General features: G+C 30.3%; 59 protein-coding genes, 1 tRNA gene and 1 riboswitch (1 of these 61 running past the window's edge). Of the genes, 23 read left to right on the top strand and 37 right to left on the bottom strand.

The genetic code is table 11. The features are described from left to right. On the bottom strand, positions 1-1,749 hold the 5' portion of the coding sequence (rpsA, locus tag ACN0WB_RS10415; protein WP_417431494.1) for a 30S ribosomal protein S1. It extends 87 nt beyond the left edge of the window; 1,749 of the gene's 1,836 nt are visible here — the first part of the coding sequence; it begins with the start codon at positions 1,747-1,749; the stop codon falls past the left edge of the window. Positions 1,750-1,968: 219 nt separating this feature from the next. On the opposite strand from rpsA, the gene ACN0WB_RS10410 reads away from it, so the two are divergent. The 3 genes from ACN0WB_RS10410 (at position 1,969) to ACN0WB_RS10400 (ending at position 4,909) form a co-directional block, all read left to right on the top strand. Then, positions 1,969-3,276 carry a DEAD/DEAH box helicase gene (locus tag ACN0WB_RS10410; protein ID WP_417431492.1) on the top strand — a complete coding sequence of 436 codons (1,308 nt, stop codon included), beginning with the start codon at positions 1,969-1,971 and terminating at the stop codon, positions 3,274-3,276. A 66-nt stretch (positions 3,277-3,342) separates the two neighbouring features. Further along, positions 3,343-3,672, top strand: coding sequence for a MerR family transcriptional regulator (locus tag ACN0WB_RS10405; RefSeq protein ID WP_417431490.1), 330 nt, complete (start codon positions 3,343-3,345; stop codon positions 3,670-3,672). 70 nt (positions 3,673-3,742) lie between these two features. Beyond that, the gene (locus ACN0WB_RS10400; RefSeq protein ID WP_417431488.1) at positions 3,743-4,909 is read left to right on the top strand and encodes a helix-hairpin-helix domain-containing protein; all 1,167 of its coding nucleotides are present in this window, start codon (positions 3,743-3,745) and stop codon (positions 4,907-4,909) included. A 69-nt stretch (positions 4,910-4,978) separates the two neighbouring features. On the opposite strand, the gene ACN0WB_RS10395 is transcribed toward ACN0WB_RS10400, so the two are convergent. After that, a complete protein-coding gene (locus ACN0WB_RS10395; protein ID WP_417431486.1) occupies positions 4,979-6,835 on the bottom strand; it encodes an endonuclease in 1,857 nt (618 codons plus the stop codon). Between the two features lie 162 nt (positions 6,836-6,997). Between ACN0WB_RS10395 and secG the strand changes: the two genes are divergently transcribed. Beyond that, entirely contained in the window at positions 6,998-7,342 is a 345-nt protein-coding gene (gene secG / locus ACN0WB_RS10390) for a preprotein translocase subunit SecG (protein ID WP_417431484.1), read from the top strand. Between the two features lie 51 nt (positions 7,343-7,393). Here secG and ACN0WB_RS10385 read toward each other — a convergent pair whose 3' ends face one another. From ACN0WB_RS10385 to recR, 3 genes are read right to left on the bottom strand one after another with little or no spacing between them, the layout of a single operon-like run. Beyond that, positions 7,394-8,227 (bottom strand): glycosyltransferase family 2 protein, encoded by an 834-nt coding sequence (locus ACN0WB_RS10385; protein ID WP_417431482.1) that lies wholly within the window; start codon positions 8,225-8,227, stop codon positions 7,394-7,396. Between the two features lie 6 nt (positions 8,228-8,233). Next, positions 8,234-9,040: a glycosyltransferase family 2 protein gene (locus ACN0WB_RS10380; protein WP_417431480.1), complete on the bottom strand. Its 807-nt coding sequence runs from the start codon at positions 9,038-9,040 to the stop codon at positions 8,234-8,236. A gap of 19 nt (positions 9,041-9,059) precedes the next feature. Further along, positions 9,060-9,671 (bottom strand): recombination mediator RecR, encoded by a 612-nt coding sequence (recR, locus tag ACN0WB_RS10375; protein ID WP_417431520.1) that lies wholly within the window; start codon positions 9,669-9,671, stop codon positions 9,060-9,062. 161 nt (positions 9,672-9,832) lie between these two features. On the opposite strand from recR, the gene ACN0WB_RS10370 reads away from it, so the two are divergent. Together ACN0WB_RS10370 and ACN0WB_RS10365 are read left to right on the top strand one after the other, a co-directional pair. Further along, on the top strand, positions 9,833-11,113 hold the full coding sequence (locus ACN0WB_RS10370) for a DUF389 domain-containing protein (protein WP_417431479.1): 1,281 nt from the start codon (positions 9,833-9,835) through the stop codon (positions 11,111-11,113). A 326-nt stretch (positions 11,114-11,439) separates the two neighbouring features. After that, positions 11,440-13,125, top strand: a complete 1,686-nt coding sequence (locus tag ACN0WB_RS10365; RefSeq protein WP_417431477.1) for a chloride channel protein — start codon at positions 11,440-11,442, stop codon at positions 13,123-13,125. An 86-nt stretch (positions 13,126-13,211) separates the two neighbouring features. On the opposite strand, the gene ACN0WB_RS10360 is transcribed toward ACN0WB_RS10365, so the two are convergent. The 17 genes from ACN0WB_RS10360 to ACN0WB_RS10280 all read right to left on the bottom strand — a co-directional run bounded on the left by ACN0WB_RS10360 (position 13,212) and on the right by ACN0WB_RS10280 (position 28,457). Continuing rightward, positions 13,212-13,285 (bottom strand) — tRNA-Asp (locus ACN0WB_RS10360). A gap of 126 nt (positions 13,286-13,411) precedes the next feature. After that, the gene (trxA, locus tag ACN0WB_RS10355; RefSeq protein ID WP_417431475.1) at positions 13,412-13,729 is read right to left on the bottom strand and encodes a thioredoxin; all 318 of its coding nucleotides are present in this window, start codon (positions 13,727-13,729) and stop codon (positions 13,412-13,414) included. A gap of 71 nt (positions 13,730-13,800) precedes the next feature. After that, positions 13,801-14,967 carry a cysteine desulfurase family protein gene (locus ACN0WB_RS10350; RefSeq protein ID WP_417431473.1) on the bottom strand — a complete coding sequence of 389 codons (1,167 nt, stop codon included), beginning with the start codon at positions 14,965-14,967 and terminating at the stop codon, positions 13,801-13,803. Between the two features lie 104 nt (positions 14,968-15,071). Then, positions 15,072-15,659, bottom strand: a complete 588-nt coding sequence (locus ACN0WB_RS10345) for an HAD-IB family hydrolase (RefSeq protein ID WP_417431471.1) — start codon at positions 15,657-15,659, stop codon at positions 15,072-15,074. Continuing rightward, positions 15,659-16,384 (bottom strand): SDR family NAD(P)-dependent oxidoreductase, encoded by a 726-nt coding sequence (locus tag ACN0WB_RS10340; protein WP_417431469.1) that lies wholly within the window; start codon positions 16,382-16,384, stop codon positions 15,659-15,661. The genes ACN0WB_RS10345 and ACN0WB_RS10340 overlap by 1 nt, the downstream gene beginning before the upstream one ends. Before the next feature lie 9 nt (positions 16,385-16,393). Next, positions 16,394-17,707 carry an FAD-binding protein gene (locus tag ACN0WB_RS10335; RefSeq protein ID WP_417431467.1) on the bottom strand — a complete coding sequence of 438 codons (1,314 nt, stop codon included), beginning with the start codon at positions 17,705-17,707 and terminating at the stop codon, positions 16,394-16,396. Next, complete coding sequence (locus tag ACN0WB_RS10330) at positions 17,707-18,603, bottom strand: decaprenyl-phosphate phosphoribosyltransferase (RefSeq protein WP_417431518.1); 897 nt, start codon at positions 18,601-18,603, stop codon at positions 17,707-17,709. Before ACN0WB_RS10330 ends, ACN0WB_RS10335 begins: the two co-directional genes overlap by 1 nt. An 85-nt stretch (positions 18,604-18,688) precedes the next feature. Continuing rightward, complete coding sequence (locus ACN0WB_RS10325; RefSeq protein WP_417431465.1) at positions 18,689-19,381, bottom strand: OmpA family protein; 693 nt, start codon at positions 19,379-19,381, stop codon at positions 18,689-18,691. A 38-nt stretch (positions 19,382-19,419) separates the two neighbouring features. Continuing rightward, positions 19,420-19,908, bottom strand: a complete 489-nt coding sequence (locus tag ACN0WB_RS10320) for a hypothetical protein (RefSeq protein WP_417431463.1) — start codon at positions 19,906-19,908, stop codon at positions 19,420-19,422. Between the two features lie 91 nt (positions 19,909-19,999). After that, positions 20,000-21,715, bottom strand: a complete 1,716-nt coding sequence (locus tag ACN0WB_RS10315) for a S8 family serine peptidase (RefSeq protein WP_417431461.1) — start codon at positions 21,713-21,715, stop codon at positions 20,000-20,002. A 1-nt stretch (position 21,716) separates the two neighbouring features. After that, a complete protein-coding gene (locus ACN0WB_RS10310; RefSeq protein ID WP_417431459.1) occupies positions 21,717-22,334 on the bottom strand; it encodes a WbqC family protein in 618 nt (205 codons plus the stop codon). Between the two features lie 292 nt (positions 22,335-22,626). Beyond that, on the bottom strand, positions 22,627-24,303 hold the full coding sequence (lepB, locus tag ACN0WB_RS10305; RefSeq protein WP_417431458.1) for a signal peptidase I: 1,677 nt from the start codon (positions 24,301-24,303) through the stop codon (positions 22,627-22,629). Between the two features lie 73 nt (positions 24,304-24,376). After that, positions 24,377-25,078: a 4-hydroxy-tetrahydrodipicolinate reductase gene (gene dapB, locus ACN0WB_RS10300; protein ID WP_417431456.1), complete on the bottom strand. Its 702-nt coding sequence runs from the start codon at positions 25,076-25,078 to the stop codon at positions 24,377-24,379. 82 nt (positions 25,079-25,160) lie between these two features. After that, positions 25,161-25,796 carry a DUF5683 domain-containing protein gene (locus ACN0WB_RS10295; protein WP_417431454.1) on the bottom strand — a complete coding sequence of 212 codons (636 nt, stop codon included), beginning with the start codon at positions 25,794-25,796 and terminating at the stop codon, positions 25,161-25,163. Continuing rightward, positions 25,797-26,681, bottom strand: coding sequence for a ParB/RepB/Spo0J family partition protein (locus ACN0WB_RS10290; protein ID WP_417431452.1), 885 nt, complete (start codon positions 26,679-26,681; stop codon positions 25,797-25,799). Between the two features lie 39 nt (positions 26,682-26,720). After that, entirely contained in the window at positions 26,721-27,494 is a 774-nt protein-coding gene (locus ACN0WB_RS10285; RefSeq protein ID WP_417431450.1) for a ParA family protein, read from the bottom strand. Positions 27,495-27,653: 159 nt separating this feature from the next. After that, the gene (locus ACN0WB_RS10280; RefSeq protein WP_417431448.1) at positions 27,654-28,457 is read right to left on the bottom strand and encodes an energy transducer TonB; all 804 of its coding nucleotides are present in this window, start codon (positions 28,455-28,457) and stop codon (positions 27,654-27,656) included. Positions 28,458-28,702: 245 nt separating this feature from the next. On the opposite strand from ACN0WB_RS10280, the gene ACN0WB_RS10275 reads away from it, so the two are divergent. The 5 genes from ACN0WB_RS10275 (at position 28,703) to ACN0WB_RS10255 (ending at position 31,227) form a co-directional block, all read left to right on the top strand. Further along, positions 28,703-29,170: a hypothetical protein gene (locus tag ACN0WB_RS10275; RefSeq protein ID WP_417431446.1), complete on the top strand. Its 468-nt coding sequence runs from the start codon at positions 28,703-28,705 to the stop codon at positions 29,168-29,170. Position 29,171: 1 nt separating this feature from the next. Continuing rightward, positions 29,172-29,735: a TlpA family protein disulfide reductase gene (locus tag ACN0WB_RS10270; RefSeq protein WP_417431444.1), complete on the top strand. Its 564-nt coding sequence runs from the start codon at positions 29,172-29,174 to the stop codon at positions 29,733-29,735. Beyond that, on the top strand, positions 29,735-30,346 hold the full coding sequence (locus ACN0WB_RS10265; protein WP_417431516.1) for a DUF4230 domain-containing protein: 612 nt from the start codon (positions 29,735-29,737) through the stop codon (positions 30,344-30,346). Before ACN0WB_RS10270 ends, ACN0WB_RS10265 begins: the two co-directional genes overlap by 1 nt. Before the next feature lie 4 nt (positions 30,347-30,350). After that, positions 30,351-30,533, top strand: a complete 183-nt coding sequence (locus tag ACN0WB_RS10260; protein WP_417431442.1) for a hypothetical protein — start codon at positions 30,351-30,353, stop codon at positions 30,531-30,533. A 142-nt stretch (positions 30,534-30,675) separates the two neighbouring features. Further along, positions 30,676-31,227, top strand: coding sequence for a hypothetical protein (locus tag ACN0WB_RS10255; protein ID WP_417431440.1), 552 nt, complete (start codon positions 30,676-30,678; stop codon positions 31,225-31,227). A 59-nt stretch (positions 31,228-31,286) separates the two neighbouring features. Here the strand turns inward: ACN0WB_RS10255 and ACN0WB_RS10250 are convergent, their stop codons facing one another. From ACN0WB_RS10250 to nadE, 6 genes are all read right to left on the bottom strand, one after another. Next, positions 31,287-31,838, bottom strand: coding sequence for an IS1096 element passenger TnpR family protein (locus tag ACN0WB_RS10250; protein ID WP_417431438.1), 552 nt, complete (start codon positions 31,836-31,838; stop codon positions 31,287-31,289). Positions 31,839-31,954: 116 nt separating this feature from the next. Further along, on the bottom strand, positions 31,955-32,983 hold the full coding sequence (locus ACN0WB_RS10245; RefSeq protein WP_417431436.1) for a sensor histidine kinase: 1,029 nt from the start codon (positions 32,981-32,983) through the stop codon (positions 31,955-31,957). Between the two features lie 10 nt (positions 32,984-32,993). Continuing rightward, the gene (locus tag ACN0WB_RS10240) at positions 32,994-33,671 is read right to left on the bottom strand and encodes a response regulator transcription factor (RefSeq protein WP_417431434.1); all 678 of its coding nucleotides are present in this window, start codon (positions 33,669-33,671) and stop codon (positions 32,994-32,996) included. A gap of 171 nt (positions 33,672-33,842) precedes the next feature. Then, positions 33,843-34,130 (bottom strand): barstar family protein, encoded by a 288-nt coding sequence (locus ACN0WB_RS10235; RefSeq protein ID WP_417431514.1) that lies wholly within the window; start codon positions 34,128-34,130, stop codon positions 33,843-33,845. After that, positions 34,130-34,627: a ribonuclease domain-containing protein gene (locus tag ACN0WB_RS10230; RefSeq protein WP_417431432.1), complete on the bottom strand. Its 498-nt coding sequence runs from the start codon at positions 34,625-34,627 to the stop codon at positions 34,130-34,132. Before ACN0WB_RS10230 ends, ACN0WB_RS10235 begins: the two co-directional genes overlap by 1 nt. A gap of 10 nt (positions 34,628-34,637) precedes the next feature. Continuing rightward, positions 34,638-35,429 carry an NAD(+) synthase gene (nadE, locus tag ACN0WB_RS10225; RefSeq protein ID WP_417431430.1) on the bottom strand — a complete coding sequence of 264 codons (792 nt, stop codon included), beginning with the start codon at positions 35,427-35,429 and terminating at the stop codon, positions 34,638-34,640. A 103-nt stretch (positions 35,430-35,532) separates the two neighbouring features. Between nadE and ACN0WB_RS10220 the strand changes: the two genes are divergently transcribed. The 6 genes from ACN0WB_RS10220 to ACN0WB_RS10195 all read left to right on the top strand — a co-directional run bounded on the left by ACN0WB_RS10220 (position 35,533) and on the right by ACN0WB_RS10195 (position 41,134). Further along, positions 35,533-36,519, top strand: coding sequence for a gliding motility protein GldB (locus ACN0WB_RS10220; RefSeq protein WP_417431428.1), 987 nt, complete (start codon positions 35,533-35,535; stop codon positions 36,517-36,519). A 38-nt stretch (positions 36,520-36,557) separates the two neighbouring features. Further along, a complete protein-coding gene (gene gldC / locus ACN0WB_RS10215) occupies positions 36,558-36,884 on the top strand; it encodes a gliding motility protein GldC (RefSeq protein ID WP_417431426.1) in 327 nt (108 codons plus the stop codon). Between the two features lie 133 nt (positions 36,885-37,017). Beyond that, positions 37,018-38,175 carry a cystathionine gamma-synthase gene (locus ACN0WB_RS10210; RefSeq protein WP_417431424.1) on the top strand — a complete coding sequence of 386 codons (1,158 nt, stop codon included), beginning with the start codon at positions 37,018-37,020 and terminating at the stop codon, positions 38,173-38,175. Positions 38,176-38,246: 71 nt separating this feature from the next. Continuing rightward, entirely contained in the window at positions 38,247-38,750 is a 504-nt protein-coding gene (locus tag ACN0WB_RS10205; protein ID WP_417431422.1) for a DinB family protein, read from the top strand. Between the two features lie 63 nt (positions 38,751-38,813). After that, entirely contained in the window at positions 38,814-39,362 is a 549-nt protein-coding gene (locus ACN0WB_RS10200) for an L-threonylcarbamoyladenylate synthase (RefSeq protein ID WP_417431420.1), read from the top strand. 347 nt (positions 39,363-39,709) lie between these two features. Beyond that, entirely contained in the window at positions 39,710-41,134 is a 1,425-nt protein-coding gene (locus tag ACN0WB_RS10195; RefSeq protein WP_417431512.1) for a CCA tRNA nucleotidyltransferase, read from the top strand. A gap of 191 nt (positions 41,135-41,325) precedes the next feature. Here ACN0WB_RS10195 and ACN0WB_RS10190 read toward each other — a convergent pair whose 3' ends face one another. The 7 genes from ACN0WB_RS10190 to ACN0WB_RS10160 all read right to left on the bottom strand — a co-directional run bounded on the left by ACN0WB_RS10190 (position 41,326) and on the right by ACN0WB_RS10160 (position 50,057). Then, on the bottom strand, positions 41,326-43,230 hold the full coding sequence (locus tag ACN0WB_RS10190) for a TonB-dependent receptor plug domain-containing protein (RefSeq protein ID WP_417431418.1): 1,905 nt from the start codon (positions 43,228-43,230) through the stop codon (positions 41,326-41,328). 106 nt (positions 43,231-43,336) lie between these two features. Next, positions 43,337-43,520: riboswitch (cobalamin riboswitch) on the bottom strand. A gap of 172 nt (positions 43,521-43,692) precedes the next feature. Continuing rightward, positions 43,693-44,751, bottom strand: a complete 1,059-nt coding sequence (locus tag ACN0WB_RS10185; RefSeq protein ID WP_417431416.1) for an NAD(P)-dependent alcohol dehydrogenase — start codon at positions 44,749-44,751, stop codon at positions 43,693-43,695. A 356-nt stretch (positions 44,752-45,107) separates the two neighbouring features. Next, on the bottom strand, positions 45,108-46,580 hold the full coding sequence (gene amyA / locus ACN0WB_RS10180) for an alpha-amylase (RefSeq protein ID WP_417431414.1): 1,473 nt from the start codon (positions 46,578-46,580) through the stop codon (positions 45,108-45,110). 120 nt (positions 46,581-46,700) lie between these two features. Beyond that, positions 46,701-47,747: a DNA polymerase IV gene (gene dinB / locus ACN0WB_RS10175; protein ID WP_417431510.1), complete on the bottom strand. Its 1,047-nt coding sequence runs from the start codon at positions 47,745-47,747 to the stop codon at positions 46,701-46,703. A gap of 123 nt (positions 47,748-47,870) precedes the next feature. After that, positions 47,871-48,686, bottom strand: a complete 816-nt coding sequence (locus ACN0WB_RS10170; RefSeq protein ID WP_417431412.1) for a purine-nucleoside phosphorylase — start codon at positions 48,684-48,686, stop codon at positions 47,871-47,873. Then, positions 48,670-49,695 carry a tetraacyldisaccharide 4'-kinase gene (lpxK, locus tag ACN0WB_RS10165; protein ID WP_417431411.1) on the bottom strand — a complete coding sequence of 342 codons (1,026 nt, stop codon included), beginning with the start codon at positions 49,693-49,695 and terminating at the stop codon, positions 48,670-48,672. The genes ACN0WB_RS10170 and lpxK overlap by 17 nt, the downstream gene beginning before the upstream one ends. A gap of 125 nt (positions 49,696-49,820) precedes the next feature. Then, positions 49,821-50,057, bottom strand: coding sequence for a VF530 family DNA-binding protein (locus ACN0WB_RS10160; protein WP_417431508.1), 237 nt, complete (start codon positions 50,055-50,057; stop codon positions 49,821-49,823). Positions 50,058-50,151: 94 nt separating this feature from the next. On the opposite strand from ACN0WB_RS10160, the gene ACN0WB_RS10155 reads away from it, so the two are divergent. The 5 genes from ACN0WB_RS10155 to hemL all read left to right on the top strand — a co-directional run bounded on the left by ACN0WB_RS10155 (position 50,152) and on the right by hemL (position 54,072). Then, positions 50,152-50,376 carry a hypothetical protein gene (locus tag ACN0WB_RS10155; RefSeq protein ID WP_417431409.1) on the top strand — a complete coding sequence of 75 codons (225 nt, stop codon included), beginning with the start codon at positions 50,152-50,154 and terminating at the stop codon, positions 50,374-50,376. Positions 50,377-50,379: 3 nt separating this feature from the next. After that, complete coding sequence (locus ACN0WB_RS10150; protein ID WP_417431407.1) at positions 50,380-50,664, top strand: type II toxin-antitoxin system RelE/ParE family toxin; 285 nt, start codon at positions 50,380-50,382, stop codon at positions 50,662-50,664. Positions 50,665-50,673: 9 nt separating this feature from the next. Beyond that, positions 50,674-51,579, top strand: a complete 906-nt coding sequence (locus ACN0WB_RS10145; RefSeq protein ID WP_417431405.1) for a 1-aminocyclopropane-1-carboxylate deaminase/D-cysteine desulfhydrase — start codon at positions 50,674-50,676, stop codon at positions 51,577-51,579. Between the two features lie 157 nt (positions 51,580-51,736). After that, a complete protein-coding gene (locus ACN0WB_RS10140; RefSeq protein WP_417431403.1) occupies positions 51,737-52,786 on the top strand; it encodes a glucosaminidase domain-containing protein in 1,050 nt (349 codons plus the stop codon). Then, positions 52,786-54,072, top strand: a complete 1,287-nt coding sequence (gene hemL / locus ACN0WB_RS10135; RefSeq protein ID WP_417431401.1) for a glutamate-1-semialdehyde 2,1-aminomutase — start codon at positions 52,786-52,788, stop codon at positions 54,070-54,072. The genes ACN0WB_RS10140 and hemL overlap by 1 nt, the downstream gene beginning before the upstream one ends. A 106-nt stretch (positions 54,073-54,178) precedes the next feature. On the opposite strand, the gene namA is transcribed toward hemL, so the two are convergent. Next, entirely contained in the window at positions 54,179-55,228 is a 1,050-nt protein-coding gene (gene namA / locus ACN0WB_RS10130) for an NADPH dehydrogenase NamA (protein WP_417431399.1), read from the bottom strand. Positions 55,229-55,505: 277 nt separating this feature from the next. On the opposite strand from namA, the gene cdd reads away from it, so the two are divergent. Next, positions 55,506-55,985, top strand: coding sequence for a cytidine deaminase (gene cdd, locus ACN0WB_RS10125; protein ID WP_417431397.1), 480 nt, complete (start codon positions 55,506-55,508; stop codon positions 55,983-55,985). A gap of 123 nt (positions 55,986-56,108) precedes the next feature. Here the strand turns inward: cdd and ACN0WB_RS10120 are convergent, their stop codons facing one another. Beyond that, a complete protein-coding gene (locus ACN0WB_RS10120) occupies positions 56,109-57,551 on the bottom strand; it encodes a T9SS type A sorting domain-containing protein (RefSeq protein WP_417431395.1) in 1,443 nt (480 codons plus the stop codon). Between the last annotated feature and the right edge of the window lie 120 nt (positions 57,552-57,671).

Genomic DNA, 57,671 nt, shown 5'->3' with positions numbered 1-57,671 from the left:
TGAAGTAGATTTACTAGAAGATTCTTTTACATTTTTCTTCTCTTCATCTTTAAAGATTCCTGTGTGGGAAACCACTACTCTTTTGAATTCTTTGTTAAATTCAATTACTTTAAAGTCTGCATCTTCACCTTTTTTGATTTTAGAACCGTCTTCTTTTTCTAATAATCTAGCTGGACAAAATGCTTCAACTTCTGCATCTTCAAATTGTACTGAAGCACCTTTATCAAATACATCTGTTGCTTTTCCAGTGTGAACTGTTCCTTCTGCATATTTTGTTTCAAATTTATCCCAAGGATTTTCTTGCAATTGTTTGTGACCTAAAGATAATCTTCTTGCTTGTACATCAAGTTCAAGAACGATTACTTCTAATTTATCACCAACATTACAGAATTCTGATGGATGTTTGATTTTTTTAGTCCAAGAAAGATCTGAGATGTAAATTAAACCATCAATACCTTCTTCTAATTCTACGAAAACTCCAAAGTTTGTGAAGTTTCTCACCACACCTGAGTGTGTAGAACCAACTGGATATTTAGTTTCAATATCTGTCCAAGGATCTTGGTTCAATTGTTTCATACCCAAAGAGATTTTTCTATCTTCTCTGTCTAAAGTTAAAACTTCAGCTTCTACTTCATCACCAACTTTTACAAAATCTCCTGCACTTCTTAAGTGGGTACTCCAAGACATTTCAGAAACGTGAATTAATCCTTCTACACCTGGAGCAACTTCTACGAAGGCGCCATAATCTGCAAGAACAACTACTTTTCCTTTTACTTTATCTCCAATTTTAATATTTTCGCTTAGAGCATCCCACGGATGTGCTTCAAGTTGTTTCATTCCTAATTGGATTCTTGTTTTATCTTCATCAAAATCAAGAATTACTACTTTCACAGTTTCACCGTCAGAAAGAACTTCTGATGGATGATTAACTCTGCTCCAGGATAAATCTGTAATGTGAATTAATCCATCAACACCACCAAGATCTACAAATACACCATAAGAAGTAATGTTTTTAACAGTTCCTTCTAATACTTGTCCTTTCTCTAATTGAGCAATAATTTCTTTTTTCTGACCTTCGATATCTGCTTCAATAAGCGCTTTGTGAGACACAACAACATTTTTAAATTCAGGGTTGATTTTCACAACTTTAAATTCCATTGTTTTTCCAACAAACTGATCATAATCTTTAATTGGTTTTACATCAATTTGGGAACCAGGTAAAAATGCTTCTAAACCGAAAACATCTACAATCATTCCACCTTTTGTTCTAGATTTCACTAAACCATTAACAATTTCGCCAGTTTCATGAAGTTCATTCACTTTATCCCAAGCTTTAAGTGTTCTCGCTTTTTTGTGAGATAATTGTAATTGACCAGTTTTGTCTTCTCTTTTATCAACCATTACTTCAACTTCATCACCTACTTTAAGGTCTTGGTTGTAACGAAATTCGTTAAGAGAAATTACACCTTCAGATTTAAAATTAATATCTACAATCGCTTCTCTGTCTGTTAATCTTACTACTTTACCAGTAATAATGTCAGAATCTCCTAAATCATTTAGAGAACCGTTGTAAATTTCTTCTAATTCTTGTTTTTCTGTTCGGTCTTCAGCGTTTAATCCGCTTTCAAAAGATTCCCAGTCAAACTGTTCTGGCGCTACGTTTTGGTTTGCTAAAACCGCATCGTTTTTTTGTTTGTTTTGGCTTTGGCTTTCTACAGCTTCTTCCGATTGTTTTGTCGTTTCTGACATATTAAAAAAATTTGTATTCCTTAGTTTTCAGTTTTGGATAATGTGGTAATCTGAAAAATATGGAAGTTGTTAATTATTAAGGTTTTACTTTCCCAAAATACTTCCCACAAAAGTGGTGCAAAAATACAACTTTATTTTGAAAAATATAATTTTAAAATATAATTTTATGCTAAATATTCACAAAAAAAATAATTTTTAAAATAGAAGTAACTTTGCAAAATGAATTTGGACTTAATCTTAGAAAAACTACAAATTTCCGCACTCAATCTAATGCAGAAATCTACACTTGAAGCCGCAGAAAAACAAAAAGAAATTATTTTACTTTCTCCGACTGGTTCTGGGAAAACTTTGGGATTTTTATTTCCAGTCGTTAAAAATTTAGATATAAATGCAGAAGGAATCCAAGCAATAATTATTGTTCCTGCGCGCGAATTGGCTTTGCAAATTGAGCAAGTTTTTAAAAGTATGGGAACTGATTTTAAAGTTTCTATTTGTTACGGCGGTCACGATAAAAAAATTGAAATTAATAATTTTACTGAAGCACCGGCGGTTTTAATTGGAACTCCCGGAAGAATTGCATATCATTTAAAACATGATAATTTTGATCCATTAAATATTAAAACTTTAGTTTTAGATGAGTTTGACAAAGCTTTAGAATTTGGCTTTACTGAAGATATGTCTTTTATAATTTCTGAACTTGAAAATTTAGAACAAAAGATTTTAACTTCTGCAACCAATATTTCTGAAATGCCAGATTTTACTGGAATAAAAAATCCAAAAATCATTAATTTTTTAAAAACGGAAACTTCCAAACCGATTTTAAAATTTAAAAAAGTAAGAACAACTTCTGAAGAAAAATTAGATACTCTATTCAAATTAATTTGTAAAATTGGTAATAAAAGAACATTGATTTTCTGCAATCATAGAGATGCAGTTGACCGGATTTCTGAACTTTTAAAAGATAAAGGAATTGCGCGAGAAACTTTTCACGGCGGTTTGGAACAAGATGAAAGAGAACGTGCTTTACTGAAGTTTCGCAATGATTCTGCAAGAGTTTTAATTACAACAGATTTGGCCGCAAGAGGTTTAGACATTCCCGAAGTGGAATCAATTGTTCATTATCAGTTGCCACAAAATGAAGATGCTTTTATCCACAGAAACGGCAGAACTGCGAGAATGAATGCGAAAGGTTTTGTTTATTTAATTATGACAGAAGACGAACATTTTCCGTTCATAAAAAATAATATTGAAATTGAAAACCTCGATGGAAATTATAAAATTCCAGAGAAAACATCATTTATTACTGTTTATTTAAGCGCTGGAAAAAAAGATAAAGTCAATAAAGTTGATATTGTTGGATTTTTATTAAAAAAAGGTGAGCTGGAAAAAGAAGATTTAGGTCTAATAGAAGTAAAAGACACGACTTCTTATGTCGCCGTAAATCGAAAAAAAATAATTGCACTTTTAAAAAAATTAGAAAACGAAAGATTAAAAAACAAGAAATTAAAGATTGAAATTGCTTATTAATTTCCGATAAACATTTTCTTAAATTGTGAAATTTTATGTAATTTCGCTTTTCCCATTTAATTAAAAATGAAACTAAATTTACCAGAAAAGCTCTATTATTCCATCGGCGAAGTTGCCAAAGCTTTTGATGTAAACGCGTCATTGATTAGATATTGGGAGCAAGAATTTCCGATTATTAAACCTAAAAAAAATAAAAAAGGAAATCGCTACTTCACTCCAAGTGATATTCAAAATTTGAAAATAATTTATCATTTAGTTAAAGAAAAAGGTTATACTTTAGATGGTGCAAGAGTCGCTTTAACTACTAATTCTAAAATTTCTGAAACAGTTTCTATGATTGACAGGTTGCAATTTGTAAAAGCGGAACTTTTGAAATTGAAAGATTCATTAAATTAATTGAATTAATCTCTTACATTTTATTTTTTTAATAATTATTACTTTTTTTAGTAATTTTATTAAAAATTTAATGATGAAACCCAAATTACCTCAAAAAATCATTCGCGAAAAATTATTTGTTTTCGTAATCTTATTTTTTTCTATTATTAGTGTAAAACTATACGCAAATTATTTTCAAACAAATGAAAATCCTAATTTTTCTGATATCCAATTTCAACAGATTGAAAATGGAATTCCAGCAATAAAATTAGAAAATTTTAATCCAAATTCACTTACGTTAGAGGATTGGGAGAAATTGGGATTTTCTGAAAAACAAGCAAAAACCATTTTAAAATACAAACAAATTGTAGGCGGAGAATTTACTTCAAAAGAACAATTAAAAAAATGTTATTCAATTTCGCCAGAGAAATTTGCAGAACTACAACCTTATATTTTATTACCAGAAAGTATAAAATCTTCCTACAAATATTCAAAAAATAATTGGAAAAAGAAAGAGTTAAATATTCACCAAAAATTTAATCCAGATTTATATTCTGAAAAAGATTGGGAAAATTTGGGCTTTTCTGAAAAGCAGTCTGCAGGAATTGTAAAGTATAAAAAATATTTAGGCGGAAGTTTTGTGAGTAAAGAAAAGCTGAAGGAATGTTATATGATAAATGAAGAAAATTATCAAAAATTAGCACCCTTTTTAATTTTACCAGAAAAAACACCTGCTGATTTTAAACCTTATAAAAAAGCCTTTGCAAAAGAAAAAATAAATTATCAAAATTTTGATCCTAATTCTTTGGACTTAAATGGTTGGATGAAGCTTGGTTTTTCAGAAAAACAAGCCCAAAATATTTTAAATTACAAAGAAAGATTTTGTAAAGGAAGTTTCAAAAATCTAGAGGAAATTGCAAAATGTTATATGATTTCGTCAGAAAAATTTGAAGAAATGAAGCCTTTTATGAAACTTAATCCAGAGAATATTTTGGTTAAAACTACAGCAAATTTACAAGGACAAAACTCAAATATTAAAACGGATTTCAGTAAAATAGATTTAAATAAAATCACTTTTCAACAATTGAAAGAATTTGGTTTTACAGATAAAGCAGCTGGAAGTTTTCTTGGTTTCCGTAAGAAATTAAATGGTTTTAAAACTAAAGATCAAATTTTACAAACTTATAATATAGATAAAGATTTAACTAAAAAACTTTTAGAAACTGCATTTCTACAAACAAATCCAGAAAACAAATAAGAAGAAATCTCCAATTTAAACAAAAAAATCTGCAAATTAGTTGCAGATTTTTTTTAAAATTTTAAGTTTTTATTTTTTAATAATCTTAAAGTTCTGATTGTCCATTTTTAAAATGTAAATGCCTTTTTCTAAATTCTGAACATCGATATAATTTTTATTTTTGAAAGGATTTTTTTCACTTATAATTAATTTACCAGAAAGATCATAAACTTGTGCAGAATTTACTTTTTTAATATCATTTCCATTTGCGAAAATTTGAGATTCAGTAATTGGATTTGGATAAATTGAAATGTTATTTAAATTTTTATTTGAAATTTCAGAAGTATCTAAAGTTCCTAAACCGACACAATAATTATTGGAATTTTTTTGCCATTCATTAATATCAAAATTAGAATTTGGCTGTGTTACACTACTTAATCTGTACAAAGAAGTATTACCTAAATTTGAAAAATTATTCATATCCTTTGTTCCCACTGCATCTACAGTTGAATAATTGTAACGTAGTTCTACATAATTACTTCCATCGAATGTAAGTGACGGCGCTGCAGAAACAAATTTGGATTGTTCTGTAGTATAACAAGAAAAAGCAGCTCTTGCGTTCATAACTACAAAAGTATCATTATCCGCAATTTTTCCTTCTAGCTGCAAAGGATCTGGAAAATAATAACTTGAAGAACTTTTAAACTGAATACTCAAACTATATCCATCTAAATTTACAGTATGACCGGTTTTATTTGTAATTTCCAATGCTTTATTATCACCACTTCCTTCTAAATATTTTGTAAAAATTAAATCTTTTGCATAAACATCGGAAGTGTAAGTAAGAACAGGAAGTAAATTACTTTCAGAAGATTCTAAATAAGCATTATTGTAAGATTTTATTGTGAAGTTATAATTTGTGGCAGGATTTAAATGATCTACAGTAAAAGAATTACTTTTTGCTAAACCAATTAATACACCGTCTTGATAAACTTTATAACCAATTATTGAAGGATCAGAAGGAGCAGTCCAGTTTAAATTTACAAAATAAGCGCTTACTTTTGAAGTTATTAAATTAGAAGCAGCTTGTGGTGCAACTGTACTTTTTGTTTGACCCCAAATAAGATTTACCCATTCTGGATGATCTATAAAAGGATTTCTATTTTTTTGAATTCCATAGATGGCGTTATTTCTATCTATTTCACGTTGAGAAACGGGATCATTTGCACTCCAAAGTAGCATTAAATCTAAAAAAGATTGATCATAAACTTGCTCTTCTGTTCCATTTAAAGGGTTGCGATCTTTTGTAGGGTCTGGATCTGTTTCAAATTTAAAACTTCCCAATTTACCTTCGTATCTCACTGCAAAATAAAGTAAAGATCTTGCAATATCTCCTTTAAACTCATCAATTGGTTCATAAACTCTGCCTGTGTAAACTGCGTTTGGCGTTGCGTTTTTGCTAATTTTAGAAGTGTTTGAAAATGTGTAATAATTTGTTGCTCCCGCTTTACCATAGGGATAATTACTACGAAGTTGATTTATTCTTGCATCTGTTGGTACAATAAAATTTAAATCAGCTTGCATAGGATAATTACTGTAAAAAGTACTTTGTGGCATCATATGTTCCTTATTCCAACCAAGTCCTTCTGCATTTGCAGAACCAATATTTTGTGTAAAATTATATTCATAAGCATCTGGTCCGGTAGGAATTTCAGAATAAATATCTAAAACGGTGTTATCATTTTCATAATATTTATCTACATCGGTTAGATTATAAAAATTAACTACATCACTATAATTCCAACCAATGGTTTTGTTTGAAATAATATCATGTAATGCAGATTTTAATTTATATCCAGATAATCCTACTGTTGAATCATAATATCCCGTTGGAATTTGGGAAAAATAAATTATGGGAAGAAATACAAAAAGGAAAATTTTTTTCATAATATTAAAATTGAATTTCAAAGGTATTAAAACTTTTTGCCTTAAGTCATATATAAATTAGTTTTTAAATTAAAATCTTTAGATTTTTAAAGGAAATCTATATTGAATTAATTATATATTGACAAAAATTGATTATATTTGCACCTTGAAAATTTAAAGAAAATGGGTACAGTTTTTACATTGTTCATGGTTTTAATCATGATTCTAAGTGTTTTATTAGTGATTATTATTATGGCACAAAATCCTAAAGGTGGCGGTCTTTCCGGTACTTTTGGCGGTACTTCTCCTGCACAATTTGGTGTGCAAAGAACCAATGATTTTATGGAAAATGCAACCTGGACTTTGGGGGCACTTGTCATTATTTTAATTATTGTAAGTGTTGTAATTACTGCGAAACCAAGTAATCATATTCCTGCTCAAACTACTCCTACAAATCAATCTGCACCGGTACAAACTGCTCCAGTTAAAACAACTGCACCAATTCAGCAAGCGCCTGCAAAGAAATAAAATTATTTTAAATATAAAATTAAAAGCGATTTCCAAGTGAAATCGCTTTTTTTATTTTAATTTACATTGAGCTAAAAAATATTTTAATTTTAAACCAAAACTTAAAATTCTAAATTTTAAAGGTGAATTTTTTCGGTAATATTTATTGAGAAAAATTTGCATTGCGCCATAAAATCGTTGTAAATATACTTTGTCTTTTAAGGTGCTTTCTCCTTTATAATGAAGAATAGAATATTTTCCGTAATAATAATTTCTATAATTATTTTGCAACAAAGTATAACACAAATCTATATCTTCACCGTACATAAAATAGGTTTCGTCTAAGCCACCAATTTTTAAATAAACATCTTTTTTAATTAATAAAAAAGCACCTGTAATTACGTCAACTTCGGCAATTTCATTTTCTGCAATATCTGTGCGATAATAAGATTTTTTAGAATTGCTTTTAAAACTTACAAAAAGTTTTTCAAAAGAATTAAACATATCTGGAATTGCACGTTTACTTTCTGGTAAAAAAACTCCGTTTTTATCGTGCATTCTTACACCTAAACAACCAAAATATTCTACAGAATCTGCAAAATCTAAAAGTTCTTTCATATAAAATCCTTCCAATTCTGTATCAGGATTTAAAAGTAAAACATAATCTCCCAAAGCTGATTTTACAGCAATATTATTTGCTACAGCAAAGCCATTATTTTTTTTTGAAACAATAAATTCAATTTTCGGAAATTCGGAAATCAATTCTTTCCAAGAAAGATCAGAACTATTATTATCAATTACAATCACTTCATAATCAATATTTTGAACGTAATTATTAATTGACAAAAGGCAATTTTTTAGAAGATTTTTTACATTATAATGAACGATAATTATACTCAGCTTCATATTATTTTATTTTCCCAAAATATTAAAATATTCATTTCTAATTAATCTAAAGATATATTTTAATTTGTAAAAAATATAATAAATAATATATTCAATAAAACCAATTCTTTTTAAATGCCAATTTTCTTTTAAGTTCTTCTGAAATCCTTTCTCCATTTCAGTTAAATTAGCCGATAAACCAGAAACACCAAAAGTTCTTTTACCTAAACCGGCAATTACTAATTCTTCATTTAAAATGTACATTTTATTATTTTTGGATATTTTCAACCAATAGTAGACGTCTTCTCCATATTTTTGATCATCATCAAAATAGCCAGAATTTTCTAATACTTTTCTCTTAAAAATGACGGTGCAAGGTGAAACTTCATTTCGAATCATTAATTTTCTAAAGGTAATTTTTGCAAGATTATTTTGTTTAACTTTAAAAGGATATAATATTTTTTGATTTTTTCTTCTGCAACCTAAAAAATCTATTTTAAGCTTTTTATTTTGCAAAATTTTCATTTGAATTTCAGTTTTCTGCGGATACCACTCATCATCTGCATCTTGTAAAGCTAAATATTCTCCTTTTGCTAATTTTAAACCTGTATTTCGGGCTTTAGAAACGCCGCTATTTTCTTGATTTATTAATGAAATATTGAGTTCTGGATTTTTTAAAATATAATTTTCAACAATTAATTTGCTATTATCAGTTGAACCGTCATTTACGATTATGATTTCAAAATCTCCTTTCCAAGTTTGATTTTTGATGGAATCTAAGCTTTTTTCAATACTTTTTTCAGCATTATAAAGTGGGATAATTACAGAAATCAAAATTTAAATAGTTTTAAAATTAATCTGTTTCGTTATAAGGTAATCGGTTTAAAATAGAACGACCAAGAGAGATTTCATCTGCATATTCTAATTCATCTCCCACAGAAATTCCACGCGCAATACTTGAAAATTTAATATTAAATTTTTTAAATTTTTTATAAAGATAATACGCCGTTGTATCTCCTTCCATTGTAGCGCTCAAAGCGAAAATAATCTCTTGCAAATTACCGTTTTCTATTTTTCTTTCAATACTTCCGATATTTAATTGGTTTGGTCCAACTCCTTCCATTGGAGAAATTTTACCACCTAAAACTAAATATTTGCCATTAAATTTTGAAGTATTCTCTATCGCCATTACATCTCGAACATCTTCTACAATACACAAGATTTCATCATTTCGTTTGGGATTATTACAAATTTCACAAATCTCAAAATCTGAAAAATTGTGACAGTTTTTACAATATTTAATTTCAGTAACTAATTTTTTTAAACTTTCACCTAATAATAAACCTTGTGATTCTGGTTGTTTTAATAGATGCAAAGCTAAACGCAACGCAGATTTTTTACCAATTCCGGGTAAACCAGAAATTTCTTCTACTGCTTTTGCTAAAACTTTACTCGGATAATCCATTGCACAAAAATAAAGATTAAAAAAAACTTTCAATAGACTTTTTGGTTTTTTTTAATATAAGTCATTTTTAAAGTTATTAAAGAAAAATCTTGTATTTTTAAGGTCTTTAAAATAATTAAACATTAGTTTCCTTTTTTTAAAAAAGATACAAACAAATTAGAATGGGTAATTTTTTCGATTTTATAAATTTACACAACGGCGAAGAAAAGAAAACCACCGTTTTAGATAATGTACGTTCACAGATTTCTTTCCGAGGTAGTAATCTTTGGATTTTAGCATGTGCCATTTTCATTGCATCTGTTGGTTTAAATGTAAATTCTACAGCCGTAATTATTGGTGCGATGTTAATTTCTCCTTTAATGGGACCAATTGTGGGAGCTGGTTTTGCATTGGGAACTTACAATTTCACTTTGCTTAGACAATCTATAAAAAATTTAATTGTTGCCACATTTGTAGGGCTTTTTGTTTCTGCTGCATATTTTTATTTAAGTCCTTTTAAAGAAGTTCAGTCAGAACTTTTATCACGAACTTCACCTACAATTTATGATGTTTTAATAGCTTTTTTTGGTGGATTAGTTGGAGTAATTGCAATTACGAGAGTTGAAAAAGGAAATCCAATTCCAGGCGTTGCAATTGCAACTGCATTAATGCCTCCTCTTTGTACAGCGGGTTTTGGTTTGGCAACTTTTAATATAAGTTATTTTCTCGGCGCATTTTACCTTTATACAATTAATTGTTTTTTTATCTGTATCGCTACTTTTTTTGTGGTAAAGTTTTTAAAATATCCATCTTCAGTTTTAGATAAAAGATATGAAAATCGCATTAAATATTCTATTTCAATTTTAGTAGTAATTATGATTGTACCCAGTTTTTACTTAGCGTATAATTTATTTAATGAGAAAAAATTCACAAAAACAGCAGAAAGTTTTATCCATCGGGAATTTGAAAATCAAGGATACACAATTATTTATAAAAAAATAAATTATAATAGTAATCCTAAAACTATTGATTTGGCTTTTTTAACTAAGAAATTTACACCAGATGAAGTCAATTCTTTTAATAAAAAACTTAGTGAAAATGGTTTAAAAGATGCGAAATTAGAAATCAGGCAAAATAATGTGGATTTAAAATCTGAGATCCAAAATGAAATTAATAAATATGACACCAATGTTTCTGAGAAAGATATTACGATAAGCAAAATCCGTTCAGAATTGGACAGTTACAAAGTTACCGATTCTACTCTTTTAAGAGAAATAAAAATTCTTTATCCTACAATTGGTCACGTTTCTTACGGCAAAATAGAACAATATCCCGATACAGATAGTGCAAGATTACAGTTTGTACTGCTTTATTCTGGTAAAAATATTGATGAAAATAGAATTAAAAGTTGGCTGAAAGAAAGACTTCATGAGAAAAATGTGGCGTTGATAAAGACACCGTAGAGCTATTTATTTTTAAATTTATTTTTTCTAAAACAAATTATTACAATATTATGTAGCTGAATTTTAGCCATTCTCTCTAATTTCCTTTAAATTTGCAAATCTCTATTTTTAAAATAATTATTCAAATTATAAATAACTCATATAAGAAAAATAGTTACTGAAGAACTGTGAATATCCACAATAGAAAAAAAATAATCAGCTTTCTAAAGTATAAAAGAGAGTTTCAAAAATACGGGCTAAAGAAAGTTCGTAGTTATGAACTTATTTTACATTGGTTGAGTAATCGTCTTAGTCGAAATCAATTTTTAATTCTTGCCGGTATTTTAGTGGGATGCACGTCTGGTTTAGCAGGAGTTTTACTTAAAAGTATTGTTCATAAAATTCATTATTGGATAGTAACTAAAGTCCACTTTGAAGACCAAATTTTCTTTTATGTTGTTTTTCCTTTTTTAGGAATTGTTCTCACAACTATTATTGTTATTACTCTTTTTAAAGGTAATGATAGAAAAGGTCTTGGAGAAGTTTTAAATGAAATTGCCCAAAAATCCAGTATAATTTCTTCCGTAAAAATGTATTCTCAAATAATACAAAGTGCAGTTACTGTTGGTTTAGGAGGTTCTGCAGGTTTAGAAAGTCCAATTGCAGTTACAGGTGCGGCAATTGGTTCCAACTTCGCTCAAACTTATAGATTAGGTTATAAAGAAAGAACTTTGCTTTTAGCGGCAGGTGCATCTGCGGGAATTGCTTCTGCATTTAATGCACCAATTGCAGGAATAATGTTTGCGTTTGAAATTTTATTAACTGGCGTTGTATTTTCAGATTTTATTCCACTTGTTGTAGCTGCAGTTTGTGGCAGTTTACTTTCCCGTATTTTATTGCAAGAAGATGTTTTATTTAGATTTTACACACGTCAATCTTTTGATTATCACAATATTCCTTACTATTTAATTTTAGGAGTTGTATCTGGTTTTTATGCGAGATATTTTGTTTTAATTTATCACAAAACAGAACACGTTATAAATAGTTTTAAATTATCTCGTTTAAGAAAAGCAATGATTGGCGGTGCCGCTTTATCACTTTTATGTGTTTTACTTCCCCCACTTTTTGGTGAAGGATATGATACTTTAAAAACTTTAACCAATGGAGATACTTCTGGAATTATTGAGCATAGTTTTTTCGGTTATTTAGATTTGGGAAGTTGGACGGTTATTATTTTTTTAGCCTTAGTTTGTATTTTAAAAGCTTTCGCAACTTCGATTACTATTTTTAGTGGTGGAAATGGTGGGAATTTCGCACCCTCACTTTTTGCAGGTGGGACTTTTGGATTTTTATTCGCAATGGTTTGCAAACAATTTGGTTTAATTGACGTTCCCATAAGTAATTTAGTTCTTGCGGGAATGGCAGCTGTTATGAGTGGCGTTTTATATGCGCCTTTGACGGCTATTTTTCTTATTGCAGAATCCAGCCAAGGTTACGATTTATTTATTCCTTTAATGATAGTTTCTGTAATTTCTTATCTTATGGCAAAATGGTTTTCTGCGGTTAATCCTGATTATAAACCAATGATAGATCAAGGAAAAATATTTTCTAATGAATACGATAATAATTTAATTTACACTTTACAATTAAGAGATTATATAGACCGAAAATCTCAAACAATTGAAGCAGATGCGCCAATTTCAGATTTTTTTGAATTAATAAAAAATGGTAAAAAAAATATTTTCGCTGTAATTGACAAAGAAAAATTTTTACAAGGCGTTCTTACAATGGATGATATTAGACCTTATTTGTTTAATAAAGATCAAGAACTTCCCGCAAATATTCATCAAATAATGCAAGCTGCACCAGCTGTTGTTCATTTTACTGATAATGCAGTTGCAATTCTTAAAACATTTGACGATACCGGCGCATGGCATTTACCTGTAATAGATGAAAATGATAAATTTATTGGATTTATTTCAAAATCAAAAATCCTGACTGGTTACAGACAACTTTTAAAAGATTATTCTTAGTATAATCTTAAATCTATTTCATATCTTTAAAATAAATTTTATTTTAATAAAACAAAAAATCCTCAGAAAAATTCTGAGGATTTTTGCGATCCGGACGGGACTCGAACCCGCGACCTCCGCCGTGACAGGGCGGCATTCTAACCAGCTGAACTACCGGATCAAATATTAAAAGTATTACCCTTTATTTGATGACTGCAAAAGTACACAATTCTCACAAATCTGCAAATAAAAAATAAAAAAAATGCTCCCCAATATTGGAAAGCATTCATTATCAAGCTTATTATTTTTATAAATGTGCTTGTAGTTTTTCAGCTATCACCTCTTTTGGAGAGACTCCAACCAATTTATCTACTACCTCTCCATTTTTGAAAATTAAAACGGTAGGTATATTTCTAATTCCGTAATCCATAGAAATTTGTTGATTATTATCTACATCTACTTTTCCTACGATTGCTTTTCCTTCAAAATCATTTGCGATTTCTTCTACAATTGGACCCAACATTCTGCACGGACCGCACCAAGCTGCCCAGAAATCTACCAAAACTGGTTTGTCTGAATTTAATACTGTCTCTTGAAATGATTTGTCTGTTATTTCGATTGCCATCTTATTTTTTTTTAATTATTATAATACAAATTTAGTCAAATTTTAATAGAAATTTGCCTTTGATATCTATTCTAACTATTAATTTTTTCTATTTGATGTGATGCCGAAATTTTTTCCAAAATATCTACAAAATGATTGATTTCACCTTTTGTAGTTGTGTGACAAAAGGAAATTCTTAATGGTGTGCCGTTTTCCATTTCTTCTTCTCCCAGAACCATCATCATCACCATAGAAGGTTTTGAAGCACCAGAAGAACACGCACTTCCTTGCGAAATTGCAATTCCTTCCATGTCTAATTTTAATCCAATCATTGGATCTTTGTAAGGTAAAAGAGCGCTTAAAACAGTGTAAAGACTTCTATCTTCTTCTGCACTTCTTCCATTAAATTTTATTCCCGGAATGGATTTTTTTAGTTTAGAAATGGTATAATTTTTAACATCTTGGATATGAGTCTTGTAAGTTTCTAAATTATCCATTGCAATTTCCATTGCTTTACCTAAACCTACAATTCCAACAACATTTTCAGTTCCTGCACGAAGTGATCTTTCTTGTGGACCGCCTGTAATAATACCTTTTAAGCCAGAAGATTTTCTCACAAAAGCAAAACCACTTCCTTTTGGTCCGTGGAATTTATGTGCACTGCAAGAAGCAAAATCTAAATGTATTTTAGAAAAATCTAAATCTAAATGCGCAATACTTTGAACAGTATCGGAATGAAAAAGAGCATTATGTTTTTTACAAATTTCTGCAGTTTTTTCAATATCTAATAGATTTCCAATTTCATTATTAGCATGCATTAAACTTACCAGAGTTTTTTTATCAGATTTTGATAAAGCTTCTTCTAATTGATTTAAATCTATATCTCCTTTTTTATTTGGTCTTAAATAAACCACTTCTACACCGAATAATTTTTTGAGTTCTAAGGTACTTTCTGCAACACATTTATGCTCTAAAGGCGAAGTAATAATTCTCTGAACTCCCAAATGATGAACACAAGATTTCAAAATCATATTATTTGATTCTGTGCCACAACTGGTGAAAATAATTTCAGCGGGAGTAACTTTTAAATAATTTGCAGCATCACGACGAACTTTTTCTATCAAAGCTTTCGCTTCTTGTCCGATACTGTGAATGGAAGAAGGATTTCCATAATTAATTTTCATTACATCTACCATTGCATCAATCACTTCGGGTGAAAGCGCAGTTGTAGCTGCATTGTCTAAATAAATTTTATCCATTTTAAGGGACTTATTTTTAAAAATTTGAATACTATTAAGTTGAAAATTTAGTGGAAAAAAATCAACGCTCTAAGTTAAGAATAATAATTACGGAGATAATATTTTTAATGAAAAAATTTGTAATGCCCTTCATTAGCGTATTTTAAAAGTGCTTTGTCTCCTGAAGTATCACCAAATGCAATACTCTTATCAAACTTTTTATCTCCCAAAATTTGTTTGATACGCTTCACTTTTTCTTTCCCGTTACAATTTGGTCCTTTAAAATGACCTGTAAAAACGCCATTTTTAAATTCTGTTTCTGTAGCAATTAAATTCATTTCAAATTTCTCCGCAAATGGTTTTACCCAAATATCTAAAGAAGCTGTTACAATATAACTTTCAGATTGTGTTCTATCAATATTTTGAATAAAATCTAAAGCATTTTCTCGGATTAAATTGGGATAATTTTTTTCAAAAAATTCATTTGCTTTTTCTTTTAAAAAGTTTTCGGTTTTACCTTTTAAAACCGAAGAAATAAAATGTCTTTTTACTTTTTCAGCTTTTGCTAATTTTAATTTTAACATTATAAAAAGCGGAACGTGAAGTAAGAATTTAGCAGAAAATCGGTTTAAATCACAGAAGCGCAAAAACATAAACATCGTGTCATGCTTTGTAAGTGTGCCATCAAAATCGAAAAAATAAACTTTTGTCATTATAGTTTTAATTTCTTAAAAATAAATTCTGGAATATTTTTTATTATTGTCATTATCAAAAACCAAATCGGTAAAACATAAGCGACATCTTTTTTACTTTTATAGGCTTTGTAAATACAATCTGCGGCTTGTTTTGGCGTCGCCGTTAATTTTGGATTTAATGGCAAACCTTCCGTCATTTTTGTAGCCATAAAACCAGGTTTCACTGTTAAAACATGAACTTTTTTATCAAATAAATAATTTCTTAATCCACTAAGATAAGCCGTCATTCCTGCTTTAGCGCTTCCATAAATGAAATTACTTTGTCTTCCTCTTTCTCCGGCAACTGATGATAGAACGATTAAAGTTCCACTTCTTTTGGTTTCCATTTTTTGGGCAAAATAATTTAAAACTGGAACTAATTTCGCGTAATTGATATCAATAATTTTCTCAGTGTTTTTTAAATTGTACAAACCTTTTTCTGAGTCTTCACCAAGAAAACCAGTTGCACAAAAAAGTAAATTAGAATTGATATAATCAAGTTGATTAAAATCTATTTTTTTTTCTAAATCTAAATGGACGATTTCTGCGTGTTGCAAATATTTTACGTCTAAATGTTTAATAAATCTTTCGGTAATTTCTGGGTTTGAAGTGAGTAAATAAATAACCGGAAATCTCTCACCTTCAGTTAAAACCTTTTCTATAAAAGCTTGTGCAATTTCAGAATTAGAGCCTAAAACTATCATATTTTCTAATTAATTGTTTTTAATCCGTTTTTGCTGAAGAGAATTAAACTTGGGATTTCGAGTATTTTGAAGATAATCTGTTAATGAAGATTTACTCATACTGTCTTTTGCAAGGTAAATTCTACCGCCAAAATCTTCCACAATTTCATCCAATTTTTGAACTAACTTTTTTAATTTTTTATTCACTTTAAAATCTAAAGCCAAAGTGTAACCTTCCATCGGAAAAGAGTTGTAAGCTTCTGGATTTCCTTTTCCAAAAAGTTTTAAAACTGCTAAAAAAGAACCGTTCCCACTTTTAGAGATAGTTTCAAGAATTTTACGCATTCCTTCTTTTCCATTTTCTTTTGGAATTACCATTTGATATTGGATAAATCCATCTTTTCCGTAGATTTTATTCCAATCATTTATGGCGTCTAAAGGGTAAAAAAATGTTTCGTAATCTATAATGTTTTTTAAAAATTTTGATCGCTGTTTGGCGTAAAAAAAGTAATTAAAAATCTTTACACTTAAATTATTTAAAACAAATCCTGGGAAATAAAATGGAATTGTAGGAGAAAATTTTCTTTTAATTTCTAATGGTTTTTGAGATAATTTTTGTGGCAATTCACTCAAAAGAGCGTGTTCACCGCGCATCAAAATTGAACGACCTATATTTTTACCTTTCTGCAAACAATCAATCCAGGCAACGGTATAAGTCCAATTCTTACTTTCTTCAAATAAATTAAAAATTTCGTCTAAGTTCTCTGCTTTAATATTTTCTTGACGAATATAGGAAGTTTCTATTTTTTTTAATTGAATTTTTGCTTTTAGAATGATTCCCGTAAGTCCCATTCCACCGATAGTTGACCAGAATAATTCTTGATTTTCTGTGCGAGAACAATTTAAAATTTCAGCACGCTCATTCATTAAAGTAAATTCCAAAACGAATTCACAAAAAGAACCTTCAAAATGATGATTTTTTCCGTGAATATTGGAAGCAATTGCACCACCAATTGTAACAAATTTCGTTCCCGGAGTGACGTATAAAAAGTAAGATTGTGGGACAGAAATTTCTAAAATATCGGATAATAAAACGCCAGATTCACATTCTAAAACTCCATTAATTCTATCAAAAGAGATAAATTTATTTAATTTTTTAGTAGAAAAAATATGTTCTGCTAAAGCTGAGTCTCCATAACAACGACCATTTCCACGTGCAATAATTTCATTGTTTTTTGTAATGTAATTTTTTATTTGCGAATAAGATTCTTCAGATTTAATTTCTTTTTCTACAATCGGAAAATTCCCCCAATTAGAAACTTTTTGTACATAATTCTTCGTCATTATTTTAAAAATTGTTGATCGTAAACTAAAATAAGAAAACTAAAAAGCCAAAGCAAAATAGTAATTTGAATATATCGATCTTTATAAACAATCTTTGTAGGTGATTCGGTTTTATTGTAAACCAATGTTTGCTGTAAATATCTTAAAAATGCAAATACAACGAATATTACGGTATAAAATACCTTTATGCCAAAACGTGTCTGAACTTCTTGCGTGAGAGTAAACATTAAATAAGAAACTATTGCTAAAGTAACGGAAATGGAAAGCGCAATATCTGCAAACTGAACGTTGTATCCATCTAATGCTTTTCTTGTTCTGCCAGAAATTTGTGCATTAATTAATTCACCTCTTCTTTTGCCAATTGCTAAAACCAATGCTAAAACAAAAGTCAATAGAATTGCCCATTGCGAAATATAAATTCCTGTAATGTAACCTCCCGCTAAAACCCGCAACACAAAGCCAATGGAAATAATACAAACATCTACTATTGCAACATGTTTTAGTTTATAAGTATAAACAAGATTCATTACAAAATAAAAGAGAATGATAACACAGAATTTCCAAATACTTTGCTTAAAATAATAATATCCAAAATATTTGAGCGATATATCTAAAATTATTAGAAATGCTAAGATAAAAAGCGCTTGTTTTTTAGAAATTATTCCACTTGCTAAAGGTCTGTTTTTTTTCTGTGGATGTTTTTTATCTTGATTAATATCATTATAATCATTAATAATATAAATAGAACTTGCGGCAAGAGAAAAAATAATAAATGCAAAAATACTTTTTTGTAGTAAATTTCCATTCATTATATTTCCAGAGAAAAAAAGCGGCACAAAAACGAATAAGTTTTTCACCCATTGCTCAACACGCAACAACTTTAGATATTTCACCATTTCATAAAAATAAAAAAGCAAAAATACTGATTTAAAAATAAAAAAACTGCCGAAGCAGTTTCTTTATTTAATTATAAATTTTTAATTAATTACCTTGTTTTGCGTCTTTTATCATCGCATCATTCGCAGTAATCGCAAATTCTACACGTCTATTTTGTGCTCTTCCTGCATCGGTATCATTTGTTGCAATAGGATCCATTTCACCTCTTCCCATTGTGACCATTCTTGAACTTGAAATTCCTTTCATTACTAAATAACTTTTTACAGCATCTGCTCTTTTTTGAGATAAAGTCATATTGTATGAAGGTGCTCCTTTACTGTCTGTATATCCAAAAATATTAATATTTGTATCTGGATTATTTGCAAGAACAGTGGATAATTTATCTAAATTTGCTTGCGCAGTTGTAGTTAAATTAGAAGAATCAAAATTAAAATTAACTGTATTTTCTCCTAAAGTAATTTTAATACCGTCTCCCACTCTTTCTACTTCTGCTCCTGGTAAAGTTTCTTTAATTTCTTTGGCTTGTTTATCCATTTTTTTACCTATAACATTTCCGGCAACGCCTCCTATAACGCCTCCTAAAACCGCCCCGAGTGCAGTATTTTTACCATTTCCAATATTATTTCCTAAAACACCTCCAATTACTGCACCTGCTGTTGTACCAATTACAGTTCCTCTTTGCTGATTATTAGAATTCTTCACGGCTTCACAACCAGTTAAAAACATAGTACTTGATAAAAAAAGTGCAGCGATATTTGTTTTGTTAAATAGTTTCATAATTTTATTTTTTAATAATTTTTAATTTAATTTATTGCTTATTTCATTCCAGTTCTTTGAAAATTATAAGTCACCTTCACAGTTTGACCTTCAAATGGAATGTTTTGTTGCAAACTAAATTGATCTGTCGCTTGATTTACAATATCTAAAGAATAGCCAGAAACTACATTTTTAGCTTTTACGCCATCTTGCATTTTTTTAAACATAAATTGATTGCTATTTGTATAATCAATTTTAATCGGTTGATTTAAACTTGGACATTCTCCGCCACCTTTTAAAGTATATGCACCAGAATAATTGTTTGGAATAAATCTCCAATGACTTCCAATGAAACAAGACGCATCTGCATTTTCATCAAAAGGTTTTATTTTAAAAGATTTATCATAGTCTATACTGGTAATTTCCCAATCACCTTTCATTTTGAGGAACTCTGCACGTTGTGTTTGTGCAGTTTTTGCATTTTGAACGGTTGAACATGAAGTAACGGCAAATAAACCGATAATTCCTGTGAGTAATAATTTTTTCATTGTTTAATTTTTTATTTATCATATGATTAAAAAACCGTGCCAAAAAAAATCAATTAAAAAAAATGTCCGGCGCATTGCCGAACATTTTTTTTTATTTTCTATGTTTTACTTTTTTATTTCTTTTTTTAGTTGGTGCTTTTTTATTTAATGTTTTCACAGGATTCTTTTTATAAAAATGGTCATAAGCATAAACTGCAGCCTTATACAAATCAATAACACCACCTGAAACAGAAATTTTATTAAACGTTTCATTTGGTGCATCTGAAATATCTGCATTTGCAGTAGATTTATTAACTGTCTTTTCTAAAGATTCTATTATTTGAGCTGGAGTAAGATTTGGCATGTAAGCTAATAAAACAGCAGCAGCTCCTGCAACAACGGGAGAAGCCATGGAAGTTCCTTGTAAATATTGGTATTTATTTCCTGCAACTGAAGAATAAATTTGTTCACCGGGAGCGAAAACATCTACCATTTTTCCATTGTAATTAGAAAAACTAGCTCTTAGATGTGCATCATCATTTGTGCTTGCACCGACTGTAATTACATTATTTAAAAAAGGTTTTGCATCTGTCACTTTTTTAAAGTTAGTAGGAAAATTATCATCTTTTTCTAAATCTGCATTATCATTTCCTGCAGCATGAACTAAAAGAACTCCTTTATCTTGTGCATATTTAAATGCTTCCCAAACTTTTTGTTTTCCAGGTGAAACTGATTTGCCAAAACTCATATTTACTATTTTTGCGCCATTATTCACAGCGTAGTAAATTCCATTCGCAATATCTTTATCTCGCTCATCACCATCTGGAACCGCTCTAATTGTCATAATTTTCGCTACTTTACTTGCAACGCCATACTGAATTTCGTCACCGTTTGGTAAACCTGCAATTATTCCTGCAACGTGAGTTCCGTGTAACGCATCTGGACCTTCATAATGGTTATTTCCGTAATATTTTTCATTAATATTAGAATAATCATCGCCCACAATTGAACGTGGATCGAAATCTAAATTATATTGTTTTGTTGCTTGTGGTTCATAATAATCTAAGGCTTCTTTCATTTGATCTGATAAGAATTTTTGCACTTCTTCTGGAGATTTCCCTGCAACAGCGGGATCTTGAGCAACTCGAGACAAAATTTGTAAATTTTTTGCATCTTCTTGAGTGGTCGGTTTTATCGCTGCAAGATTTTCAGCAATTAAATTTTTTCCATTTAAAAGCGCAACCATTGAAGGAATAGATTTATTTAAATTATTATAAAATTCATAATTCTGTTTTGCCTCTATACTTTTCTTTGTGTATAAATCTTTAGATTTCATATACATTGCAAATTCTTCAGGCATTTTTGCTTGGTTTGCTTTATTCGTTGCTGTATCTGGACCTTCAAAGATATCTTTATATTGGCGGATTACACGCGTCACTTCTAAATTATCTACTCCTACATCTCCATCTTTTCCTCCAATAAAATTCCAACCGTGAACGTCGTCGATATAACCGTTTTTATCATCATCAATTCCATTTCCGGGAATCTCATTTGGATTAGTCCAAAGATTATTTTTTAATGCAGGATGATCAATTTGAACGCCGCTATCTAAAACTGCAACAGTTACCGTTTTTGGTTTTAGTCCTTTGGAATTTAAAAATTTATAAGCATTTTGCGTATTTACACCATAAACATTTGTAGTTGCAAAATCTTTGTGATACCAAGTCATTAGATCTTTATCTTTCATCGGATCTAATGTTGTGGTTGCGCTTTGTGCAAAACCTAAAAATCCGCTAAGAAATAATGCGGATATAAAAAACTTTTTCATATTATAATTTGTTGTATGATTTTTTTAAATAAATTAAACTTTCTGGCCCAAGATTAAATAATAAATCGCAAACCGACAAATCTTGTATAAAACCAAATTTTTCTCCGAAAGTTTGATAATAATTTTCAAATGTTTCGGTAGACTCTTTTTTGGCCGAAAAACTTTGACGCAAATCTAATGCCGAAGATTCAGTTTTATAAGATTCTGAAAATTGAAATTTTTTGTCAATTTTTAAAAGTTGAATTAAAATTTCTAAAGCTTTTAAATTAAAATCAAAAAGAAATTTTTCTTTTTTTTCATAAATTTTTGCAAAACGGTCTTCATAAAATTCAAAATAAGGTGAACTTTGATAAGCTGTTTTAATCGATTTCCAATGTTGTTTTTGCCAATTTTCTGCGTAAGAAATTTCAGTATTTTTATAAAGTCTATTTCCGGTATGATTGATTGGAATTACCAAAGTTAGTTTTCCGTTTGCGCCATAAATATTGGTTCTATTGCGGAAAGTTTGCTTTGGGAAATTCTCAAATTTTTCTATAATTACTTCTGTATTATTTTCTAAATATTGAATAAACCAAGAAATGTTTGGTAAGTAAAATAAAGGTAAAATTTGGTCTTTCAAAATAAACTGATTTTTTTAAACCACAAAAGTAACAAAAGTTTTAATGCTCTAAAGTTAAAATTATTACGTTTTAAAGTGAGAAAAATATTTATTACAACCCAAAATATTTAAAGCAAAGAAAGATTTTATCAAAGTGAAAAGTAAAATTTAACTTCTTTTACCAAAAAATGAAATATCTAATAAAATATTATTTTGTCTAGCCCCGATTGCAGCGACATCCTTTTGTGATGAGGAACGAAGAGCAAAAGATAGAGCGGAAAGCGGGAAAAAGCTTCTAAAAAAAATTAAAATTTTATTCTTCGGTTTTCTTTTTTCCAAATAATTTTACAAAATATTCCCAACCAAAAAAGAGAATTAAAATAAACGCCGCAATCCACCAATAGGAGGTTTTGTTTGCTTCACCTGTATTAGTAGCTTTGAACATTCTGTCCCATCGCACTTTAAATGGCGCTTGAAACATAGAGCCAGAATCTTTGAAAACGCCTTGCAAACTAAGCCAAGTAAACATCGGTTTTCCGACGATATTTTCTTCTGGAACGAAACCGAAAAAACGCGCATCTAAAGACGCATCTCGGTTATCTCCCATCATCATATAATAATTTTGTTTTATGGTATAGTTTTTAGTTTCTTTTCCATTTATAAAAATTTTTCCGTTTTTATTTTCTAAATGATTGTGTTCATATTCAGAAATAATCCATCGGTATTCTGGTAAATTTTCTTGATTTAAAGTAACAACATCGCCCTTTTTTGGAATTCTTAATGGACCGTAAAAATCTGCATTCCATTTTCTATTGATTGGAAAAATAGATTGTGTTGTGTCAATCTTTTTTTGAAAATCATCTTTATAAGCAATCCCAGATTCATTTTTATCTGTAATTTCTTCTTGGAGTGAAATTATTTTATCAAAATTTTTAATTTCTTTTGCGCGTTCATCCGTTAATTGCATGCGGTAAATTGCATTGCTCGGATTTAAATTATATTGATCTTTGTGAATAGCAAAATATTGTGATTGTGGACTTATTTGATTTACAGGAATAAATTCCATTTTTTTATAAATATCCTCAAAATTTAATTCACTACTTGCTTGAACAATGAATGCATGTTGCTCTTGTTGATCTCCAAGAATTTCTTCTGGTTTATTATTTACATATAATCTTCCCGCTTTCATTTCTAAAACATCGCCGGAAACAGCAACACAACGTTTTACATACGGATCTTTTCTGTCGATCGCGGTATGAACAGAATCTTGCGGATAATTGAAAACTACGATGTCATTTCGCTTAACTTTTTCCCAACCTGGAAGTCTTAAATAGGGTAATTTCACTGCATCTACATAAGATTTGGGATCGTTTTTCGGATTTCCATCTCCTTGTGGATCGTAAATTGTTCCTTGTAAAAATGGAAGCGCCAAAGGACGCATCGGCATTCTGAAACCGTAATTTAATTTATTTACGAATAGAAAATCTCCAACTAATAACGTTCTTTCCATTGAACCTGTCGGAATTCCAAAAGGTTGCGTTACAAAAGTGTGAATAATAGTTGCAAATACAATAGCAAAAGTAATGGAACCAACAAATGTTTCTTTTTTTTGTTCGTTTTTTTCAGCTTCAGTTAAATATAAATCATTCTCGGTTTCAACTTCTGAATCTTTGGAATAATTGACAACTGCCAAATAAATAAAAGGTAGAAAAATGGTCATTAATTTTTGAAAAAAAGAAGATTTACCAAAATGTTTCATCAAAAACAAATGAAAAACCGTCATCATAATTGGACCTACAATTGGTAAATACGCCATCAAAAACCACCATTTCGGATGTTTGGTTTCTTTTAAAATCAAGAAATAATTATAGAAAGGTATAAATGCAAAAACAGGATTTAATCCCATTTTCTTAAATAATTTCCAAGTAGAAACGCCCATCAGTATTGATAAAATGAGAACGTAAAAAGAATATTTTAAAATATAATCCATAAAAAGTTTGGTTTGCCTTTTTGGCTGTGGTTAATTAGTTTAGAATTGAATAAGAAAGTTACATTTTTAAGTTTTAATTTATCTCCAAAACATCTTTCATACTGAAATTTCCTTCCTTTCCGAGAATCCATTCTGCAGCGACAATTGCACCTAATGCAAAACCATTTCTATTAAATGCTGTGTGTTTTATTTCAATTTCATCAACTTCAGATTTATAAAAAACACTGTGCGTTCCGGGAACTTTATCTTCTCTTATTGCAAAAATACCTAAATTTTTATTTTCAGTTTCATCTAATTTCCAAGCTTCAAATTTAGAATTTTTAATGATTCCTTCCGCCAAAGTAATCGCCGTTCCACTTGGTGCATCTTTTTTTTCAGTATGGTGAATTTCTTCTATTTGACAAGAATAATCTTCAAAAGGTTTCATCATTTCTGCTAATTTTTCATTTAAAGCAAAAAATAAATTCACGCCTAAACTGAAATTACTTCCATATAAAAAAGCGGTGTTATTTTCAACAGCAATTTTTTCTATTTCTGATTTTTTTGTGAGCCAACCCGTTGTTCCACAAACCACAGGAATTTTTTGTTCTAAACAAAATTTAATATTTTCAAAAGCTACTTCTGGATTAGAAAATTCTATCACCACATCTGGAGAATTTAGATTTTCAATATTTGGACTTTCATTTAAAGTTGCCACAATTGAATGGCCTTTTTTAATCGCCAATTCTTCAATTATTTTTCCCATTTTACCGTATCCGACGAGTGCTATTTTCATATTAATTGAGATGTGAGATTTGAGATTTTAATTGTGAGTCTTGATTTTATTGATAGAAATTAATATTTGCATTTTTTTAATTTTAAAATCTAAAATTAAGTGCAAGTCCTGCTTTTGTAGTTTGCAAACCAAAGCCATCATTAATAATGGTAGGAGAAATTGCCAAATCAGGATCATGTCTTCCTTCATACAAATGCGCATCTACAACTGCATCTACAATATTTAAAATATAAATTAAACCGGTAATTGCAATTGCGTAATCTCTCTGCCTTTTCGCAGAATCTTGTGCGTTTCCTAAAACATTTTTATCAATTCCTGGAATATTAGAAAATTCGTGAGGTTGTCCATTAAGTTCCGCTACGAAAGCGTTTCTGTATCTTTTATATTGTTTATCATTATAAAAAGTAATTCCTAAACCAGTCCCAATTGCGCCCCAAACAATAGGAATTTTCCAATATTTTTTATTATAAAATTGTCCTAAACCAGGCAAAACTGCGGAATATAATCCTGCTTTTGTAGGGTTAAATTTTGGTTTTATAGCTTTAGAATTCGCTTCCTTTATATCTTCGAAAACTTGAACATCAGATTTTGTTGAAGATGAAAGTGCCGAAATTGAATCTTTCGGTTTGTAATCTGTACGAATTGTATCATTCGGATTTGTTTGTGAAAATCCCAAAGAATAAATTACCAAGAAAATAATTAAGAAAATCTTCTTCATTTAATGAATATGTGCAAGAATTTGTTCCAATTCTTGTTCGTTTTTAAAATCTAAAACTATCTTTCCTTTTTTACCATTTGCGGAAGATTTTATCTCCACTTTTACATCTAAAATATCAGAAATATTTTTCTCTGCTTTTTTTAAATGATTGGGTAAATTTGAAATATTTTTCGTTTTAACTTGTGGTTTTTTTAGTTTTTGAACTTCTTGTTCCGCTTGACGAACATTTAGTTTTTGAGAAATTATTTTTTTAAATAAAACATTTTGCAACTCTTCATCCTCTAAACTAATGATTGCTCTTCCGTGTCCTGCAGAAATTTCGCTACTTCTAATTGCATCTTGAACAACAGGACTTAAACGTAATAATCTAATAGAATTGGTAATTGTACTTCTCTCCTTTCCAACTCTTTGGCTCAAATTTTCTTGAGTTAATCCAATCTCCTCTAATAATCTTTGGTAAGTTAAAGCAACTTCAATGGCGTCTAAATCTTCACGTTGAATATTTTCAACCAAAGCCATTTCTAATAATTCTTGGTCATTTACCAATCTTATGTAAGCCGGAACGCTTTTTAAACCTGCAATTTTAGAGGCACGAAATCTTCTTTCACCAGAAATAATTTCAAATTTTTCGCCATCTTTTCTTAAAGTTATGGGTTGAATTACACCTAAAGATTTTATGGATTGTGCTAAATCATTTAGTGCTTTTTCATCAAAATAAGTTCGTGGTTGCGTTGCATTTGGATAAATATCTTCCAATGAAACTTCCACAATATTTCCCACTAATTTTTCTGCGCCTATATCTGTTGCATTATTTATAGAACCTTTAGATTCAGCGCTCAAAATCGCACCTAAACCACGTCCCATTGCTCTTTTCTTATCTTTCATATTTTATTTTAAAGATCAAAAATCTAAAAATCAATTTAATTAATGATTAACTAAATTTTCATTTTTAATTAAAACTTCTTCTGCTAATTGCAAATATTGAATTGCACCTTTGCTTTCTGCATCGTACATTAATATACTTTCTCCAAAACTTGGCGCTTCACTTAATCTTACATTTCTATTAATAATGGTATCAAAAACCATTTCCGGAAAATGAGTTTTAACTTCTTCTACCACTTGATTTGAAAGTCTTAATCTACTATCAAACATGGTTAAAAGTAAACCTTCAATATCCAAATCTTTATTATGAATATTTTGTACGTTTTTAATGGTATTTAATAATTTCCCCAAACCTTCTAAAGCGAAATATTCACATTGAATGGGTATTATTACAGAATCAGCGGCTGTTAAAGCGTTGATTGTTATTAAACCTAAACTCGGCGCACAATCTATAATAATATAATCGTAATTATTTAAAATTGGTTTTAAAGATTCTTTAAGTCTGTATTCTCTTTTGTGACGATCAACTAACTCAATTTCGGCAGCAACCAAATCAATGTGAGAAGGAATAATATCTAAATTTGGTGAACTTGTTTTTTGGATACAGTTCACGGCTTCTTCAGAATTTTCTAATAAATTATAAGTGCTAAATTTCACTTCTTCAATTCCCAAACCTGATGTTGCATTAGCTTGTGGATCTGCATCTATAATTAAAATTCTTTTTTCTAAAACGCCCAAAGCAGCTGCTAAATTAACAGCTGTAGTTGTTTTACCAACACCGCCCTTTTGGTTTGCAATCCCAATAATTTTCGCCATAGTATTTAAATAATTATCAAAAATACATTTTTTTTAAATCTGAAACCCGACGATAAACTTATAAAATAGTTAAACATTTGTTAATTAACCGATTAACCATAAAAAAAATTATCCACAAAAAAATAATTTCTGTGGATAACTTTTTATAAAATAGATTTTTTATTCAAATTTCATTGTCACTGGAAAACTGAAATAACTTCTAACATTTTCACCATTCAATTTTGCAGGAGACCATTTTCCTTTTATTGATTTTAAAGATTTCACCGCTTCTTGGTTAAAATCTTTATTATCGCCATTTGCTTTTATATCGGAGATTGTCCCATCTTTTTCCACAATAAAAGTAAGTGTTGTTCTCATAACATTATCAGTTCCTTCAAAATCTGAAGAATCAAAATTTTGAATCATTCCATTTCTAAATCCATCAATTCCCTTAGAAAATTTGGCTTCTACATCTACTTTTGTTGCAGGAGAATTGTCAATTTGTTTTGGAACAACTGGTGCAATTACAGGTGGAGCAATATTTATCGGGGGTGTAAAATGCGTTGCAGGAGGTCCGGAAATAGTTTCGGTTCCAATATTTGTTCCTTCTGTTTTTTTCAAAGAAGTTGCCGGCGTTTCTTTTATGGGATTCGCTCTTGGAGTTGGAATTTCCAATTTGGTTGTCGCCACAATCGGCGAAACTGGTTTAACTGTTACAACTGGTGGAATTACTTCTGGATTTACAACATCAACTAAAATATATGGATCAGTAAATTTTGGTGGTGCAACTACTTCACTTTTAAAACTATTGATGATAAAAGGAGTGACAGAAATTGCAGCAAATATAAATACGCCAACAAATAAGGATTTTGTAAGAATTTGATCCGATTCGTGACGAAGATTATAAGCACCGTAATCTCTATTGCGAGACTGGAAAAGAATTTCATCTAATTGAAACTCTTGATTGGAGAGAAAATTTTTCATCTGTAAAAATTAAAAAGGTTAGTAAATAAATTTTAAAGATTATCAGTTTTTATTATTATAAGATCTTACTCGAAGTTTATTTCAACAATTGAGCCAAATATTTATAAAATATTTAACTATTTTTAAAATTTAGTATGACACCCATAATAATACTATGATTTTTAGGCAACTTAAAATTTATATTGATTATTTTTCCATTAATTTTTAAGATTTATTTTATTTAAATTTGAAAAAAATAATTATAAATGGAAAAAATAGATGCCTTAAATCAAGTGGCAGAATTTCATAAAACCTTTAATGCTCCAATTTTAGATACACCGCAAATTCCTTCTAAACAAAGATGCGATCTAAGAGTGGAGTTACTTCAAGAAGAATTAAATGAATTAAAAGACGCAATCGCTCAAAATGATTTAGTAGAAATTGCAGATGCATTGTGTGATTTGCAATATGTACTTTCTGGCGCAGTTTTAGAATTCGGAATGGGAGAAAAATTTGTGGAATTATTTAATGAAGTTCAACGTAGCAATATGTCAAAAGCTTGTGCCAATCAACAAGAAGCAGATGATACTATTGAATTTTACAAAGAAAAAGGTCAAGAAGGATATTCAGAAAAATCTGGCGACAAAATAAATGTTCATAGAACTTCTGATAATAAAGTTTTAAAAAATAAATATTATTCTCCTGCAGATTTAAAATCAATTTTAAATAAATAAAATGAAAAATATAAATAAAGTGCTTCTATTCGGTGGATTTCTTTTTTTAGCTTTACAATCTTGCCAATCTAGAAAAGTGGTTGTAAACCGAGAAGTGGACACACAAAATGACGGTAAAATGCTTTTGGGAAATCAAACTTTAACTCAATTTCAAAAAGAACCTTACAATACTTGGTATAAAGATGAACACGATAATTACACTTTTGATGAATCTTCAATAAACGAATTAAAAAAAGAGAAAATTGGCTCTTACAAAATAACAATTTTCCTTGGGACTTGGTGCGGCGACAGTCATCGTGACTTTCCCAGATTTATTAAAATTATAGAAGAACTAAAATATCCTTTGCAAAAATTAACAATTATTGCAGTAAATAGAAAAAAGGAAGCGCCAAATGGTGAAGAAGGAAAATATAATATTCAAAAAGTGCCTACTTTTATTATTTCAAAATATGGCAAAGAAATTGGTAGAATTGTGGAGTCACCAAAATCGGGTTGGCTAGAAAAGGATTTATTAGAAATTCTAAAAAAAGATAATACTTCTTTAAAAGATTTATTTAAAAAATGATAAGAAACAGAAAATATTTAATTTCATTTATAATTGGAGCAATAACAATGTTGCTCCTTTTTTTCATTTGGCGCAAAATCTCTGGGAAAACTGATGATAAAGTGGAAACTGATTTTTATATAATTACCAATCAAATTCGCAAAATGAATAAATTGGTGGTGATGGAACAAGATTTTTCTAGTATGCAAAAAACAAAAATTTCTTCACAATTAGTCGGTGGATTTTTACCACCAAGTGAAAAAGAAATTATCACTTTCACCAAAACCAATGCACAGGTTTCTTATAATTTAAATAAGATGAAATTAGAAGTGGATAGTTTGGGTAAGAAATTAATTATAAAAGAATTACCAAATGCAGAAATAAAAATTACGCCAAGTGTAGAAATCCAATCTTTAGATGATTCTTTCTTTAACCGATTTGATGAAAAAGACTTAAAAAAAATCACCAATTCTGCAAAAGAAAATGCCATAAAAACGGTAAATCAAAACAGACTTCGAAACGAAGGAAGAGTGCAATTATTAAAAAATTTAGATCAAATTTTTGTTTTGGCAAAAGCTTTGAACTACAAAATAGAAGACCAAACAGGAACTCTAGATACCTCAAAATTATAATATCATGAAAGATAAAAAGAAAACAGAACAAAAATCTGAAATGAAAATTAAAAAAGAAAATCAAGATTTCCGAAATATTCCCGAAAACTTATCTTCAAAAAATCCACCAGAAATAAGTAAAAAAGATGTATTAAAAGCAAGTGAGCTTAGTAAAGATGGTAAAACAGACAACACAGAAAAGAATTAAAAGATTTTTTTTATAAAGATTCTTGTTGAATTTACTAAAGTTAAAATTTTACTAAATAATTTTTTAGAAATGTTTTTGTCACGATTATTGTAGCTTTCTAAATCCAAATCAAGAATTATTAATCTTTTAAAATTAGAAAACTATGTCTTACACTATTGTTGGAATGTTTCCAAAACACGAAAAAGCAGAAAACGCTCTAGCTAAATTAAATGAAGAAGGATTCACTTCGGAAGATTATCATATTTCAAAATTCTCACGAAATGGAGATTTAGATGCAGAAGATTATTCTGCAGATGATCATCCACATTTTCATTATAACGAAGATGAGAAAACTTCTGGTTTTTGGAACTGGCTTTTTGGAGATGAAGAACATTCTAAGAAAAAATACAGTTATGCCGCTACAAAAAATAATATTGTTACCGTTTTTGCAGATACTTTAGAAAATGCAGAAAAAGCAAAAAATATTTTAAATAATGAGGGTGCAATCAATGTTCACAATGAAACCAAAGATTATATGATGCGAAATAGCGGAGAAAATAAATCGAAATATGAATTAAGTGAAAATGAGCGCGCAAGAATCATCAACAAAGCAAAAAACAATCTTTATTTCACCAATGAAAGAAGTTACACTGTGAAAAATGAAGGAATGGATAATGATATGGATTCACAAGGTTCTAAAGACACAGCACTTTAAAAAGAAATAAATTTAAAAAATCCGGTAATTTCTACCGGATTTTTTAAATTTATTTCTTTTTAAATATCTTCATCAAAGTCATCTTTATAGCTGTCATCAAAGTCATCATCGTCGTCAAAATCATCAGTATCTTCTTTAAAATCTACATCATCTAAATCTTCAAAATTCATATCAATAGAGTTTTTAGAAACTTTAGGAATGGATTTACTTGGAGCTTTTAAAGGAACATTTCCAAATCTAAACAAAGTGATTGGATAATTTACAGAAGGTTTTTCATCTACAACTTCTAAAAGTTCACAGAAAAATTCCCACAAATCCATAAAACCGTATTGAAAACGCATTTTAGCGCCAACTTCGGGAAATCCTTCTTTTAGATAAATGTCGGACATTATTTCACCATCGCCATCATCACTCATATCTTCTAATGGAATGGATTGCAATTCATTCCAATCCTCATCAGAAAAATAAAAAGAAGAAAGCTCATCTCCGGGTAAACTAAATGCACTTTTTATTCCTAAGTGTAAATTCCACAAAGTTTGTTTATCTTTAATTCCGATGTCTCGAAATATACTTTCTTTAGCATCTAAAATTACCCTAATCTTATATACCATGACTGAATTTTTTATTTTTTTATGAGTTTCAAATGCAAATATAATACAATTGAAAAACGACTAAAAAAAAATTAAGTTTTTTTTCTAAAAAATATTTTTGTAATTGCAACGAAATTTTATGCCAAATTTAATAAAAAACTAAATTTAGTTCCTTCTAAATAGGTGCTTTCTACATGAATATTTTCACCGTGCGCTTCTAAAATATGTTTTACAATAGCTAAACCTAAACCAGAACCGCCATCTTTTCTGTTTCTGCTAATTTCAATTCTAAAAAATCGTTCAAAAATACGTGGTAAAAGTTCAGGTTTTATTCCCATTCCATTATCCGAAACTTCTACAAATACTTTATTTTTTAAAACATTTGTTTTAATATTAATTTGTGCTTTCTCACGGTTTGAATAATGAATGGCATTTGAAATTAAATTAATTAAAACTTGTGAAATTTTATGTTTATCTGCGCTAACAAAAATAATCGGTTGCGAGTTTTGAAGTATGATTTTTGATTGTTTTTTTTGTGCTTCAAGATCTAATAAATCAATGATTTCTTTTATGAGGAAATTGATATCAAATTCGGAAATATTTAATGAGATTTGTCCACTTTCATATTGGTTTATCATATCCAAATCTTGTACTATTGAAAGCAATCTTTCTACAGATTTATCTATTCTTTGTAAATATTTGTCTCTAATATTTGGATTTTCTACACCGCCATCAAGCAAAGTTTCTACATAAGCTTGAATTGAAAAAAGCGGCGTTTTTAATTCGTGTGATACGTTTCCTACATATTCTTTGCGGTAAATTTCCAGTTCTTTTAAAGAGCCAACTTCGGTCGCATTTTTCTCCGTTAAATTGGTAATTCTTTCTCCCAATTCTTTAAAGTTCAACATTTCATTTTGGGTTTGCAAATCATCTGGTAAAAAATTTGACATTTTACGGATTTGTTTTTTGCCGTAATAATTGAAAAGCAAATCTAAAACGGTATAATTAATTATTAACATTACAAAAAACGCAACTATACTACTGTACAAAAAATTCAGCTGAAAAGGTTCTTTTCCTGTGTGCAAATAATCAAACAATAAAGCTGTTAAAAGCATTACAAAAGTGAGAAATAATCCAGCAAAAAAAGTAAGTTTATGGAAACGCATTTTAAAAAATTTAAACTATTAATTTATATCCAATTCCTTTTAAAGTTTGAATAAAGTCTAACCCAAATTTTTCTCGTAGTCTTCGGATATGAACATCAATTGTGCGTTCTCCAACTATAACTTCACTTCCCCAAACTTTATCTAAAATTTCTTCGCGCGTGAAAACTTTATCGGTATTTGTTGCTAAAAGATAAAGTAAATCAAATTCTTTTTTTGGAAGTAGAAATAATTGTCCGCTTCTAGACACTCGAAAATTTTCTTTATCAATAATTAAATCTTTTATTTCAATTAAAGAATTGCTTTTAAACTCTTGATTGGTTAATTTTAAAAGTGCGTTTATTTTTGAACGCAACACTTTTGGTTTTATTAATTTTTCAATATAATCATTTGCACCTGCTTGATAACCTGCTAATTGAGAAAACTCATCATTTCTCGCCGAAAGAAAAACGATCAAAGTTTTGTCTAATTTTTTAATTTTTCGAAGTTCGTAGCAAGTTTCTATACCATCTTTTTCTGGCATCATCATGTCCAATAAAATTAAATCTGGAACAATTTCTAAAGCTTTTTGAATACCTTCATTTCCTTTTGAAGCCGTAGAAACTTCATAACCGTCTTGTAAAAGATTGTAGGAAATAATCTCTAAAATATCTGGTTCATCGTCTATTAATAATATTTTCTTGCCTTTCATTCTTTTGTTTAAAATCAAAGATAATTAATATAAAACGAATGAATTTATTCAATCGAAAACTTGCATTTCAAAAGATTTATTCTGAATAAACTCCCGCAGATTTAACAAACTTCGCAAATTTTAAAATTCATTAAACCCGTGAAAGCTGTGCGCCAAAGAATTAGTGTGAAATCATTCCAACTCCCCGAATTGCTCCAAATAATAAGAAAAAGAAAAACCTTCCACGTCGTCTTCCAAATCTTCTAAAGTTTCCAGTAAATCTTCAAAAGTTTCCAATTGATCTACACTCATATTTACAAATTCTAAATGCAAAGGCATTTCCAAGTTGCCGGAAATAACATCTGAAAGCGCGTCTAAATTATCACCAAAATAATCTGGTAAAGTTAATTTTGATTTTAATTCAGTGTAGAAATCTTCAGAATCGCCAATGTCTGCGAAGTCTATATATATTGTCATAATTACTGTTTTTCAAAAGATTTATAATGATCTGTCGTTAAATAAACATCGCCGTTTTTTGTAAAAATGATTCGGTCTGCATTTCGGTTTCCGCAATTGTAATTTACATCGGCTTCAAAATATTTTTCGTCATTTGGAAGTTTTTTTTCTCGGTTGCTAAAAAAATCTCCGCCAATTGCTTTTCCAGGCAAAACATCGCAGAGATTTCCTTTTGCAGGATTCCAACCTTGTTTTTTAGCTTCGCTTTTTGTTAAATAAAAATCGGGTAATTTATGGTTGCTTTTCACATAAGAAATTACAGTTTCTGCTTTTGTAATTTCTAAAATATTTGCAGAATTATTTTGATTTTCAGATTTTACAACTTCAGATTTTACTTTTGAATTAGGTAATTCTGCAGGTTTAGTTTTTGAAGGAAACCCGAAGAAAAGATACATTGCTAAAACGCCGCCTAAAGCTCCGATAAAAAAAGTTTTAAATATTTTTGCTTTCTCTTGATTCATATTTTTAGTTTTAATTTCTCCATTCTTCTGGAATATCACAAACCGGAATTGGATTTATTTTATGTTGTGCCGCTTTATTCATTCGAGAAAATATTTTAAAAACTTCTAAATCTCTCTCAAAATAATCTGCTTCCGTCTTCGTTCCAAATTCTTTCTGAATTTTTTCAAGTTCCGGATAAGTTGCACCAATTTGTTGTTCATCTGTTCTTTCAACATCCCACAAACCATCAGTTGGAATGGCTTCCTGAATGCTTTTTACCAAATCTAAATCTTTTGATAATTGGTAAACTTCGGTTTTATATAAATCTGCAATTGGTGAAACATCAACGCCGCCATCGCCGTATTTTGTATAAAATCCGATCCCAAAATCTTCAACTTTATTTCCCGTTCCGCAAACTAAAAGTCCGTTAATTTGACCGTAATAATACAAAGTTAACATACGTAATCTGGAACGCGTATTTGCAAAAGCCAATTTCTCTGCAGGAAATTCTTTATCATTTACTTCAAAAGTTTTGTATAATTCTTCAAAAGCCAGCGTAAGATTTACTGACATTGCTTCTACATTTGGAAATTTACTTTTTAAATGTTCAATATGTTCCCAAGCGCGATTGACTTCTTCTTCTTTTTGACGAATTGGAAGTTCTAAAAGTAAAGTTTTCATTCCTGTCATAGCACATAAAGTTGAAACTACTGCAGAATCAACTCCACCAGAAATTCCGATGACATAACCATTTACATTTGCTTTTGCAGCATAATCTTTAAGCCAGATTACAATATAATCTATGATTTTTTGTGATTGCATTATTTAAATTTTAAATTAATCTGAACTTATTAAATCTATTTATTCAGAAGAATATTCCGTTAAATTTTCACTAATTTTGCCAACAATTAATTTGGTAAAAATAATGAAGTTTTTTAAATATTTAATTCTTTTCTCAATTCTCATTTCCGCCCTTCATTCCTGCAAAAAGGAGTCGGGAAATAAGTGGGAAATTAAACTAGAAAATGAATTTCCAAATGTACAACTTACAGATATTTCTAAAACCTTTTATGATTCTTCCATTCCATTAGATCAATTTAAAGAAAAATATCCTTGGTTTCAAGGAAGTGTTTCAGATGCGGATTACAGCGCTAGAAGAGCAGATATAGAAGAAATTAAAATTTACAAAGAAGCGATTGCAAAAATTAATCAACCTAAATTAAAAGAAGATTTAACATTATTATTTGCACATATTGAAAATTATTTTCCTGATTTTAAAACTCCACAGGTTTTTCTATTTTCTTCAGATTTGCAAATGGCGCAAGATCCCGTTTTTTTAGAACCGAAAAATAATTTATTATTTATTGATATTACTGGTTTTATGGGAGAAAATAATCCCTATTATAAAGGAATGGAACATTATTTTCAAGTTTCTATGAATCCACAAAACATCATTCCAAAAGTTTCGGCAACTATTGCAAATCAATTAATAAGACCCGATAAAAATCATCAGAAATTTTTAGATAAAATTATTTTTGAAGGCAAACTTTTAACGCTTCAAGATGCTTTTTTACCGACAGAACCAGATTATCTGAAAATGAATTACTCACAAAAACAATATGAATGGGCAGAAGCAAACGAAGAAAATATTTGGAATTTTTTTGTTGAAAATAATTTAGTTTTTAGTGATGATCCTCGTTTAGAAGAACGTTTTCTTTCTGTAGGTCCATTTTCAAAATTTTACACTGCGATTGATAATGAATCTTCTCCGCAAATTGGAATTTTTTCGGGTTGGCAAATTTGTAGAAAATATTTTAAACAAAAACGAGACACAAAACTTCAGGATTTCTTAAAAATGGATGCACAAACTATATTTAATGATGCGCAATATAGACCGAAAACTCCAAACTAAATAAAAAATAATTTAAATATTTTATTCTTTTAATAAAAATGAGAACAACCAATATCAATATTAAAGTAGAATTAGACGAAAACCACGTTCCAGAAAAGATGTTTTGGAATGCAGAAGATGGCGGAATAGATAATGAAGAAACAAAAGCAACAATGATTTCCGTGTGGGATGACAAAAAAAAAGAAGCCTTGAGAATTGATCTTTGGACAAAAGATATGCCTGTAGATGACATGAAAATGTTTCTTCATCAAATTTTACTTTCCATAAGTCATACCTACGAAAAAGCAACTGGTGAAGAAGATGTAGCACAATGGTTAGAAGAAAATGCAGAAACTTTTGCAGTAAAAGCGGCAATAAAAATGTAAAATAAGAGTTGAGATTTTTAGACTTGAGATTGGAGATTATCTTTTGTGTTTAAAAATTTCACTCCTAAATCTTAATATTTATTATGAGAAATAGTCTCTTTCTCATATCTAAAATCTTTAAATCTAATTAAAAATGAAATTTAACACTAAAGTAATTCACGGAAATCAACATCACGAACCAACAACTGGTTCGGTAAATGTTCCAGTTTTTTTAACCTCTACTTTTGCACAATCTTCGCCTGGAAAACCAATTGGAGAATATGAATATTCTCGTGCAGCAAATCCCACAAGACAGGCTCTAGAAGATAGTTTAGCAAGTATCGAAAACGGAGCGAGAGGTTTGGCTTTTGGTTCTGGTTTGGCTGCAATCGACTGTGTTTTAAAATTATTAAGTCCGGGAGATGAAGTTATTGCAGTGGATGATTTATATGGCGGAACTTATAGATTATTCGTGAGATTATTTGAAAAATATCAATTAAAATTTACCTTCATAAATTTTGATGATGTCTCAAAAATTGAAAACCAAATCACTAAAAACACCAAATTAATTTGGATAGAAACGCCAACAAATCCATTAATGAAATTGGTAGATATAAAAGCCGTTTGCGACTTAGTAAAAGGAAAAAATATTTTAGTAGCAGTTGATAATACTTTTGCGACACCTTATTTGCAAAAACCTTTGGATTTAGGAGCAGATATTGTCATGCATTCTGCGACCAAATACTTAGGCGGTCATTCTGACGTTATTGCGGGAGCGTTAATTGCAAAAGATGAAAAATTAGGTGAAGAATTGCATTTTATTCAATTTGCAAGTGGTGGAATTTTAGGACCACACGATTCTTATTTGGTTTTAAGAGGAATAAAAACTTTAGCTTTAAGAGTTCAAAGACATTCTGAAAACGGACAAAAAGTGGCGGAATTTTTAGAAAATCATTCAGCAGTTGATAAAGTTTTTTATCCAGGTTTGAAATCTAATCCACAATTTGAATTGGCGAAAAAACAAATGTCAGATTTTGGCGGAATGCTTTCATTTACTTTTAAATCTGGAAAAAAAGAAGATGCCATCAAATTTTTAGAAAATCTAAAAGTTTTCACTTTGGCTGAATCTTTAGGCGGAGTAGAATCTTTGGCAAATTATCCCGCAATGATGACTCACGCTTCAATTCCTGCAGAAAAACGTGCAGAATTGGGAATTACCGATGATTTGGTAAGATTAAGTGTGGGAATCGAAGATGCAGAAGATTTATTACAGGATTTAGATAACGCTTTCAAATCAATTTTTACAATATAGTAATTTAACAATTTATCAATATTTTAAAGATTGGTTAATTGTTAAACTTTTAAATTGGTTAATTAAAAAATATGACAGAATTTCAAAAATATATTCAGCGATATTTAGATTTAATTCCATCTGAAAATTGGTTGGAAGAACTGAAAAAATCGGGCGAAAAAACAGTTTCCTTATATTCCTATTTAACCGAAGAACAATCGAATTTCGCTTACGCAGAAGGAAAATGGACGTTGAAAGAATTGCTTCAACATTTATCCGACACCGAAAGAGTTTTTCAGTACCGAATTTTGGCTTTTGCGAGAGGCGAAAAATCGGAATTGCCAGGTTTTGATGAAGAAAATTATGCTGCCAATTCTTTTGCGAACGAAAGAAATTTAGAATCTTTACTGAAAGAATATCAATTGGTTAGACAATCTTCTCTGATTTTATTGGAGACTTTAAATCCATCAGTTTTAAAAAATATCGGACCCGCGAACGGAAACCAAATTTGTGTGGAAACCATCGGGAAATTGATTGTTGGACATAATATTCATCATTTGAATATTATTGAGGAAAGGTATTTAACGAGAAATTAAGAATAAAGATTTCATCATGTCTTTCATCTTTACTCTTTTTTCTTTACTCTAAAAATTATATTAATGGAAAACATCATCAACATATTAAAATCAGGTGGAACAATTCTCTATCCAACCGACACCATTTGGGGAATAGGTTGTGACGCAACAAATATTGACGCCATCAACAAAATTTTTGAAATCAAAAAAAGAGAAGCCTCAAAATCAATGATTATTTTGGTGGAAAATGACAAGCGTTTGCAGGACTTGGTGGATGTTCCGGAAATTGCTTGGGAAATTATGGATTTAAGTGAAAAACCTGTTACAATTATATATGAAACGGCGAAAAACTTACCAAAAGAACTTTTAGCAGAAGACGGTTCCATCGGAATTCGCGTGGTGAAAAATGATTTCTGTAAAAAATTAATTTGCAAATTAAACAAACCTTTGGTTTCTACTTCCGCCAATTTAAGTGGTTTTAAAAGTCCGATGAAATTTTCTGATATTTCCGATGAAATTAAAAATGCTGTTGATTTTGTAGTTGAAGATTTGGAAGATAAAGTTTCAGAATTTTCGGGTTCTTCGATTATTAAAATTTGGAATGATAGTAGAATAAAAATTATCCGTGAGTAAAATTTCTTTTTCTTTTTTCCTGATAAAATGGAACTAAAAATTGCCTCAAATATTTATTTAATTTTAAACCGGCGAATCTTCGATTCAAGATTGGAAACTGAAATATTGACCAATATTTACACGTGCTTTTGTCATTCCGTAGGAATCTAAACTGTTTAGATTCCTACGGAATGACAAAATTATGTTTTAGCATTGCTTTAAAAAATTACAAATCATTGCTTTATTAATTCTAATACTCAATTTTTAAGAGAAAACTTATCTTTGCAAAATATCACTTGCAAATATTAAAGATTAAGTATTTAAAATCTGCTCAATCTGAAAAATCTGCGAGAGCCTTAATCCAAGAAATGACCATCAATCTTACCCAAAATAAAAATTTTAAATTATTTAAAACCATTTCTGCCGTGGCGGAAAAGAAAAATCAATCGGTTTTTATTGTGGGCGGTTTTGTGCGAGATTTATTAATGCAAAGAAAAGCACCAACTGATATTGATTTCGTTACTGAACAAAATGGAATCGACCTTGCAAAAGCCGTTGCAAAAGAATTAGATCCAAAATTAAAAGTGTCAGTTTTTAAAACTTATGGAACTGCGATGGTAAAATTCAATGGTTTAGATTTAGAATTTGTCGGTGCAAGAAAAGAAAGTTATTCTGAAAATTCTCGAAATCCGTCTGTAGAAATTGGCACTTTGGAAGACGATCAAAAGCGCCGCGATTTCACCATAAATGCATTGGCAATTTCATTAAATAAAGAAAATTTTGGAGAATTAATTGATCCTTTTAATGGAAGAGACGATTTGCAAAATAAGATTTTAAGAACGCCTTTAGAACCTTCTCAAACGTTTTCTGACGATCCTTTGAGAATGATGCGCGCTTTAAGATTTGCATCAACTTTAAATTTTACCATTGAAGAAAATTCTTTGAAAGCCATTAAAAATGAAGCAAAAAGAATTAAAATTGTATCGCTTGAACGCGTGATGGTAGAATTTAATAAAATTATGCTTTCTGAAAAACCTTCGGTTGGTTTAAAATTAATGGAAGAAACCGGACTTTTAAAATTAATTTTACCTGAATTAATTGCTTTAAAAGGTATTGAAGAAAAAGAAGGTCAAACGCACAAAGATAATTTTTGGCACACTTTGGAAGTCGTGGATAATATTTCTAAAAACACTGATAATCTTTGGCTTCGATGGGCGGCTTTGCTTCACGATATTGGAAAAGCGCCAACGAAAAAATTCATAAAAGGAATAGGTTGGTCTTTCCACGGACACGAATTTGTCGGTTCAAAAATGGTAAAAAATATTTTTTACCAATTGAAATTACCTTTGGGAAATGACATGAAATTTGTGCAGAAAATGGTGAAATTATCTTCCCGACCGATTGCTTTAATCGATGATGGAACTTCAGATTCTGCGCTTCGGCGTTTGCTTTTTGATGCAGGTGATGATTTAGAAGATTTATTTATTTTAAACAAAGCCGACATCACAACTAAAAATTCCAAAAAGCAGGAAAAATTCAAGAAAAATTTTGAATATGTTGCCAAAAAAATTAAAGAAGTCGAGGAAAAAGACCACGTCAGAAATTTTCAACCTCCAATTTCGGGGGAAGAAATTATGGAACTTTTCAACATAAAACCTGGACGAGAAATTGGGATTTTAAAGGAAAAAGTGAAGGAGGCGATTTTGGAAGGTGAGATTTCTAATGATCCAATTGCAGCGAAAAATTTTGTGATTATTGAGGCGAAAAAAATAGGATTGATTCTCGCGAAATAATCGCTTACGAAATTACAATTTAAACTGAATTTTACCATAATATTGTCATTCCGTAGGAATCTCGGCAGTGCAAATAACGGCATAGATTCCTAGGGAATGACAAAAGTGAAAATAGTTTTACTCTCGCAGATTGAGCAGTTTAATGCTTCAAAAAAATCTATCTCGTCCAAAAACGAGACGAGAGAAAATATTTAAAATTTATAATCCAAACCAAAAGTATAATTCCTTGGTTTTGTGGTAAAACCGACAACATCGACGTAACTTGTGTTAAATAAATTTCCAATATTCGCGAAAATTGAAAGGTTTTTCACAAGCGTTTGATTAATGTTTAAATTAAATAAATTGTAAGATTTTAAATCAACATTCACAACTGCAAAAGTGGAAGAATCATAATATGAATCGCTTCTTTTGGAGACAAATTGATGTGTGAGATTAATTCGATTTCCCTTAAATGAATCGATTTCCAGGAAGGAATTTATCCTTTGTTTTGGTTGACGAAGCATCGTTGCTTCTTTTTCTTTTTCTACGAAACTGAAATTTCCGCCAACATTGAATATTGAATTTATTCTATATTTAAAACTCACATCAAAACCTTTCACTTTATTGTCGCCAACATTTAAAAATTTTCCTGCATATGTCACAAAATCTACAGTTTCATAAGCAAAAGCCGATTTTTCCTGGCGTTCAAAAAGTGAAGCATTTATTACAAAACTTTGGTCTTTTTTACCAACAGATAAATCAATTTCGTTTGAAGAATTGGTTTCTGGTTTTAAATCGAAATTGGGCAAAACGTAAGGCAAAGAACCGAAATTTTGATATAAAGTTGGCGAAATAAAAGCAGTGGAATAAGAATAACCTAATTTAAAATAATTTTCATTAATTTCTTTTAAATAAAACGGATTAATGCTGTAAACCAAATAATTACCAAACTTTGATTGGTTTGTATTTCTAATTCCCAAATCTAAATTAAAGTCAGAATAATTAAAATTGGCCTGTGCAAAAACATCAAAATTGTTATTTTTTGTGTCACTTTTAAGCAATACATTTTCCAAAGAATTTCCGCCAAAAGGAAGTGATTTTGCGCCCATATTTTGGGTTTCATATTGAATTCCAGCAACCAAACTAATGTGCTCTGAAAATGAATATTGGTTAAATAATTCGGAAAAAAAGTTAGTTCCAGAAAAAGAAAATTGGTCTTGGTAAGCATTTCCAACAAAACTTTGTCCTATTCTCTCCGTTGCAGAAATTCTCGTATTAAAATGGATTTCACCGTTTTTATAAGAATATTTTGAATTTAATCCTGCAAATTTTTGAACATCATCGCCGCGGTTATCTGCGTCTGTGAAAGCGCCGCCGTCGTAATCAAATAAATTATGACTGTAATTTCCGTTTACATTTACGCTGAAATTATTTTTAGAAAATCCAACATTTGCCGCAAAATTCTGTTTTTCGTAGCCGTCTTTTTTGAAGTCTATTCCTTCTGCAGAACTTATTCCGTCTGATTTTTCATTAAATCCAGAAACTTGATAATTAAAATCTGACAATTTCCCTTTTAAAGTTAAATCTTGCGCAAAAGTAGAAAAAGAACCACCTCTTGCAGAAACTAAACCCTCCATTTTCTTACTTGAAGAATGTTTGGTTTTAATATTAATTACCGAAACCGTCGCATTACTTCCATACAAAACCGAAGATGCGCCGTTTAAAACTTCAATACTTTCAATATTTTCTAAAGAAATTAAGCGTAAATCTGAAACATTGTAATCATTTCCTGTAACATCTTTCAGCGGAACGCCATCCATTAAAATTAAAACATTCGCACTTTTTCCACCTCTAATTTTTATAGATTTTGGTTCGGTTGAATTGTTGAAATTACTTGTAATTTGAAACCCGCTTAACTGATTTAAAACGTCATTTACATTTTGACCTTTAAATTTCTCTAAATCTTTGGCGGAAAGTAACTGTACGTTTTTCCCTGATTTAAAAATGGGTTTTGAAGTTTTGGAAGCAATCGTCACTTCCTGAATTTCTGTTTCTTGTTGGGCAAAAACGCATTGACTAACGACAAGCATTGCTCCAACTAAAATTTCTTTTTTCATTTTTTTTGAAAATAAATTTGGTTAAAGTATGGCCTATCGGAAAAATTAAAGCAAATAGAACTGAACCGAAAAATTCAGCGAATTTGGCTTTTCCTCCGAAAGCATAAAAATTAAAATTATTTTTGGCAGGTCTCCTGACTTTCACTTTTTTTGCACCTTCCCATTTTTCAACAGTGGTTGTTTTGCAAAAAAATTTCGCGTGATTTACAGTTGCGGGGACAGTTGAAGATTTGCACTTCATTCCCTTTTCATCCCGATTTTACTCGGAAACCAAAAGCGTTGCAAATGTAGGTAATAAAAGTGAAATTAATATTTGAAAATGTAGAATTCTTTTAGGCGAATAAAAAGAGAATTTTGTCATTCCGTGGAAATCTAAATTGCCTAGATTTTTTCGGAATGACAAAAGGGATAAAAAAAACACTTCATCTCTGAAGTGTTTTTCTCTAAAATATTTAGAAAAAACTATTTTTTCAAACTTTTCATATCAATCACGAATCTGTATTTCACGTCGCTTTTCAGCATTCTTTCGTAAGCTTCGTTGATGTTTTGCATATCAATCATTTCAATTTCTGAAACGATGTTTTTCTCACCGCAAAAATCTAACATTTCTTGAGTTTCTGCGATTCCTCCAATTAAAGAACCAGCAATAGAACGTCTTCCTAAAACAATAGGAACTGTAGAAATCATTTTGTTTAATTCACCAATAAAACCTAATAAAACCAAAGTTCCGCTCACATTTAAAGACGAAACATAATCATTTAAATCATGTTCGTAAGGAACGGTATCAATAATTAAATCAAATTTCCCTTGAACTTCTTTCATTTGATCTTTATTCGTAGAAATTACTACTTTGTCTGCGCCCAAATCTAAAGCATCTTGCGTTTTTTCTGGTGAACGAGAAAATAAACTCACATGTGCGCCCAAACCTTTCGCTAATTTGATTGCCATGTGACCAAGTCCGCCCAAACCAACAACCGCCACTTTAGAATTTTCATTCACATTCCAGTGTTTTAGTGGTGAATAAGTTGTTATTCCTGCACACAGCAAAGGTGCAACTGCAGCCAAATCTAAATTCTCTGGAACTTTTAAAACATAATTTTTATCAACCACCACTTTTTCAGAATAACCGCCAAAAGTCTGTTGGTTTAAATGTTTATCGTGTCCGTTATAAGTTCCCACCATTCCGTTCAGACAATATTGCTCTAAATCTTGTTTACAATTTTCACATTCGCGACAAGAATCTACTAAACAACCGACTGCAGCCAAATCTCCCACTTTAAAATTGGTCACATCAGAACCAATTTTCGTGATTTTCCCCACAATTTCGTGTCCTGGAACTGCGGGATATTTTGTTCCGCCCCAATCATTTCTGGCGGTATGCAAATCGGAATGACAAACGCCACAAAACAGAATATCAATTTCGACATCATTTGCGGTCACTTCTCTCCTTTCAATATTTAATTCTTTAAGATCAGCCGTTTTGGATTCTGCACCAAAGGCTTTTACAGTGGTTGTATTCATAGGTATATATTTATTTTTTTAATGGACATATGCAATCGCCCAATCAACAAGTTTTTTTCTAACAATTGCTAATAGCGATTTCATCTATTTATTTTTTTGAAATGTAAATTTAAGGTCTTAAAAATTGAATATCTCACAATTTCCTTTTTTGCGAAAATTTTAACATTTAGGAGCAAAACGGTTTCAGATTTGTCGGAAAACGCAGGAAGAAATTGCAGACGAATTGATGTTAAAAAAATTATTTTATGGATAGAAAACGGACAAGTGATATTCAACTTTCTACACTAATCGAATTTGGATTTGGAAGAAAAATTAATTTTACTATACGTTAAAAAAAATATTTATCTAAAAAACCGTCAATCCTCCGCCACCCAAACCGAAACATTTCCCGCCGAAACCGGGAAATTTCCCCAACCGTTTTCATCAATTGTTACTTTATCTTCAAACCAACCGAGATAATCGTAAAAAATTTTTCCTGCATAATTTTTTCCCATTTCCATGGCTTTTTGATACGCGTCTTTATTGCTTAAAACTACGGCGCAACCGGCGTGCTCCTCATTTCCTGCACGAACCCAACCGAGACAATTGGCGTCTTCAAAATAATCTTTTTGTTCACCGAAAGCATAATGTTTTCTCGCTTTTAGAAGTTCTTCAATTTTCTCTACTTTATCTAAAAATATTTCCTGATCATTTCCTTGTTTGTCTTTGTCAACGTAATGTGCGCCAAATAAATCGGGATAAAAAACACAAGGAAAACCGTCTTTCCTCAATAAAATTAAAGCATAAGCGATTGGTTTAAACCATTTTTCAACGGGCGCTTCTAAGGCTTGCAAAGGTTGCGTATCATGATTATCCACCAAGGAAACAGAATGTAGCGGATCGGCTAAAGTTAAAGTTTCATTGAAAATTTGACGCAAATCATAGGTATTTCCTTCTTTTGAAGCGGTGTGGAAATTGTGTTGCAAAGAAGAATCAAATAAACTCATGCAACCTTCTGTATAATCAATATATTTTTGAAGCAAAGGCAATTGTCCGGGCTCCCAATATTCGCCGACAGCAAAAATATTTTTGCCTGAATTAGCGCGCAATAATTGTAACCATTCTTTGTAAAAATCAAAAGAAATATGTTTCACGGCATCTAAACGAACGCCATCAAAATCGATTAATTCTTGGTACCAATTTGCCCAATAATTCAGTTCTTCTCGTACCGCAGGATTTCGGTGTTCAATATCGTTGTACATCAAAAAATCATAATTCCCTTTTTCGTCACTTACCATTTGATCCCATTTCCCAAAATCATTGATGATTCTATAAATGCCTTTTTCCTGACCTTCCGCAAAATCAACTCCAGAAAAACAAGTGAAATTCCACTCAAAATCGGAATACTTTTTTTGTCTTCCTGGGAATGTAAATTTGGTGTAAGATTCTATATCAAAAACTTCACTTATGGGTTTTTTCCTATTATTTTCATCTACTTTTATCGCTTCAAATTTTTCTTTTTCATCACCGCCCGCTTTGTGATTGAGAACAATATCTACAATTGTTTTGATATTTTTTTCTTTTAGAGTTTTAATGGCATTTAAATATTGGTCTTTCGAGCCATATTTTGTGGGAATTGTTCCTTTTTGGTCAAACTCACCTAAATCAAATAAATCATAAGGATCATAACCGACGGAATAACCGCCGCCATTTCCTTTAGTAGCGGGAGGAAACCAAACGTAATCAATTCCTAAATCATTTAAATAATCTGCGGAATTTTCTATTTGGTCGTATAATTGAGAATTTCCATCAGTGTACCAATGGAAAAATTGAATCATCGTGGAATTCATAGTAAATTTATTTAAAATTTTAACACCAAAAATCTTTCCAAAAATATAAATCAAAGCAAAACTTTAGTAAAAGTTTTTACAAGATATTAAGAAATAGAAATTTCACTCAAATTCAAATAATTAATATTCCTCAAAAGGAATTTTCAATTGTACCGACACTTGTTTTTTTTCTTCAGTATTTAAATTGGACAATGACAATCCCAAAAGCCGAATCGCTTTGTCATAAGGTCTGGATTGCCAAAGTTGAATCGCAGTTTTATAAAAATCAGCAGAAATCTGATAAAAATCTTCCTGTGTTTTACTTCTTGTATATTGTGAAAAATCTTTGTACTTAATTTTTAATGTTAAAGATTTCCCTAAAATATTTCTCCTACTTAAACGTTCTTCCAAATCTGAACTTAAAGTTTGCAACCAATCATTAATCTGTTTATCGTCATTTAAATCTTCTGAAAAAGTCCGTTCTACCGCCACACTTTTTTGAATTCGATTGGCTTTCACTTCTCCATTGTGAATCCCACGAACGACATTGTAATAATAAGCGCCAGATTTTCCAAATAAATGAGTGAGTTCTTCTAAAGTTTTCTGCTTTAAATTAGCGCCATTAAAAATATGCAATGTGTGCATTTTATTTGTGGTTACTCTTCCAATGCCGTAAAATTTCTCAATGGGAAGAGAATCCAAAAATTCAGCAATTTTAGTAGGGTGAATCGTTTTTTGTCCGTTCGGTTTATTAATATCTGAAGCGACTTTTGCTAAAAATTTATTTATAGAAATCCCCGCAGATGCAGTTAAACCAACCTCATCAAAAATTCTTTTCCGGATTTCTCGCGCCAAATCATTTGCAGAATCAATATTTTTTTTATTTTCGGTTACGTCCAAATACGCTTCATCTAAAGACAAAGGTTCCACCAAATCGGTGTAATCATAAAAAATTTTTCTGATTTGCTGAGAGATTTCTTTGTAGCGCGCAAAACGTGGTTTTACAAAAATCAATTGCGGACATTTTTCCTTCGCTAATTTACTTGGCATTGCAGAACGAACTCCAAATTTTCTTGCTTCATAACTTGCAGCTGCAACTACACCACGTTCTCCTCCACCAACAGCCAAAGCTTTTCCACGCAATTCTGGGAAATCCATTTGTTCTACGGAAGCATAAAATGCATCCATATCGACATGAATTATTTTGCGTGGTGGTAAAATCACAGAAGAATTTTCTTATAAATATAATTAAAAACTATAAATCCTAACAAAATTTAAAAACTTAATTTGGATTTTTTTAAAATTTATTTTTTAGTTAAAATTCTTCACCAAACCTCTCACAATCTTTATCACATTTGGGGTTGCTTTTTGTGCGGCGTGTAAAACTTCATCGTGAGAAACTGCAATGGCAATTTCAGGACCGCCCATATCTGTAATGATAGAAATTCCGAAACAGTTCATTCCCAAATGTTTTGCGACAATAATTTCTGGAACAGTGCTCATTCCAACTGCGTCGCCACCAATGATTTTTACCATTCCATATTCTGCGGGCGTTTCAAAAGTGGGACCTTGAAGTCCTACATAAACGCCTTTTTTGATTGGAATATTTAAATTTTCTGCTACATTTTCTGCAACTTCAAGCATTTTTTTATTGTAAGATTCACTCATATCCACAAAACGTGGCCCAAGTTCATCTAAATTTTTCCCTCGCAATGGATGTTCAGGAAACATATTAATATGATCTGTAATTAACATGATATCTGCTACGTTAAAATCTGGATTTACACCGCCTGAAGCATTTGAAACTATTAAATTTTTAATTCCCAAAAGATGGAAAATACGAATCGGTAAAGTGACAGTTTGCATATCGTAACCTTCATAATAATGAAATCTACCACTCATCAACAACACTTTTTTATCTTCTAAAAGTCCGTAGATTAATTTTCCGCCGTGTCCAATAACTGTAGTTTGAGGAAAATTAGGGATTTCTTTATAATCAAAAACATGAATTGGTTCCACTTCATCTTTCAATTTTCCTAAACCAGAACCTAAAACAATGGCAAATTCGGGCGTATCTTTTATAATGTTTTTTATAAACGCGGCGGTTTCTTTAATTTTTTCTAACATAATCTAATATCGCTTTATCGAAATTTTCTTTGTCTTGAATATTCACATTTATCGGCCAATAGTAAAGTTTATCTCTCAGATAATCAAAAGTTTTTAGACGAACGTAATCTTTTTCAGTGGTTAAAATTATCTTATATTCACCTAGTTTTTTGTATTCAATACCTATTTTTTTTACTTCGTCTTCAGTGAAATTATGATGATCTGGGTATTTTAAATGCTTAACTTTTTTACTAAATTTAGCCAAATGTTTAATGAGTAAAGTTGGATTTGCAATTCCTGTAATTAATAAAATATCGTAATAATTCAAATTATTATCTGGTAAAAATTTATCTAAACCGTACACATTTTCATCATAATTTATAGATGAAAAAAATACTTTTTGATAATGTTGCGGTTTTATTCTGCTAATGAAATATTGCTTTTTTTCTTCCGTCAATTCATCCGGACATTTTGTAACCACAATCAGATCTGCTCGTTTTTTTCCATTTCTACTTTCTCGTAAATCGCCTGCAGGCAAAATAAAATCTTTAAAAAAAGGATCATTGTAATCTGTCAAAAGTATATTAAAACCTGGTTTTATAGCGCGGTGTTGATAAGAATCGTCTAAAACCAAAACCTCCAAATCCATGTCTTTGATTAGTTTTTTTGCTCCCGGAACACGTTCTTCTGAAAGACCGATTGCAAAACGATTTTTAAACCGTTCAAAAAGTTGCATTGCTTCATCTCCAACTGTTTTATAATTACTGTCATAATTCACTACCCCATAACCTTTTGTGATTCTTCCATAGCCTCGAGAAAGCACGCCAGTTCTATAAGTTTTTGATAATAATTCTGCTAAATACATTACCATGGGAGATTTTCCACTTCCGCCAACTGACAAATTTCCAACGCCAATTATTGGTGTTTGAAATTTTGTCGATTTAAAAATTCCTAAGTCATAGAAGCGATTTCTAAGCGATGTCGCTAAATGATAACCTAAAGAAAAAGGATAGAGATACCATCTTTTCATATAAAACTGGTCCAAAAAATTTATAATAATTGGTATTTATTTTTGCGTAAATACCAGTTTGCAAAATTACTCAAAAATTATGGCTAAAGAAAACGTAAATAATATTGAAATTTAAAGAAATTACACTAAAGATTTTTCTTTTTTTGACGAAGAACATAAAGATAAAGACTTTCCACTTTTGCTCGTGCCCAAGCGGTTTTTCGTAAAAATTTTAAAGAAGAATTTATACTTGGTTTATCCGTAAAACATTTGATATTGATTTGCTTTCCCAAATCTTCAAAACCATTATAATAATCTATCAATTCTTCCAAAATAGCATCTAAACGTTTTCCGTGCAAAGGATCTTTTGATTTTTGTTCCATAATTGATGTAAAATTAATCATAAATTTTATTTCTGATTTCGGACAAATAAAAATCATAGAAATTCTTTTATCTTTGTATCAATAAGTCAAAATCATGAATACTATTACTTTGCATTTTACCGATAAAATCACAGAAAAACTTAGAGACGTTCTATCTAAATTTTCTGCAGAAGATTTGCAGATGGAAGAAGTTGACGCAGAATTTTTAGAAGCAAAAAAAGAACTTCAAAAAGATTATGATTATTCTCAGCAAGAAGATGCCGTTTTTTATACTTTGGAAGAAGTAAAAGCAAAGTATAATATTTCTTCAAAAGACTAATAAATGAAAATTATTTTCACGAAAAATTTTCTTAATAAATTAGATAAACAAATAAAATATATCTCTAAAGACAAACCAAAAGCGGCGGAAGATTTTAGAGAGAATTTGATTTTTGAAATAGAAAAAATTCCATTAAATCCACTTTCCTATACAAAATCCAGATTTTTTGTTGATGAAAATATAAGAGAACTTATTTTTAAAGGTTACAGAATTGTCTTTGAAATTAGAAAAAAAGAGATTATCTCTATTTTTGGTTTTCATAAATGGGAAAGAAAATTGAGAAATTAATTTTACAAAATGAAACTTCCCATAATTTCAGTTCCAATTGTTGAAATTCAATTAATTAATTCTGTTCGTTTATTTATAAAACGTGAAGATTTAATTCATCCAGAAATTTCGGGAAATAAATTTTGGAAACTCTTTTATAACATCAATCAATATTTAGAGAATTCTAAATTGGAAAAAAAGATAATCACTTTTGGAGGCGCTTTTTCCAATCACATTTTCACCGTTTCTGCGGTGGGAGAAATTTATAAAATTCCAACATTGGGAATTATACGTGGTGAAGAAGTGGAAGAAAAATGGCAGGAGAATTTTACTTTAAGAAAAGCCAAAGAAAAGGGAATGGATTTTCGATTTGTTTCCAGAGAAAACTATCGAGATAAAGAAAAGTTAAGTAAAGAATTACAAAAAGAATTTCCAGACGCTTTGATAATTCCAGAAGGTGGTTCTAATGAATTGGCTGTGCGAGGCATTCAACATATGCTCACAAATGAAACAAAAGAATTTGATTATCTTTGCTGCGCAGTTGGAACGGGCGGAACTTTAGCAGGAATTTCAAGATATGGAACGGAAAAACAAAAGGTTTTAGGTTTTAAAGTCGTTGAAGATTTGTCTTTAAAAAAGCAAATTTTCAATTGGTCTGGAAAGAGAAATTTTGAATTAATTTCAGCAAGTTTTGGTTCTTATGGTAAAATAACGGATGAAAATATTCGTTTTATAAATGATTTTCAGGAAAAATACGGCATTCTTTTAGACCCAATTTATACTGGAAAAATGATGCAGAAATTGTTTGAAATGATTGAAGAAAATTATTTTAAATCTGGAACTAAAATTTTGGCTTTTCATACCGGCGGTTTGCAAGGAATAGAGGGAGCAAATGAAATGCTGAAAAAGAAAAATAGAGAAGAAATTAGACTTTAGATTTTAGAAATTTACTGTATAATTATTCAATAGTTTGGTTTGTTGAAAATACTTGCAGCCCGACTTGAGTGGAAATCCTTTTTTTTGCATTTGAAAAAAAGATTGGGAACGGAAGGCGGAAATGTCTGCCAAAAAAAACGAAAAATAAATAAAGTTTATGAGAAGATTATTCCAATTAATTGGATTTTTAATATTAGCAAAATTTAGCGCTCAAACTTGGGCAACCGAAGATCAATACATCCAAAAATTTGCGCCTTATGCGGTGGAGGAAATGGAAAAATATAAAATCCCTGCAAGTATCACTTTAGCACAAGGGCTTCTTGAAACTGCGGGTGGACAAAGTATTTTAGCACAACAAGGTAATAACCATTTCGGCATCAAATGCAAAGAAGATTGGACGGGGAAAACAATGAAATATACGGACGACGCACCAAACGAATGTTTCCGTGTCTACGATGATCCGAGAGATTCATATGAAGATCATTCGAAATTTTTAGCATTTAGAAAATATTATGTTAATCTTTTTAAACTCGATCCAAAAGATTACAGAGCGTGGGCTTTTGGTTTAAAGAAAGCAGGATATGCAACAAATCCGAGATACGCCTATATTTTAATAGATAGAATTGAAAAATTTAAACTTTATGAATTTGATAATACCGATTCTAAAACAGTTTTGTACGCTATTTTAAAAATGTATCCAGATTTAAATCAAGACAAAATTTTTATGGCAAAATTGGGACAAAATATAGAAACTTCTAAACCTAAAACCATTATTGTTCCTTACAAAGCAGAATCTTACGCAAACCACCAAGAGCGTGTAGAAAAAATTAAAACTAAAGCCGAAATATTAAATTCTATTTTGGTGAGAAATCATCCAAATGATGGTTTAAAATTCATTATTATTCCAGAGGATTTATCTTTAAAATCCATAGTAGATAAATATGATATAAGTGAAAGACGTCTTAGAAAGTGGAACGAACTTACAACAGACAATTTACATAAAAATGATATTCTCTTTTTAGAATCAAAAAATTCCAGCGGAAATGTAGATACTTATAAAACCGTTTTAGGTGATGATATGCATAATATTGCGCAAAAATTCGGAATAAAATTAAGAAAATTATATTCTAAAAATAGAATGGAAGACGGAGAACAACCTAAAGTTGGACAAATAATTTACCTCAATCACAAAAAACCAAGAAACTAATGTTATACGAAAGAAGTAGCCAACTTTTTGAAGAAGCTTATAAATATATTCCGGGAGGTGTAAATTCACCGGTTCGCGCATTTAAATCTGTCGGTGGAACTCCACTTTTCATGAAAAATGCACAAGGCGCTTATTTAACAGATGAAGATGACCGAAAATATATCGATTATATTAATTCTTGGGGACCTGCAATTTTGGGACATACAAATCCAGAAGTTTTAGAAGCTATAAAAAAACAAGCAGAAAAAGGTTTTTCTTACGGAACTCCAACAGAATTGGAAACTGAGATTGCAAAATTTATTGTAGAAAATGTTCCAAATATAGACCAAATCAGAATGGTTTCTTCGGGAACAGAAGCGTGTATGAGCGCGATTCGCTTAGCGCGTGGTTTTACAGGAAGAGAAAAATTCATCAAATTTGAAGGTTGTTATCACGGACATTCCGATTCATTTTTAATAAAAGCAGGAAGTGGTTTGGCAACTTTTGGAAATCCAAATTCACCGGGCGTTACAACTGGAACGGCAAAAGATACTTTGCTTGCAGAATATAATAATTTTGAGCAAGTTGAAGATATTTTAAAGCACAATATCGGTGAAATTGCAGCTATAATTATTGAGCCTGTTGCAGGAAATATGGGTTGCGTTTTACCGGAAAATAATTTTCTTCAAAAATTGAGAAAACTTTGTGATGAACACGGCGCACTTTTAATTTTTGATGAAGTAATGACCGGTTTCAGATTGGCTTTTGGCGGCGCGCAAGAATTGTTTAATGTAAAAGCAGACATCGTCACTTTTGGAAAAATAATTGGCGGCGGACTTCCCGTGGGAGCTTTTGCGGCGAGAAATGAAATTATGGATTGTCTCGCACCAAAAGGTGCGGTTTATCAAGCCGGAACTTTAAGCGGAAATCCTTTGGCGATGCGTGCAGGTTTAGAAACTTTGAAATTGATAAAAAGCGACGATCAATTTTATAAAAATTTAAACAAAACCACAGAAACTTTAGACTTTGAAATCGGTAAGATTTTAAATGAAAAAAACATTCAACATCGCATTAACAGAAAAGGTTCGATGATGTCTTTGTTTTTTCATATTTCTTCGGTTTCCAATTTTGCAGAAGCTGGAAATGCGAATCATGCACTATTCAATAATTTCTTTCACCAACTTTTAGCGGACGGAATTTATTTGCCTCCAAGTGGCTACGAAACTTGGTTTATTTCAAAAGCAATTACTGAAACTGAGATTGATAAAACTTTAGAAGCAGTAAGAAATTTTAAATATGATAACTAATTTCTGTTGCCACGAATTCACAAATAATTTTGAATTAGACTACTCTTAAATAATTAATCACAAAATCACAAAACATAATATAAGCTGTGACTTTTTGGTTAAAATTCTAAGGTTTCGCCCGAGAATATTGGTGTGGAAAAAAACAGTTTTTTTCTTCGATAAAAGAGCCTTGAATTGCTAAATATGGATTTCTTAAAATCTCTCTCGCAACGAAAATTAAATCAGCTTTTCCTTGTAGTAATATTCCTTCTGCTTGTTCAACAGTTGTAATTAATCCTACTGCGCCAGTTTTTATTTTTGCTCCGGTTCTTATCGCTTCAGACATTGGAACTTGATAACCCGGAAAAACTGGAATTTTTGCACCATGAATATTTGCACCGCTGGAAACGTCTATTAAATCCACATTTTTTTGTTTCAAAATTTTTGAAAGTTCGATGCTTTCTGGAATATCCCAACCGTTCACAGTATATTCTGTCGCAGAAATTCTTACAAAAAGCGGATGATTTTCATCTAAAACTTCATTAATAGCATCCGCAATTTCTACTAAAATTCGGCTACGGTTTTCTAAACTTCCACCATATTCATCAGTTCTAATATTTGATAAGGGTGATAAAAATTGATGAATTAGATAACCGTGTGCTGCGTGAATTTCAATGATATCAAAACCTGCATCAATAGAGCGTTGCGCAGCTTTTTTAAATAAATTGACTATTTCTTTAATTTCTTCTATCGTTAAAGAATGTGGTTTTCTTTCAGATTCTTCGTAAGGAATATCACTTGCAGAAACAGTTTCCCAACCGCCTTTATCCAAAGCCAATTGTTTTCCTTCCCAATTGGAAGCTTTTCTTCCCGCGTGCGCCAATTGAATTGCGGTTTTACTTTCAGAATTGTTTTTAATAAATTTTACTATTTCACCCAATTTTTCGGCTTGTTCATCATTCCAAATCCCCATATCTTTAGGTGAAATTCTACCTTCTGGAGAAACCGCACTTGCTTCTATCATTATTAATCCAGTTCCGCCCTGCGCGCGACTTCCGTAATGAACATAATGAAAATCATTAGCTAAGCCATTTTCGCAGGAATACATACACATCGGCGACATTACCCATCGATTGGGAAGTTCTAAATTTCTAAATTTTATAGGAGTATAAAGCATTTATTTTGGTTTGAGATTGTTGATTTTGTTTAATCTTGTTTGAAGTTGTTTGATAATGTTTAAAATTAAAACTATTAAAAAAAACAAAGAGTTAAAAATCTTTGATTTTTAAAACTTATGTGCTCTAATGTGAACTAATTTAAAAAGAGTTTTAAAAAAACTTATGTGTTAAAAAATATCATTCAAAAATCGTTTAGCAAAAATACAATTTATCAAAAGAAACAGTTTTAGTGAAATTGATAAAAATAATCTATCTTTACTCCCCTTAAATTTACATATGCAAAAAGAAATAAATATTCATTTTGAAGTTATAGAAAATTACAACGCACTGAATGATGAAGAAAAAAAATTATTCGACGCAGCAATGAATATTCGGAAAATTGCTTACGCTCCTTATTCACAGTTTTTAGTTGGATGCGCGGTTTTGCTGGAAAATGGTGAGATTTTTACCGGAACCAATCAAGAAAACGCGGCTTATCCATCTGGTTTATGCGCAGAAAGAACCACTATTTTTTGGACTGCAGCTAATTTTCCAGAGCAAAAAATTAAAAAACTTTTCGTAATTGGTGCTCCAAAAGATGCCACTTCTTCTACTCCAATTCCACCATGTGGCGCTTGCAGACAAAGTATTTTGGAATATGAAGCGCGACAAAAAGATTTAATTGAAATTTATTTTGCGTCTTTGGATGGCGAAATTTTTAAAACAAAATCTATACGAGATTTGTTACCTTTTTCTTTTGATTCTTCGTTTTTGTAATTTCTTTTAAACATAGTTCATTTTATAATTATAGAAATGGGTGAGAAAAATCTCACCCCAAACTATCTTAAATTTAAGCACATTACTAAAAACTTAGAATTTTAAAAAGTTTTATTGATCTTTCTAATTTTTAATTATTTTTTGCTGATGACTTTTCCCATTTTTGTGCTTCATTACAAGAATATACGCACCTTTTGAAATTCCTGAAAGGTTAATTTTCTCACCTTTAATTAATCTATTTAATACGATCTTTCCACTCATATCTGTAAGTGTAATTTCGGTAATATTTTGAGGAACATTTATAAAATCAACTACCGGATTAGGATAAACTTTATACAAATTAGCTTCAGAAGTTTCTATAGTAGAGAGTTTTGTATTTCCAAGATTAATACTAATAAGATTGTAATTTGGACTATTATCAATTGGATCTGGATTTATAATATACAATTTCTGCGTTGCTGGAGAATAATGAGCAGACATATTATAAGCTGCATCAAAAGAAGTGTTAAAAGACATTGTACCGCCTGTTCCAAATGTATTATCAATATTTCCATCATCTTTAAAACGAGATACATACATTTTAGAATCCACAGATGCAATCACAATTCCTTTATTGTCTGGTTGCACAATTGCTCGGATCTCTCTATTTGTAAACATATTATTTGGTCCAGTTGCTTTTGCAATTGAATTATCTCCGTAAGAAGTTACAGGCATGAGAGTCGCCGCAGAAATCTTTTGAAGGTTATGTGTCATTCCATCGGTATTCGCAACGTATAAATGCTGATTATGATAAAGCAGTTGTTCTATTCTTTCAATACCATTTTCTTGTACGGACGAAGAAGAAAAATCCAGATTTGTTTTATGGATATAAGATTTATTATCAATTCTAAATGATATATAAATATTCCCAGAATCGTCTGAAATAAGAGTTCGATCATAATCTCCAAAAGAAACTTCACCCGGCGGATTATTATATACAAAATGTTGTTTTGTTCCGTTCGTACCAAATGATGTATCAATATTTCCATCAATTAGAAATTTCATAATATTAATTTCTCCGGTATTTGTTCTATTGGGTCCGAAATAAATTGCAGGTTTTTCATCAGTTCCAATAAAAAAACCAAATTCATTGTCCACTGCTGCAGGAAAAGTGGTGGTTGAAAAAGAATTGTCTTCGCTTCCATCACTATTCAACCGAGCTAAACGAAAATAAAATGGTCCTGCATTAAAATCGTTTGTACCAATGAGAAATACAACTAATTTCCCATCACTTTGTTGTTTTGCACCGAATGCAGCATTCAGTAAATACGGCATATTCATTTGAAGATTGAAAGTGGGATCTACACTTCCATCAATATTATGTCTCTTAATTACAGCTTTACTAATATCTGCTGTATAACCACATATTAAAAGTTTACCATCAGATTGTATTTCCGTTTTTGATATTACTAATGAATTATTATATTCTGCAGTTCCTCCTGTTCCAAAAGAAATATCTAACGTTCCTGGTTGGGAATTAAAAGTATGAGCAATTCCCAAAAATAAAAAGTAAAATAATTTTTTCATAATTAGTTTTTCATTAAAATTAATATCGACTAATTTATAAAAAAAATTCATTATAGCAATTAAATAATTAAAAAAATATTTATAAAATTATTAATTTATAATATAAAACAGCTTAAATAT

This window comes from Halpernia sp. (genome assembly GCF_048269545.1).
GTDB lineage: Bacteria > Bacteroidota > Bacteroidia > Flavobacteriales > Weeksellaceae > Halpernia.
Note: the sequence above shows the minus strand (reverse complement) of the source record. Positions and strands in the feature narration are given on the sequence as shown.

What these genes read in the sequence shown, in the direction of transcription:
- ACN0WB_RS10250 (WP_417431438.1), bottom strand. Translation starts at nt 31,838, where the DNA reads ATGGTATATAAGATTAGGGTAATTTTAGATGCTAAAGAAAGTATATTT.
- ACN0WB_RS10400 (WP_417431488.1), top strand. Translation starts at nt 3,743, where the DNA reads ATGATGAAACCCAAATTACCTCAAAAAATCATTCGCGAAAAATTATTT.
- ACN0WB_RS10220 (WP_417431428.1), top strand. Translation starts at nt 35,533, where the DNA reads ATGAAGTTTTTTAAATATTTAATTCTTTTCTCAATTCTCATTTCCGCC.
- ACN0WB_RS10325 (WP_417431465.1), bottom strand. Translation starts at nt 19,381, where the DNA reads ATGAAACTATTTAACAAAACAAATATCGCTGCACTTTTTTTATCAAGT.
- ACN0WB_RS10345 (WP_417431471.1), bottom strand. Translation starts at nt 15,659, where the DNA reads ATGACAAAAGTTTATTTTTTCGATTTTGATGGCACACTTACAAAGCAT.
- hemL (WP_417431401.1), top strand. Translation starts at nt 52,786, where the DNA reads ATGTTATACGAAAGAAGTAGCCAACTTTTTGAAGAAGCTTATAAATAT.
- ACN0WB_RS10185 (WP_417431416.1), bottom strand. Translation starts at nt 44,751, where the DNA reads ATGAATACAACCACTGTAAAAGCCTTTGGTGCAGAATCCAAAACGGCT.
- dapB (WP_417431456.1), bottom strand. Translation starts at nt 25,078, where the DNA reads ATGAAAATAGCACTCGTCGGATACGGTAAAATGGGAAAAATAATTGAA.
- ACN0WB_RS10155 (WP_417431409.1), top strand. Translation starts at nt 50,152, where the DNA reads ATGAATACTATTACTTTGCATTTTACCGATAAAATCACAGAAAAACTT.
- ACN0WB_RS10275 (WP_417431446.1), top strand. Translation starts at nt 28,703, where the DNA reads ATGGAAAAAATAGATGCCTTAAATCAAGTGGCAGAATTTCATAAAACC.
- ACN0WB_RS10335 (WP_417431467.1), bottom strand. Translation starts at nt 17,707, where the DNA reads ATGACGAAGAATTATGTACAAAAAGTTTCTAATTGGGGGAATTTTCCG.
- ACN0WB_RS10255 (WP_417431440.1), top strand. Translation starts at nt 30,676, where the DNA reads ATGTCTTACACTATTGTTGGAATGTTTCCAAAACACGAAAAAGCAGAA.
- secG (WP_417431484.1), top strand. Translation starts at nt 6,998, where the DNA reads ATGGGTACAGTTTTTACATTGTTCATGGTTTTAATCATGATTCTAAGT.
- ACN0WB_RS10245 (WP_417431436.1), bottom strand. Translation starts at nt 32,983, where the DNA reads ATGCGTTTCCATAAACTTACTTTTTTTGCTGGATTATTTCTCACTTTT.
- dinB (WP_417431510.1), bottom strand. Translation starts at nt 47,747, where the DNA reads ATGGATGCATTTTATGCTTCCGTAGAACAAATGGATTTCCCAGAATTG.
- ACN0WB_RS10395 (WP_417431486.1), bottom strand. Translation starts at nt 6,835, where the DNA reads ATGAAAAAAATTTTCCTTTTTGTATTTCTTCCCATAATTTATTTTTCC.
- ACN0WB_RS10170 (WP_417431412.1), bottom strand. Translation starts at nt 48,686, where the DNA reads ATGTTAGAAAAAATTAAAGAAACCGCCGCGTTTATAAAAAACATTATA.
- ACN0WB_RS10260 (WP_417431442.1), top strand. Translation starts at nt 30,351, where the DNA reads ATGAAAGATAAAAAGAAAACAGAACAAAAATCTGAAATGAAAATTAAA.
- ACN0WB_RS10385 (WP_417431482.1), bottom strand. Translation starts at nt 8,227, where the DNA reads ATGAAGCTGAGTATAATTATCGTTCATTATAATGTAAAAAATCTTCTA.
- trxA (WP_417431475.1), bottom strand. Translation starts at nt 13,729, where the DNA reads ATGGCAATCGAAATAACAGACAAATCATTTCAAGAGACAGTATTAAAT.
- ACN0WB_RS10210 (WP_417431424.1), top strand. Translation starts at nt 37,018, where the DNA reads ATGAAATTTAACACTAAAGTAATTCACGGAAATCAACATCACGAACCA.
- ACN0WB_RS10205 (WP_417431422.1), top strand. Translation starts at nt 38,247, where the DNA reads ATGACAGAATTTCAAAAATATATTCAGCGATATTTAGATTTAATTCCA.
- nadE (WP_417431430.1), bottom strand. Translation starts at nt 35,429, where the DNA reads ATGCAATCACAAAAAATCATAGATTATATTGTAATCTGGCTTAAAGAT.
- ACN0WB_RS10330 (WP_417431518.1), bottom strand. Translation starts at nt 18,603, where the DNA reads ATGGTGAAATATCTAAAGTTGTTGCGTGTTGAGCAATGGGTGAAAAAC.
- ACN0WB_RS10320 (WP_417431463.1), bottom strand. Translation starts at nt 19,908, where the DNA reads ATGAAAAAATTATTACTCACAGGAATTATCGGTTTATTTGCCGTTACT.
- ACN0WB_RS10370 (WP_417431479.1), top strand. Translation starts at nt 9,833, where the DNA reads ATGGGTAATTTTTTCGATTTTATAAATTTACACAACGGCGAAGAAAAG.
- ACN0WB_RS10350 (WP_417431473.1), bottom strand. Translation starts at nt 14,967, where the DNA reads ATGGATAAAATTTATTTAGACAATGCAGCTACAACTGCGCTTTCACCC.
- ACN0WB_RS10315 (WP_417431461.1), bottom strand. Translation starts at nt 21,715, where the DNA reads ATGAAAAAGTTTTTTATATCCGCATTATTTCTTAGCGGATTTTTAGGT.
- ACN0WB_RS10200 (WP_417431420.1), top strand. Translation starts at nt 38,814, where the DNA reads ATGGAAAACATCATCAACATATTAAAATCAGGTGGAACAATTCTCTAT.
- ACN0WB_RS10160 (WP_417431508.1), bottom strand. Translation starts at nt 50,057, where the DNA reads ATGGAACAAAAATCAAAAGATCCTTTGCACGGAAAACGTTTAGATGCT.
- recR (WP_417431520.1), bottom strand. Translation starts at nt 9,671, where the DNA reads ATGGATTATCCGAGTAAAGTTTTAGCAAAAGCAGTAGAAGAAATTTCT.
- ACN0WB_RS10120 (WP_417431395.1), bottom strand. Translation starts at nt 57,551, where the DNA reads ATGAAAAAATTATTTTACTTTTTATTTTTGGGAATTGCTCATACTTTT.
- namA (WP_417431399.1), bottom strand. Translation starts at nt 55,228, where the DNA reads ATGCTTTATACTCCTATAAAATTTAGAAATTTAGAACTTCCCAATCGA.
- ACN0WB_RS10195 (WP_417431512.1), top strand. Translation starts at nt 39,710, where the DNA reads ATGACCATCAATCTTACCCAAAATAAAAATTTTAAATTATTTAAAACC.
- gldC (WP_417431426.1), top strand. Translation starts at nt 36,558, where the DNA reads ATGAGAACAACCAATATCAATATTAAAGTAGAATTAGACGAAAACCAC.
- ACN0WB_RS10410 (WP_417431492.1), top strand. Translation starts at nt 1,969, where the DNA reads ATGAATTTGGACTTAATCTTAGAAAAACTACAAATTTCCGCACTCAAT.
- ACN0WB_RS10230 (WP_417431432.1), bottom strand. Translation starts at nt 34,627, where the DNA reads ATGAATCAAGAGAAAGCAAAAATATTTAAAACTTTTTTTATCGGAGCT.
- lepB (WP_417431458.1), bottom strand. Translation starts at nt 24,303, where the DNA reads ATGGATTATATTTTAAAATATTCTTTTTACGTTCTCATTTTATCAATA.
- ACN0WB_RS10295 (WP_417431454.1), bottom strand. Translation starts at nt 25,796, where the DNA reads ATGAAGAAGATTTTCTTAATTATTTTCTTGGTAATTTATTCTTTGGGA.
- amyA (WP_417431414.1), bottom strand. Translation starts at nt 46,580, where the DNA reads ATGAATTCCACGATGATTCAATTTTTCCATTGGTACACTGATGGAAAT.
- ACN0WB_RS10280 (WP_417431448.1), bottom strand. Translation starts at nt 28,457, where the DNA reads ATGAAAAATTTTCTCTCCAATCAAGAGTTTCAATTAGATGAAATTCTT.
- ACN0WB_RS10290 (WP_417431452.1), bottom strand. Translation starts at nt 26,681, where the DNA reads ATGAAAGATAAGAAAAGAGCAATGGGACGTGGTTTAGGTGCGATTTTG.
- ACN0WB_RS10285 (WP_417431450.1), bottom strand. Translation starts at nt 27,494, where the DNA reads ATGGCGAAAATTATTGGGATTGCAAACCAAAAGGGCGGTGTTGGTAAA.
- ACN0WB_RS10240 (WP_417431434.1), bottom strand. Translation starts at nt 33,671, where the DNA reads ATGAAAGGCAAGAAAATATTATTAATAGACGATGAACCAGATATTTTA.
- ACN0WB_RS10145 (WP_417431405.1), top strand. Translation starts at nt 50,674, where the DNA reads ATGAAACTTCCCATAATTTCAGTTCCAATTGTTGAAATTCAATTAATT.
- ACN0WB_RS10140 (WP_417431403.1), top strand. Translation starts at nt 51,737, where the DNA reads ATGAGAAGATTATTCCAATTAATTGGATTTTTAATATTAGCAAAATTT.
- cdd (WP_417431397.1), top strand. Translation starts at nt 55,506, where the DNA reads ATGCAAAAAGAAATAAATATTCATTTTGAAGTTATAGAAAATTACAAC.
- ACN0WB_RS10270 (WP_417431444.1), top strand. Translation starts at nt 29,172, where the DNA reads ATGAAAAATATAAATAAAGTGCTTCTATTCGGTGGATTTCTTTTTTTA.
- ACN0WB_RS10405 (WP_417431490.1), top strand. Translation starts at nt 3,343, where the DNA reads ATGAAACTAAATTTACCAGAAAAGCTCTATTATTCCATCGGCGAAGTT.
- ACN0WB_RS10150 (WP_417431407.1), top strand. Translation starts at nt 50,380, where the DNA reads ATGAAAATTATTTTCACGAAAAATTTTCTTAATAAATTAGATAAACAA.
- ACN0WB_RS10190 (WP_417431418.1), bottom strand. Translation starts at nt 43,230, where the DNA reads ATGAAAAAAGAAATTTTAGTTGGAGCAATGCTTGTCGTTAGTCAATGC.
- lpxK (WP_417431411.1), bottom strand. Translation starts at nt 49,695, where the DNA reads ATGAAAAGATGGTATCTCTATCCTTTTTCTTTAGGTTATCATTTAGCG.
- ACN0WB_RS10340 (WP_417431469.1), bottom strand. Translation starts at nt 16,384, where the DNA reads ATGATAGTTTTAGGCTCTAATTCTGAAATTGCACAAGCTTTTATAGAA.